This is a genomic window from Streptomyces sp. NPDC047043 (genome assembly GCF_040644055.1).
Taxonomy (GTDB): domain Bacteria; phylum Actinomycetota; class Actinomycetes; order Streptomycetales; family Streptomycetaceae; genus Streptomyces.
Window position 1 is genome coordinate 113736 of sequence record NZ_JBEYVO010000032.1, and the last position, 42366, is coordinate 156101.

The following is a 42366-nucleotide window of genomic DNA, read 5'->3' on the forward strand; positions in this document are numbered from 1 at the left end:
TGCCGGGCCATCCGCCGTGCGGATGGGGGTGCGCCTGCGTGGGAAAGTCCGCGGGGAGATCCGCTGGGAAGTCCATCTGTCCTGACCGCCTGCTGAGAATCACTGCTGAGGCAGAAAGGCTAGCGGGTACGGCCCAGAACGGCCTCGGTCACGACCTCAGCCCGTGAACCCGATCCTGCTCAGGACGTCCGCCGCGTCCCGGTCGAGCAGCACCGCCGAGCCGCAGCCCTCGGGCAGGTCGCCCTGCTCCACGGAGCGGATCAGCCGGGCGGCCGCCGTGCGGTGACGCAGGAACGCGTACCTCGAGACGCCGCGGCCGCGCTCGCGCTGGCCCTCCAGGGCGGCGCCCGGGGTGACGTCGAGGAGCAGCAGGTGCAGGATGCCGCCCCGGCGGCGGGCCTCCCGGGCGAGCCAGCCGCGCACCCAGGCCTGTGTGCCGCAGTCGTGCACGACGACGCCCTTGCCGCTGCGCAGGGCGCGACGCAGCCCGGCGAAGTGGGCCAGGCGGACCAGGGGGCGGTAGACCGCGTACGGCAGGAAGCGGGACATGCGGGCGTCCCAGCGGTCGCGGGCGTCCTGGGAGTCGATGCGGATGCCCCGCACCGCGCGCTCCATCAGCGTGGACTTGCCGCTGCCGGGCAGGCCGGTGATCACCACGAGGTCGCGGGGGCCGAACAGCAGTGCGTGCGGACTGCGGCCGGAGCGCTCGCGGAAGTCACGGACAACCGGTGCCGGGCGCTCCTGGCACCGCTCGCGGGCCGGGGCCGAGGGCTGCTTCGGCAGCGCGACGGCCGAGGTCGTGGCGTACGCCGTGGTCCTGTTCACCGTGATCGTCCTCCCTGCGGGGTCAGGAAAGGTTCTCCCCACCGAATGTAAAGAGAAGGTAATGCACGGTGTCTCCCAGTTCCGTTCGCTTACGGCCACAGGCCGGTTACAAAAGGAGGGGCCGAAAAGAGGAGCAAGTGCGGCCTGCCGCGACCCGACGAGGCGTGCAATGATGTGCGCGCCAACTGCATACCGGCCGTTTGAATCCGCGCGGGAGAGTCCCCAGCAGCACCGTCTGCCCGGGGCGCCGAAGGAGCAAGTCCCTCCCTTGAATCTCTCAGGCCCCGTTACCGCGCGGGCGAGGCACATCTGAAAAGCGGGCCGCTGCACATGCGGCTCCACCCAAGGTGCAAGCCAGGATCCCCACGTGTGGTCATCACGTGCGGTCATGGCGAACCTCTCAGGTTCCGATGACAGATGGGGAGGAACGACCTCGCCCGTCCTGCCTTGCTTTGGGAGACGACCGTCCGATGAGCAGCACCGCACTCCGTCATACCGCGCTCGATGCCCTGCATCGCTCGCTCGGTGCGACGATGACCGACTTCGCCGGCTGGGACATGCCCCTGCGCTACGGCTCCGAGCGCGACGAGCACCTGGCCGTGCGCACCAAGGCCGGCCTGTTCGACCTCTCGCACATGGGAGAGATCACCGTCACCGGCCCCGAGGCCGCCCGGCTGCTGAACTTCGCGCTGGTCGGCAACATCGCCTCCGTCGGCGTCGGCCGCGCCCGCTACACCATGATCTGCCGGACCGACGGCGGCATCCTCGACGACCTGATCGTCTACCGCCTCGGCGAGACCGAGTACATGATCGTCGCCAACGCCTCCAACGCCCAGGTGGTGCTGGACGCGCTGGTCGAGCGTGCCTCCGGGTTCGACGCCGAGGTGCGCGACGACCGGGACGCGTACGCGCTGATCGCCGTGCAGGGCCCCGAGTCGCCGGGAATCCTGAAGTCCCTCACCGACGCCGACCTCGACGGTCTGAAGTACTACGCCGGTCTGCCCGGGACGGTCGCCGGTGTCCCGGCGCTGATCGCGCGCACCGGGTACACCGGCGAGGACGGCTTCGAGCTGTTCGTGAAGCCGGAGCACGCCGTCGAGCTGTGGCAGGCGCTGACCAGGGCGGGCGAGGGCGTGGGCCTGGTCCCCTGCGGGCTGTCCTGCCGGGACACGCTACGGCTGGAGGCGGGCATGCCGCTGTACGGGCACGAGCTGTCGACCTCGCTGACGCCCTTCGACGCCGGGCTCGGCCGGGTGGTGAAGTTCGAGAAGGAGGGCGACTTCGTGGGGCGCGAGGCCCTGCGGGAGGCCGCCGCCCGTTCCGCGGAGAACCCGCCGCGCGTCCTGGTCGGCCTGGTCGCCGAGGGCCGCCGGGTCCCCCGCGCCGGGTACCCGGTCGTGGCCGGCGGCGAGGTGATCGGCGAGGTCACCTCCGGTGCCCCCTCTCCCACACTGGGCAAGCCGATCGCGATGGCGTACGTCGACGCGGTGCACGCGGCCGTGGGCACCCCGGGTGTCGGTGTGGACATTCGGGGTAGCCACGAGCCGTACCGCGTCGTGGCGCTGCCGTTCTACAAGCGCCAGAATTGAAGTTCTCTCCCGGCCGAAGCCGAGAGGCTCTCCCCTGGATCGCTCCGGGGAGTTTGACAGGTCGCGCCTGTCCGGCGACGACCCTCCCGGCCGCCGGAGCAAGTACGGGACTCGCTCGGGTTGTTGGGGACTCGGCTGTCGCCCCCGACAATGCGCTGAGCGCATCAGACGACGGGCGCGGTCCGTAGCGAGAGCGTAACCCTGCGCACATAACCTGTGCGCATCAGCAGTCCCAGCAGTCCCCCATTCATCACCACTCCCGGCGTACAGGAGAATTCAGGCCATGAGCAACCCCCAGCAGCTGCGCTACAGCAAGGAGCACGAGTGGCTGTCGGCCGCCGAGGACGGCGTCTCGACGGTCGGCATCACGGAGTTCGCGGCCAACGCGCTCGGCGATGTCGTCTACGCCCAGCTTCCCGAGGTGGGCTCCGCCGTGACCGCGGGCGAGACCTGCGGCGAGCTGGAGTCGACCAAGTCGGTCAGCGACCTGTACTCCCCCGTCACCGGTGAGATCACCGAGATCAACGAGGACGTCGTCAACGACCCGTCCCTGGTCAACTCGGCCCCCTTCGAGGGCGGCTGGCTCTTCAAGGTCCGGGTCACCGAGGAGCCTGCCGACCTGCTCTCCGCCGACGAGTACACCGCCCAGAACGCCGGCTGAGGAGCCGTAGACGCATGTCCGCACTGAACACGTCCCTGCACGAGCTGGATCCGGAGATCGCCGCCGCGGTCGACGCCGAGCTCCAGCGCCAGCAGTCCACCCTCGAGATGATCGCGTCGGAGAACTTCGCCCCGCTCGCGGTCATGGAGGCCCAGGGCTCGGTCCTCACCAACAAGTACGCCGAGGGCTACCCCGGCCGCCGCTACTACGGCGGCTGCGAACACGTCGACGTCGCCGAGCAGATCGCCATCGACCGCGTCAAGACCCTCTTCGGCGCCGAGTACGCCAACGTCCAGCCGCACTCCGGCGCCTCCGCCAACCAGGCCGCCCTCTTCGCCCTCGCCGCTCCCGGCGACACCATCCTCGGCCTGGACCTCGCCCACGGCGGCCATCTCACCCACGGCATGCGGCTGAACTTCTCCGGCAAGCAGTTCAACGTGGTCGCCTACCACGTGGACGAGGAGACCGGCCTGGTCGACATGGCCGAGGTGGAGAAGCTCGCCCTCGAGCACCGCCCGAAGGTGATCATCGCCGGGTGGTCGGCCTACCCGCGGCAGCTCGACTTCGCCGAGTTCCGCCGCATCGCCGACGAGGCCGGCGCCTACCTGTGGGTGGACATGGCGCACTTCGCGGGCCTGGTGGCCGCCGGGCTGCACCCCAACCCGGTCGAGTACGCCGACGTCGTCACGTCCACGACGCACAAGACGCTGGGCGGCCCGCGCGGCGGCATCATCCTCGCCAGGCAGGACTTCGCGAAGAAGCTCAACTCCTCGGTCTTCCCGGGCTTCCAGGGCGGTCCGCTGGAGCATGTGATCGCCGCGAAGGCGGTCTCCTTCAAGGTCGCCGCGAGCGAGGAGTTCAAGGAGCGCCAGCAGCGCACGGTCGACGGCGCGCGGATCCTCGCCGAGCGGCTGACCGCCACCGACGCCCGCGCGGCCGGCGTGAACGTGCTGTCCGGCGGCACCGACGTGCACCTGATCCTGGTCGACCTGCGCGAGTCCGAGCTGGACGGACAGCAGGCCGAGGACCGCCTGCACGAGGTCGGCATCACGGTCAACCGCAACGCCGTCCCCAACGACCCGCGCCCGCCGATGGTGACCTCGGGGCTCAGGATCGGCACGCCGGCGCTGGCCACCCGCGGCTTCCAGGCCGAGGACTTCGCAGAGGTCGCCGACGTCATCGCCGAGACGCTGAAGCCGTCGTACGACACGGAAGCACTGAAGGCCCGGGTCAAGGCCCTGGCCGACAAGCACCCGCTGTACCCCGGTCTGAACAAGTAGTCCCTTTTTGTGGGGTGTCCTGGACACTCGTAGGTGAGCGGGACACCCCACCCCCTTTGTTCCACCCCGTTCTGAGGAGTCACCGTGGCCATCTCGGTCTTCGACCTGTTCTCGATCGGCATCGGCCCGTCCAGCTCCCACACGGTCGGCCCGATGCGGGCGGCCCGCCTGTTCGCCCGCCGTCTGCGCAACGAGGAGCTGCTGGGCTCCGTGGCGTCCATACGTTCCGAGCTGTACGGCTCCCTCGGCGCCACCGGCCACGGCCACGGCACCCCCAAGGCGGTGCTGCTCGGTCTGGAGGGTGCCTCGCCGCGGACGGTGGACGTGGAGCGTGCCGACGAGCGGGTGGAGGCGATCAAGTCGTCCGGCCGGATCCGGCTGCTCGGCGAGCACGAGATCCCGTTCTCCTTCGACGACGACCTGAAGCTGCACCGCCGCAAGGCCCTCCCGTACCACGCGAACGGCATGACCCTGTGGGCGTACGACGCCTCCGGTACGGAGTTGCTGTCGAAGACGTACTACTCGGTGGGCGGCGGCTTCGTCGTCGACGAGGACGCGGTCGGCGAGGACCGCATCAAGCTCGACGACACGGTGCTCAAGTACCCCTTCCGCACCGGCGACGAGCTGCTGCGCCTGACGAACGAGACGGGCCTGTCGATCTCGGCGCTGATGCTGGAGAACGAGCGGGCCTGGCGCACGGAGGAGGAGATCCGCGAGGGGCTCCTCGACATCTGGCGCGTCATGCAGGCGTGCGTCTCCCGCGGCATGTCCCGTGAGGGCATCCTGCCGGGCGGCCTGAAGGTCCGCCGCCGCGCTGCCCTGTCCGCCCGCCAACTCCGGGCGGAGGGCGATCCGTTGGCGCGTGCAATGGAGTGGATCACGCTCTACGCGATGGCGGTGAACGAGGAGAACGCGGCGGGCGGCCGCGTGGTGACCGCCCCGACGAACGGTGCCGCGGGCATCATCCCGGCGGTCCTGCACTACTACATCAACTTCGTGCCGGGCGCCGACGAGGACGGGGTGGTCCGCTTCCTGCTGGCGGCGGGCGCGATCGGCATGCTCTTCAAGGAGAACGCCTCCATCTCCGGCGCCGAGGTCGGCTGCCAGGGCGAGGTCGGCTCGGCCTGCTCGATGGCGGCGGGAGCGCTGGCGGAGGTCCTGGGCGGCTCCCCCGAACAGGTCGAGAACGCCGCCGAGATCGGCATGGAACACAACCTGGGCCTCACCTGTGACCCGGTCGGCGGCCTGGTCCAGATCCCCTGCATCGAACGCAACGGCATGGCCGCGGTCAAGGCGGTCACTGCGGCGCGGATGGCGATGCGGGGGGACGGCTCGCACAAGGTGTCCCTGGACAAGGTCATCAAGACGATGAAGGACACCGGGGCGGACATGAGCGTGAAGTACAAGGAGACCGCGCGGGGCGGGTTGGCCGTGAACATCATCGAGTGCTGAGGGACCAGGCCCTGACCAGCGCGTTCGTATTCACGGGCGCTTGACCTGCGGGTTCACGGTACATGATCACGGGCGGAAACCCGCCCGCCCACCACCGGATGTATCAAATCGATCCCCTGAGCACATCCGAGGGGTACCATTCGATACATGGACGCCGCGGAGAACTCCCGCCTGCAGCAGAGACTGACAAGCCTGTCCCCCACGTTCACGACGGCACAGGCACGTCAGGCCCTGCTCGCCCCCCGCGATCTGGCGAGCTTGGTCGCGGAGGGCGAGATAGACGAACTGTCCCGCGGGGTGTACCGCCGGGCCGACGCCCCGGAGACCGCGCACGGGGATCTGCTGGCCGTGTGTGCTCGGGCTCCCCGTGCCGTCGTGTGCGGTGAGTCCGCCCTGGCCCTGCACGAGCTGATCGATGACATCCCCACAGCGGTGCACATCGCCGTGCCGCGCGGTACACGCCGCCCCACGATCTCCTACCCGCCGACCGTGGTGGCACAGTACGCCGCGAAGACCTTCGACCTCGGCGTCGAACGGTTCGAAGCAGCGCCGGGAGAGACCATCCCCATGTACAACTCAGCCCGCAGCGTCGTCGACGCGATGCGCCACCGCGGCCGCATCGGCGAGACCCTGGCCCTGTCCGCGCTCGGCCGCCACCTGCGCCGGGGCGGACGCGGCGGGGTCGGCGAACTCCAAGACATCGCGCGCGAGTTGGGCGCTCTCTCCGTCGTCCGCCCGGCCGTGGAAGCGGTGCTCGCCTGATGGCCAACCCGGCACGTGACACCATCGCCGGCCGCGTCTACAACGAGCTGCGCAACCTGGCCCGCCGCAACCGCCGGTCCACGGACGAGGTCATGGTCGAGTACGTCCTGGAGCGGTTCCTCTACCGCCTGGCCGCATCGCCCCTCGGCCGGGAGCACTTCGTCCTCAAGGGCGGCCTGCTGCTCGCCCAGTTCGGCGCGCGTCGGACGACCCGTGACATCGACATCCTCGGCCGCTCGTTCCCAGGCACCGAGACCGAGATCATCCACAGGATCGCGGTCATCGCCGCCACCGAGTTCGACGCGCGGCTCGCCCTGTTGGCGGCCGATCACGCGAGCGTGATCACCTCGGACTGATCGTCGAAGTCGACGTCGGTGCTGGCGTCCGTGACGGACAGAGGTTGACGTTTCCACCTCGTTCACACATCCGGAACGGATCACCCGTGCCAAGGTGGGGGATACATCAACTCCATCAACTCCTGTCCCCCCCACCGGCAGATCAGGGAGTCCCTCCATGCTGCGCGGCATCGACGTAAGCGCCTACCAGTCCTCCTCCTACGGCACGGACGGTCTCTCCTTCGTCTTCATCAAGGCGACGGAGGGCCGTTCGTACGTCAACCCGAGACTGACGGCCCAGACGAAACGGGGCCGCGACGCCGGTCTGGTCGTCGGCTTCTACCACTTCCTGTGGCCCGGCAACCTCCAGACCCAGGCCGAGTACTTCGTCAAGCACGCCCCGGAGAAGGCGGGCGACATCCTGGCCGTCGACTGGGAGACGACGAGCTCGGGCACACATGCGAGCAACGCGGAGAAGGACCTCTTCATCCGCAAGGTGAAGGAACTACGGCCGAACAACCAGGTCGTCCTCTACACCAACAGGGATTTCTGGCTCAACATCGACAGAACGTCGTACGCCGGCGACGGCCTCTGGATCGCCGACTACGTCACGGCGGGCAAGCCTCGCATCAAGGCCAAGTGGCGCTTCCACCAGTACACGAGCGAGCCGCACGACAAGGACGTCGCGGACTTCGCCGACAAGGCGGCGCTCAAGGAGTGGGCCTCGGACGCCTGACCGAGTGACGATTGGTGACGATTGCGGTTCTCGAGGAGGGGAGCTTCTCGTCATGGGCGGGGCAGTCAGCGCGGTCAGCAGTAACGGGGTGTACTCGTTCACCAAGCCGAACCGGGAGAGCATCACGTTGCTCGAAGGGCTCGGGGTGGAGGGGGACGTGCATGCCGGGGTGACCGTGAAGCATCGGTCGCGGGTGCGGCGGGATCCCTCGCAGCCGAATCTGCGGCAGGTGCACCTCATTCACGAGGAGTTGTTCGAGGAGGTGCGCGGGGCCGGGTTCGAGGTCGCGGCCGGGGCGCTCGGGGAGAACATCACCACCCGGGGCGTCGATCTGCTCGGGCTGCCCAGGGGTACCCTGCTGCGGCTCGGGGACGAGGCCGTCGTCGAGGTCACCGGGCTGCGGAATCCGTGTCTGCAGATCGACGGGTTTCAGCAGGGGCTGCTGAAGGAGGTCGTCCGGCGGGACGCGGACGGGAGCGTGCGGCTCAAGGCCGGGATCATGAGCGTGGTTCTGCGGGGCGGGATCGTGCGGCCCGGGGATCCGGTCACCGTCGAGCTGCCGGCCGGGCCGCACGTGCCCCTCGAGATCGTCTGAGTCGTACGACGGTGTACCGCGCTACGCCCGGAAGTCCGCCGACCGCTCCCGGGGCGCCTCCGCCAGTGCCTTCGTGACCCCGTCGACGCCCTCCCTCAGGCCGTACACCGGCGTGCCCGGCTGCTGGCGCCAGGAGTCGTCGAGGCCGCCGGCGTCCACCGTGTCGAAGCCGAGGTCGTCGATCAGGGCCCGTACCGTCCGCTTGGCCGCCTCGTCGTCGCCGGACACCGGAAGTGCCAGGCGGTCGGGGGCGCCGGCCGGGCGGGCGCGTTCCAGGAGGTCCGCGGCGTAGGTGCCGTTGAACGCCTTGATCACGGTGTGGCCGATCTGGCGGGCCGTCCAGGCGCTCTCGGTGAGGCCCTCGTCCTCGATCCCGGCGATCTTTCCGTCCCGCTGCCGGGGGTAGTAGTTGCCGGTGTCGATCACGGCGACGTCCTCCGCCGCGCCGTCCAGCACGCCCGCCGGCAGGTTGGGAACCGCCTTGAGCGGGACGGTGACCACCACGACCTCCGCACCGCGCGCGGCCTCCTCCACCGGGACCGGTGTCGCCCCCGTCTCCTCGGCCAGCGCGGTGAGCGTCTCGGGACCGCGGGAGTTGGCCACGGAGACGTCGTGGCCGAGCGCGGTGAGCCGCCGGGTGAGGTTGCCGCCGATGTTGCCCGCGCCGATGATGCCGATCTTCATGACAGGCCCTCCAAGGTCCATGCGCATGCATACGTCTGGACTGGATCAACCCTGGAGGCTGCCGGACTATTCCGGGCCGCTCCCCGGCCGATCCACTCGTCACGGGCCGGTCTACGTCATCGGCAGCACGGCCTGGGGCGTCGGCGAGGGATCGGCGGCCTCGATCCGGGCGGTGCTGTCGGCGGTGAACCGGGCGGTGCGGTGTGCGCTGGGCATGAGAAAGGGGCCGGTCCCACGACGGACCGGCCCCCCGCTCGCGTCACTTGCTCAGGTACGCCCAGAACTCGTCGAACGACAGGACCTTGTCGCCGTTCAGGTCGCGCGCCTTGATGATGACCTCGGCGACCGACTCGGTGACGTTCCAGTCGCCCTCCTGGGCGAGGGCGGTCTTGAACTCGGCGGCGGTTATGAACCCGTCACCGTCGGTGTCGATCCGCTGGAACTCCTTGCGCGCTGCCTCGATGTCCGCCACCGATCCGCCCCTTTTCTCCGTAAATACAGGTCTTGCTGTGGTGCTGTCGCAGGTCAGATTAGCTGGCCGTGCGCGCCTCCAGTGCGGCGACCACCCACCCGAACTCCTCCTCGTAGGCCTTCACCGGCGTCCCCTTCAGGATGCCGAGCAGTTCGCGGTAGCGGGCGAGCCGGACGTTGTGGGTCGCCTTGACGCGTTCGAGGATGTCGGCGCGGTCGGCGTCCCCGAACAGGTTCCGCAGCACCTCCTCGGCCTCCGGCGACTCGGGCGCGATGCCGCGCTCGCGTGCCTGCCCCGTCAGCTCGATGAGCCTCTTGACGAACCACATCGACGCCCCGGCGGGCGTGTCCTGCCTCCGGCCGCCGTGGTTGAACTCGGCCGCCCTGCGCATCTGCACCCGGAACTCGGGGTCCTGCACCATCTCGGCCAGCTCGACCCAGGCGTCCACCTGCTCGGGTGTCGGGTCGTCCGGCAGGTTCACGGCGGTGTTGCGCATCCTCTCGCGGATGTCGGGGTCCACGAGGTCGAGCCCGTGGAACATCTCCTCCACGAACTCCTCCATGATCCGCCTGCGCTCGGCCGCCGACAGCCGCGCCAGTTTGTTCATCAGGGTCATCTCCTCTGCGGTCGAACCGCGTCGCGCCACGGTCGACAGCACCGCACGGGTCGTGCGCAGCGAACGGATCTGCGCGTCCAGCGCCACCACGTGCGCCGCCGCGACCTCCGCCACGGTCCGCTCCCCGTCCAGCACCTTGCGCACGTCGACCAGGCCGAGGCCCAACTCGCGCAGGGTGCGGATGAGTTCCAGGCGGGCGGCGGACTCGGCGTCGTAGAGCCGGTAGCCGCCCGTGGAGCGGGTGACGGGGGTCAGGACGCCCTCGTCGGACCAGTAGCGGATGGTGCGCACGGTCAGTCCGGTGGACCGCGCCAGCTCGCCGATGGTGAAAAGTCCGGTGCCGTCGTCGATCATGTCTGCGAGTCTGGGCCTTCCAGTGGGTGGAGACTCAAGGAGCGAGGGCGATGGAGACGTTGCGGGACATTCTCGACGCGGCCGCCCGGGGTGTCTTCCCGCCCGACGACGGCGGTACGACCGTGGTGCCGCAGGCGTCGCACCGGGACGCCGGAGTCATCGCCTTCACCGCGCACTCCGTCGTCTTCACGGACGAGGATCCGGACTGGGTGTACGAGACTCTGCGCGCCGTCGACTGCGACGAACTGGCCGCGAGCATGAACGCGCGCTTCCTCACCGCCCTGTTGGAGCGTACGGGCCGCCGGACCGACACCATCGACGCGCTCCTGGTCGGTGACCCGCTGCCGGGCAGGCCCCCGCTCGCCCTGGAGGAGATCACCGACGCCGGCCATCCCCGCGCCGCCCGGGCCCGCACGCACCGCGACGAGGTGAGGCTGTGGGCCGCCGAGGCCGGCGTGGTGGTGCTGGGGCGCGGGGTCGCGGGCCGACTGGAGGTCGCGGTCGAGGTGGACGAGGACGTACGACACCGAGGGCTGGGACGGCAGCTGGTGACGGCGGCCCGGCATCTGACCACGGAACCGGTGTGGGCCCAGGTCTCGCCGGGGAACGCCCGCAGCATGCGGGCGTTCCAGGCGGCCGGTTACCGTCCCGTGGGCGCGGAGGCGCTGCTCGTCGCCTGATGGTTCAGCGGAAGATGCCGGTGTGGCCGAGGGAGTAGCGGCCCGGTTGTGGGTACACCGCGAGGCCGTGCGGGCCGCTGCCGACCTTGATGCGGGCCAGTTGCCCGCCGGTGCGGGTGTCGATGGCGTAGACCTCGGAGTTGTAGCGGCCGGACAGCCACAGGACCTTGCCGTCCGCGGAGACGCCGCCCATGTCGGGGCTGCCGCCGTCGGGCAGATGCCACTTCTTGGTGAGCCGGTCCTTGGTGAAGTCGAAGATGGAGATGGAGCCCTCGCCGCGGTTGGAGATGTACATCTCGCGCGAGTCGCGGCTGACGTAGAGGCCGTGGCAGCCCTTGCCGGTGTGCAGGAAGGACGGCTTGGTGAACTTGTCGCCGTCGAGGATCCACATGCCGTCGGCCGTCATGTCGGCGATGTAGAACTTCTTGCCGTCGGGCGAGACCTTGACGTCCTGCGGCATGGCGCCGTGGTACGGCAGCCGCTGCTGCCCGACGATCTTCATCTTCTCCGTGTCGACCTTGAGGAGTTCGCCGCTGAACTCGCAGGAGACGATGAAGTAGCGGCCGTCGAGGGAGAAGTCGGCGTGGTTGACGCCGTAGCAGCTGACCGGGACCGTCTTCGCACGCTTCATGGTGTGCGCGTCACGGAAGACCAGCTCGCGGTCGAGGGAGGCCATGACCACGGCGTACTTGCCGTTGGGCGTGAAGTACAGGTTGTAGGGGTCGTGGACGGAGACCGTCCGGCCGGCCTTCCCGGTCTTCGGGTCGATGGGGGTGAGGGTGTTGCCCTTGTCGTTGTTGACCCAGAGCGTCTTCATGTCCCAGGAGGGGACGACGTGCTGGGGCTGCGCGCCGACCGAGATCGTCTCGATGACCTTGTACGTCTTCGGGTCGATGACGGAGACCGTGTCGGAGTTGGTGTTGGGGACGTAGACGCGGGAGGGGAAGTCCCTTACCACCGGGGAGAGCCGGTTGGGCCGGTCGGCCGCGTACACGTCCTTCGGGTCGAGCACGGGCGGCATGCCCGGCAGCCCCTGGACCGTCTTCTTCTTCACCGGGACGGGCGGTGCGGCGGCCTTGCTGCCGAGGGCTTCGTCCGCGTGGCGGGAGGATCCGCAGGCGGCCAGGGCGGCGAGGGCGGCGGTCACGACGAGGGCGTGCGCGGTGCGGGTGCGAGACATCAGCTGAACAACTCCGTGGTGGTCACTGCGGAGAGGCCGCGGCGGGTGAGTTCTTCCAGTACGGCGGGGAGGGCGGCGACCGTGTCCGGGTAGCCGAAGTGCAGGCTCACCACGGATCCGTTGCGGACTTCCGCGAGCACCTTGCGTGTGACGGCGTCCGCGCCGGGCTTGGTGAAGTCCAGGGAGTCGACGTCGAAGGAGAGGACGTGCGGGTAGCCGGCGCCGCGCGCCAGGCGGGCGACGAGCGGGGAGGCCCTGGGGGCGCGGGAGGGGCGGAACCAGGTGCCGATGGAGCCGGTGAGCTGCTTCAGACGATCCGCGCAGGCCGTGATCTCGGCGCGTGCGTCGGCCTCGGACATACCGTTGACATCCAGGTGGCGCTGGGTGTGGTTGCCGAGGTCGTGGCCGCCGTCGAGGACCCGGCGGGCGAGCTCCGGGTGCTGGTCGAGCCAGGTGCCGACGGCAAGGACGGTGATCTGGGCGCCGTGCTTCTCGGCCTCGGTGAGGATGGCGCGGGCGATGGCGGGATCGCCCTGTCCGTGAAAGGTGAGGGCGACGCGTGGGCGGCTGCGGGACCCGTGGGTGAGCTGGGCGGGTCGGCCGGGGTAGCGCCGGGGGCCGGGAGCCGGCGGTTCGGTGGACGGGGATTCGGTGGCCGAGGGGTTGGCTGCGGCGGGGCGCGGCGAACGGGCGGGGTGTGCGACGGCACCGCTCGTGGCGCACCCTGCGGTGAACGCGCCTGCGGCGAGGAGGCCCGCGCCCGTGCGGAGCGCCGTTCGGCGGTCGGTCGAGGTCACCCGCACCATTTAAGGGGTGAAGAGCAGGAAAACAGCCGATTCACCCGAACAGGGGACATCCTTCGGGTCGCGGCCGATCCTTCAACCCGTCCGGCGTTCGAGGACGAGGCCGCACGCCGATGGAGGGGGCGAATCCCCCAGGGACAGCAGCTCGTCGCCCACCCGCACCGAACACGGCCCGACCGCCCGAGGCAACCGTCAGCGGTCCGCCACCCGCATCTCGAACCAGGTCGTCTTGCCGCGCGGCAGGAGGTCGACACCCCAGCGGTCGGAGAGTTTGTCCACCAGGAACAGGCCCCTGCCGCTGACGTCCGTCTCCTGGACCGGCATCAGACACGGCAGCCCCCGGGAGGGATCGCGGACCTCGATGCGGATCCAGCCCCGGCGACGGCGCATCCGGAGGCCGAAGACACGGGCGCCGGTGTGGCGTACGGCGTTGCCCACCAACTCGGAGACGAGTAAGACCGCGTCCTCGGTCATCTTGGGAGTCAGGCCCCACTGGCGGAGAACGACCACCTGGGTCAGCCGGCGGGCCGTGGCCGCGGACTCCGGGCGGGACGGCAGCGGGATCTCGGCCTCGGTGGGATTGCCGAACAACTCGAGCGCCTTGAGCGCCCGTTCGTCCTCCACCGCAGGCGACCAGCGCGCCGCGGTCGCACGGCCGTGTCCCCGCGGCTGTTCGATGCCCTCCAGCCCCGCCATGCCCCCATCATGGCCGCCCAGAGCGCCCTCCGGGGCCGTTCCGGAGGAATACGCCCCCCGGAACGCGTCATTCCGAATGGGTCGGTTGGCATATGCCGAAGGCATTTCAGGGCCCTCTGCACCCTGCCCTACCTGCGGTGACGGCTCCATCGGAGGCAATCGACAGGCTCCCTCGACAAGGCAGGCTTAAGGTTGCCTTAAGGCTCCCATAAACCGCCCCATCGAGGGACCCGGATCAGACATCGCGTCAATTGCAAGCGGTTCGGCGGAACTTCGACCGCCGGTCAGGGACGGCTCAGAGGAACTTCGCCTTGCCGGGTCCTTCCTCCACGAAGCTGCGCATTCCCCGCTCGCGGTCCTCCGTGGCGAACAGGCCCGCGAACCAGTTCCGTTCGACCGCGAGGCCCGTCTCGAGGTCCGTCTCCAGACCCGTGTCGATCGACTCCTTCGCGGCGCGCAGCGCGATCGCCGGGCCCTGCGCCAGCTTCGCCGCCCACTCGTGCGCCGCCGTGTACACCTCGTCGGCCGGGACGACCCGGTCCACCAGGCCCAGGGTCAGCGCCTCGTCCGACTTGACCATACGGCCCGTGAAGATCAGGTCCTTCGCCTTGGACGGGCCGATAAGACGGGACAGCCGCTGGGTGCCGCCAGCTCCCGGGATCAGGCCCAGCAGGATCTCCGGCTGGCCCAGCTTCGCGCTGTCGGCCGCGATGCGGTAGTCCGCGCAGAGCGCCAACTCGCAGCCCCCGCCGAGCGCGTAGCCCGTGATGGCCGCGACCACCGGCTTGGGGATGCGGGCCACCGCCGTGAACGAGTCCTGCAGGGCGCGGGCGCGCAGGACCATCGCCGTGTGGTCCATGGCCTGCATCTCCTTGATGTCCGCGCCCGCCGCGAACACCTTCTCCCCGCCGTACACGATCACGGCGCGTACGTCGTCGCGCCGGGTCGCCTCCTCGGCGAGTTCCTTCAGCCGGTCCTGCGTGGCGACGTCCAGCGCGTTCATCGGCGGACGGTCGAGACGGATGGTGCCGACGCCTTCGGCGACTTCGAGATTCACGGTCATGCAGGCAGGTTAACGTGCGCTAACGACAACGACCCCGGTGCCGTACCTCACACCGGGGCCGTACATCAAGACGAGGTTTACGACTTCCACTTCTCCCAGGACATGTTCCAGCCGTTGAGGCCGTTGTCCGGGTCGACCGTGCGGTCGTTGGAGCGCTTGACGATCACCACGTCGCCGATGATCGAGTGGTCGAAGAACCACGCGGCCGGCAGCCCCCGGTCGTAGCCGCCGCGCACGTCGCGCAGGCCGACGCAGCCGTGGCTGGCGTTGTAGTTGCCGAAGGCGTCGCCGCCCCAGTAGTTGCCGTGGATGAAGGTGCCCGAGTTGGTCAGGCGCATGGCGTCGGGGACGTCCTTGATGTCGTACTCGCCGCCGTAGCCGACCGTGTCGCCGTTCATACGGGTGACCCGGAGCCGCTCGCTGATGACCATCTGGCCGTTCCAGGTGTCGTAGCCGGGCTTGCCGGTGGTGACGGCCAGAGTCTTGATCACCTTGCCGTCCTGCATGACCTTCATCTTGCGGGTCTTGGCGTCGACCACGGAGACCTGGTTGCGGCCGATGGTGAACTTCACCGTCTTGACCTGCTCGCCGTAGACGTCCGAACGGCCCTCGACGCCGTCGAGGTTGAGCTTGACGGTGACCTTGGTGCCGGACTTCCAGTACTTCTCGGGGCGGAAGTCGAGGCGGTCGTTGCCGAACCAGTGGCCCTCGACGTCGACGGCCGGCTCGGTCTTGATGCTGATGGCCTTCTCGACGTCCTCGGGGTGTGTGATGCCCCGGGTGAAGCGGATCGAGAACGGCATCCCGACGCCGACCTTGGAGCCGTCCTCGGGCGTGAAGTAGCCGATGAAGGTGTTCTTCGGAGTGAGAGTGGTGAAGCTGGAGTCCTCCGCCGCCTCACGGCCCGCGGAGTCCTTCGCGACCGCGTGCACCGTGTACTTGGTGGACGCCGCCAGGTGCGTCGACGGCGTCCAGCTCGCGCCGCCGTCGGTTATCTTCCCGGATATCTCCGCGCCCTTGGTGTCCTTGACCTCCACCGCGGTCAACTTGCCCTTGGTGGCACTGATCTTGAGGGCGCCACTGGTGTCGACGGACTTCGCGCCGTCCTTCGGGGCGATCGCGACGACCGCCTCGGACTGCTTGCTCTGCGCCTTGTCCGAATCCTTGCCCTTGCTGTCCCCGGAACCGGATCCGGAGTTCGAGCCTCCCCCTCCACACGCGGTGACGGCCAGCAGCAGCACTCCGAGTATCAGTGCCAGCAGCCCTGTCCGACCACGCCCGTGTGCGTCAACCGACGCCCCCGATATCGGCCGCACGTTCAAGTCTTTCTCCCCTCGCCGGGCCTGGTCAGGCCCGCACCCCGGCGCGTCCCGCGCGCGCATTGGCGCATATTAACCGCAAGGTTTTGGGGATCGTGTCAGGTGAAGGTCACCGTTCAGTCGCAACATCGACCGACGTCCCTGTACCGATCCCCGCCTCCCCCTCGGGTTACTTGACCGCGCTGCCCGCCTTCCACTCCTTCCAGCCCATATTCCACCCGCCGAGGCCGTTGTCGGGAGCGACCTTTTTGTCATTGCTGTGGACGACTTCGACGACATCGCCGATGAGGCTGCGGTCGAAGAACCAGCCCGCCGGGGTGTCGGAGCTGCCGCCCTTGATGTCCCTGAGACCCACGCACCCGTGGCTGACGTTCACATGTCCGGGGGCGTCCGGCGCCCAGTAGTTGCCGTGCAGGAAGGTGCCGGAGTCGGTCAGGCGCAGGGCGTGCGGGACGTCGGGGATGTCGTACTCGCCCTTGCCGTTCTCCTTCTTGAAGCCGACCGTGGCGCCGTTCATCCGGGTCAGCTCGAACATCTCCATCACCACCATCTTCCCGTTGTAGGTGGTGTGTTTGGGCGAGCCGGCGGTGATCGGCACGGTGGCCAGCAGCGTGCCGTCGCGCCGGACCTGCATGGTGTGCTCGGCCGCGTCGACGGTGGAGATCTGGCTGCGGCCGACGGTGAAGGAGTACGTCTTGTACTGCAACCCGTAGACGCCGGGCGCCCCTTCGACGTCACGGAGCCCCAGGGAGACGGTGACCCGGGTGCCGGGCCTCCAGTACTTCTCGGGGCGGAAGTCGAGGCGCTCCTTGCCGAACCAGCGCGGGCGGATCTCGACCGCCGGTTTCGCGGTGACACTGACGGCGCGTTCGACGGCGGCGCGGTTGTCGATCTCCCGGTTGAACTCGAGGGAGACGATCATTCCGGTGCCGACCGTGGAGCGGTTCTCCGGGGTGACGTAGCTGATGAAGCGCTCGTCGGGGACGTACGTGGTGAATGCCGTGTGCCGTGCGGACCTGCGTCCGTGGCCGTCGACGGCCACCGCGTCGACCGTGTACTTGGCGGCGAGCGCGAGCTTCGGGTCCCTGGGTTCCCAGCGCAGGCCGTCCTCGGAGATGCGGCCGGGCACCGCGGACTCCTGTGCGTCCTGGGACTTGACGACCTTCACGGACTCCAGCCGCCCGCTGGGCACCCGGACCCGGAGCCTGCCGTCCGGCCGGACACCCTTGCTGCCGTCGTCCGGGGAGATGCGGATGACGTCCTCGGGTGCCGGGGGTTTGCCGAGCGCCCCGCTGATGTCGATCCCCTCCCTGGGGTTCGAAGTGCAGCCGGCGGCTCCGGCCAGCAGCCCTGCCCATGTCAGTACGGCGGCCAGCCCGGCCCCCGCGCGCCGCGCGCGCCCTTGTACATGCCTCACGAGGGGCCCAACGATCCGGCCCGCCCTGGGGAAACGTGAGTGCGGTGCGCTCCACTGGGGTGCCGCGATTGGCCGTCGATCGCCTGCGGGCCCGTCGTGGCCGGTCGCGCCCCGCGGCGGAGCGGCCATTGATGCAGCCCCGCGCCCCTTTGGGGCGCTGCCGAACCGCACGGGGTTTCCGCGGGGTCGCTCGGTCGTGCTCTGGGCAGAACAGTGGGGAGGACGACGCGACGGGGAGCCGCGGCCGGGACGCCGCGCGCTCTTTTCTGGGTCGTTCCAGGAGCCGTGGGAGGACGACAGGTGTCCAGCGCAGCCGAGCAGGAGGCGGTGGCCGAGGGGCGTGCCGCCGAGGAGGAGCGCCCGGCCTCCGCCGTCAACGGCGCGCGGCGCAGGGCGCCGGGCGTGCCCGTACGGCCGGGTGCGCCGACGCCGCTGGGGGCCAGGTTCCGGGTCGGCCCGGACGGGGTGGCGGGCACCAACTTCGCGCTGTGGGCGGGCGGGGCGGAGGCGGTGGAGCTGTGCCTGTTCGACGAGGGCGGCAAGGAGACGCGGGCCCGGCTGACCGAACTGACACATGAGATCTGGCACGGGTTCGTGCCGGGCGTGATGCCCGGGCAGCGGTACGGCTACCGGGTGCACGGCCGCTGGGACCCGTGGACCGGCGGCCGCTGGAACCCGGCGAAGCTGCTCCTGGACCCGTACGCGCGCGCGGTGGACGGCGACTTCAGCCTGCCGCCCGAGGTGTACGGGCACGTCCGCGACTGGCCGCAGCAGCAGGTCGCGGACACCGTGCGCGACGACCGGGACTCGGCGCCGTACGTCCCGAAGGGCGTGGTCGTCCACGATGACGACGACTGGGCGGACGACCGCCGGCCGAAGACGCCGTGGGCGGACTCCGTCATCTACGAGCTGCACGTCAGGGGATTCACCGCACTGCACCCGGGGATCCCGGAGGAACTCCGCGGCACCTACGCCGGACTGGCGCACCCGGCCGCAATCGAGCACCTGGTCGCGCTGGGTGTGACGGCCGTGGAACTGCTGCCGGTGCACCAGTTCGCGCACGAGGACCACCTGCTGCGCCGCGGCCTGAAGAACTACTGGGGCTACAACTCCATCGGCTACTTCGCCCCGCATGCCGCCTACGCCGCTTCCGGTACGACGGGGCAGCAGGTCGGCGAGTTCAAGCGCATGGTGCGCGCGCTGCACGCGGCCGGCATCGAGGTCATCCTCGACGTGGTCTACAACCACACGGCGGAGGCGGGCGAGCTGGGCCCGACGCTGTCGCTCAAGGGCATCGACAACCGCGGCTACTACCGTGTGCAGTCGGACGCCCGGCGCTACGCCGACTACACGGGCTGCGGCAACACCCTGCACGTAGTACAACCGCATGTGCTGCGCCTGATCACCGACTCGCTCCGCTACTGGGTGACCGAGATGGGCGTCGACGGCTTCCGCTTCGACCTGGCCGCCGCTCTCGCCCGCTCCATGCACGACGTCGACATGCTGTCGCCCTTCCTGGCGGTCATCGCGCAGGACCCGGTGCTCCGGCGCGTCAAGCTGATCGCCGAGCCGTGGGACGTGGGCTCCGGCGGCTACCAGGTGGGCGCCTTCCCGCCCCTGTGGACGGAGTGGAACGACCGGTACCGCAACGCCGTACGGGACTTCTGGCGGGGCGCGCTGCCGGACGTGCGGGATCTGGGGTACCGGCTGTCGGGCTCCAGCGACCTGTACGCATGGGGAGGCCGCCGCCCGTACGCCTCGGTCAACTTCATCACCGCGCACGACGGTTTCACCCTGCGCGACCTGGTGTCGTACGAGCGCAAGCACAACGAGGCCAACGGCGAGGGCAACCGGGACGGCTCGAACGACAACCGGTCGTGGAACTGCGGGGCCGAGGGCGAGACGAGCGAGGAGCGGGTACGGGCGCTTCGGCGGCGGCAGTTGCGCAACCTGCTGACGACGCTGCTGCTGTCGACGGGCGTGCCGATGCTGGTCGCGGGCGACGAGCTGGGGCGCACGCAGCGCGGCAACAACAACGCGTACTGCCAGGACAACGAGATCAGCTGGCTGGACTGGGGGCTGCTGGCCGAGCCGGCCTGGAAGGCGCTGTTCGAGCTGACCTCCCGGCTGATCGAACTGCGCCACCGGCACCCGGTGCTGCGCCGCCGGGCCTTCTTCTCGGGACGGGCGCACTCCGCGGACGGCCTGCGCGACCTGGCCTGGTTCACCTCGCGCGGCACGGAGATGACGGAACGGGACTGGTACGCGCCCGCCGCCACCCTCGGCATGTACCTCTCCGGGCGGGACATACCGGGCCGGGACGAGCAGGGCGCACCGATCCTCGACGACAGCTTCCTCACCGTGCTGCACGCCGGCGACCGCCCGGTGAGCTTCGTCCTGCCGGGGCCGCCGTGGGCGGAGCAGTACGAGGTGGTCGTCGACACGTCGAGGGAGGCGCAGGGCGAGGCGCCGGGGGTGGTGCACCGGGCGGGCACGGCGATCACGGTGCCGGCGCGGGCGGTGCTGTTGTTGCGGGTCCATGAACTCCCGGCTTGATCCCTGGCCATTACACCGACCCGCTGATCAGACTCGGTCGCATGCCTGAGATCTCCCGCCGTGCCTTCGGTGGTCTCGTCGGCGGCGGTGCCGTCACCGCTGTCGCCGGTACGGCCACTGCCGCTGAAGCCGCCCCCGCCGAGCGCCCGTTCAGGGCCCGTGTCGCCTCCGGGTCCGGAAAGCGGCCCAACCTCCTGGTCATCCTCGGCGACGACCTCGGCTGGGCCGATCTCTCCTCGTACGGCGCCCCGCACATCAGGACGCCGAACCTGGACCGGCTGGCCCGGCAGGGGGTGCGGTTCACCGACGCGTACTCGGGGTCGGCGACCTGCTCGCCGACGCGGTTCAGCCTGTACACCGGGCGGTATCCGGGCCGTACGAAGGGCGGGCTCGCCGAGCCGATCGCCAACAGGACGCAGGGCCTCGACCCGAACCACCCGACGCTGGCCTCGCTGCTGAAGAAGGCCGGTTACGCCACCGCCCTCATCGGCAAGTGGCACTGCGGCTGGCTGCCCGACTACAGCCCCACCAAGTCGGGTTGGGACGAGTTCTTCGGCAACCACGGGGGCGTGCTGGAGTACTTCTCCAAGCTCGGGCAGCTGGGTGACTACGACCTCTACGAGGGCGACGCCGAGTACAAGGACCTGCGGTACTACACGGAGGTCCTGACCGAGCGGGCCGTGGAGTACGTGAGCCGCGAGCACGACGGGCCGTGGCTGCTCAACCTCAACTTCACCACCCCGCACTGGCCGTGGCTCGCGGAGGGCGACGCGGAGACCGGCGCCGAGATCGCCGCGAAGATCCGGGCCGCCAAGTCCCAGGCCGAGGTCAGCAACGCCCTCAACCACTACGACGGCGGCTCGGTCGCCAAGTACACGGAGATGGTGCAGAGCCTGGACGCGGCCGTCGGCGAGGTGCTCGACGCCCTGCGCCGCTCCGGGCAGGAGGAGCACACCCTGGTGTACTTCGCCAGCGACAACGGCGGCGAGCGCTGGTCGTACCTGTGGCCGCTCAGCGGTGAGAAGTTCGTGCTGCAGGAGGGCGGCATCCGCGTCCCGACGATCGTGCGCTGGCCGCACCGCATCGACGGCAACCAGGTCAGCCACGAGCCGAACTTCTCCCCCGACTGGACGGCGACCTTCCTGGAACTGGCCGGCGCCCGCCCCGACCCGGCGTACCCGCTGGACGGCACGAGCCTGGCCGGGTACCTGCTGCGGGACGAACAGCTCCCGGAACGGGACCTGTTCTGGCGGGTGCGGGCCAACCGGGCGCTCAGGCGCGGAAGCTGGAAGTACTACCAGGACTCGGCCGGCAAGGACCACCTCTACGACCTCGGCGCCGACCTGCGCGAACAGGCCGATCTCGCCCCCGACGAGCCGGAGTTGCTCGCCGAACTGAAAGCCTCCTGGGAGAGGACGGCCGCCGGGCTGCTGCCGTATCCCGGCTAGGGCCTATCCGAGAATCCCCCGCTGGTACGCCGTCGCGACCGCCGCCGCGCGGTCGTTGACGCCCAGCTTGGTGTACAGGTGGGTGAGATGGGTCTTCACGGTCGCCTCGCTGATGAACAGCTCGCGAGCGATCTCGCGGTTGGAGGTGCCCTTGGCGACCAGGGCCAGTACCTCGCGCTCGCGTGCGGAGAGCGGCTCGTTGCCGGGGGTACGGACGGCTGACACCAGGCGGGAGGCGACCGCCGGGGAGAGGACCGTACGTCCCTCGGCGGCGGCGCGGACCGCCGTGAACAGCTCGTCGCGCGGGGCATCCTTGAGGAGATAGCCCGTCGCGCCCGCCTCGATCGCGGGCAGAGTGTCGGAGTCGGTGTCGTACGTGGTGAGGACCAGGACCTTGGCGCGGGCGCCGCGCCGGGCCAGCTCGGCGATGGCCTCGACTCCGCCGCCGCTCGGCATGCGCAGGTCCATGAGGACGACGTCGGGGTCCAGGGCGGCGGCCCGTTCGAGGGCCTCGACACCGCCCGCCGCCTCGCCGAGGACACGGAAGCCCGGCGCGGACTCGAACATGCCGCGCAGACCGTCCCGTACGACGGGGTGGTCGTCGACGATCAGCACAGAGATCACGGACTCATCGGTCATGGCGCACCAACGGTACGCGAGCCGACAGTGCCGTGCCGTGGCCCGGTTCGGACTCCACGGTCAGTGCACCCGCGATGCGTTCGGCCCGGGCCCGCATGCCGTCGAGGCCGAAGCCGCCGGAGCGGGAGCGGGCCGGGAGGGCGAGGGGGTCGAAGCCGGTGCCGTCGTCGCGGATGTCGAGGATGACCTCGTCGCCCAGGAAGGAGAGGGTGACGCCGACGCGGGTGGCCCGGGCGTGGCGGGCGGCGTTGGACAGGGCTTCCTGGACGATGCGCAGGAGGGTGGCGGCGACCTCCTCGTGGAGCTGTTCCGTGGTGCCGGTGACGGTGAACTCGGCACGTACGCCGGTCCGTTCGCCCCATTCGACGACCGTCTTCTTCAGGGCCTCGGGCAGCCCGTCGTTCTCCAGCGCGACCGGGGAGAGGTTGTGCACGGAGCGGCGGGCCTCGCCCAGGCTGTGCCGGGCCAGGTCCATGGCACGGCTCGTGTGCTCCCGCGCGGTGTCCCCGTCGGGCGTGTTCGCGACGACCTGGAGCTGGGCGATGATGCCGGTCAGGCCCTGGGCGATGGTGTCGTGGATCTCGGCGGCCAGGCGCCGGCGTTCGTCGGCGACCCCGGCTTCCCTTGCCTGGACGAGGAGTTGGGCGTGCAGGGCGGCGTTCTCGTCCAGGGCCTGCTGCAACGCGGTGTTGGTGCGTTCGAGTTCGGCGATGGTGGCGGTGCGTTCGCGGGCCCGCTGCTGCTCCTGGTCGGTGAGATGGGCGACCGCCATCTGCAGGGCGGAGTTGGCGACCAGGAGACCGAAGAAGACGATCCACTGGACCGGGCTCCCGAACGGCATTCCCCCGGCCTGCGCACCGGCCACGGTGACCGCGCTCGCAAGCAGTCCGAGCCGCTGCCACACCCTGCCGGGGATCGTCTCGTCGGCGTCCATGTACCCGGCGGCGGCGTAGAACGCGAAGAAGGGGCTGAGCCAGGTGAGGGCGAAGGCGAGCGCCCAGCGGACGATGTAGTACGCCGTCCCCACCCCGGACGGGGTCCGGCCGCGGTCGGGCCGGCGGAGCCGGGCGGCATGCCACCCCAGCTGGAGCGCGAGCGCGGCGGCGATCAGGGCCCAGGCGGTGTACCACCTCGCCGGGCTGGTCCCCGCGCTGGCCGAGGCGACCCCGAGGACGACGCTGACGCCGAGCAGTCCGTACGGCCCCCAGGTGTGCAGTTGCTCCCAGCGCCGGTCGATCTGCGTGTCCGCGGTGGTCATCTCCCCAGTCTGCACGGCGCCTCGCCTACTCCCAGCGGAACCAGCGGGACGCGGCCCCGGTCAGCAGCAGGATCCACACCACCAGCACACCCAGGTGGGTCCAGCCCGGCCAGTGCCCCGCCGCCGCCCGGTTCAGGGCCTGCGCGGCCGCGCCGAACGGCGTGCACTCGACGATCCGCGCGAGGACGTGCGGCATCGTCTGCACCGGCGCCCACAGGCCCGCGCAGAACATCGACGGGAAAAACACCGCGGAACCGATCGCGCCGGCGATCTTCGTCGTACGGGACAGCGCCGACACCACCGATCCGAGAGCGAGGGCGACCAGGACCGCCAGCAGCAGGGCGAGGACGTATCCGACGGGCTGCTTCGGCAGTCGTACGTCGAAGGCGAGGCGCCCGACCGCGAGGGCGAGCAGCGCCGAGGCCAGGGCCGCCGCGCCGTACACCAGCATCTGCGCGGACAGCAGGGCGGACGGGCGGACCGGCGTGGTGGCCATGCGGCGCAGGATGCCGCGCTCGCGGTAGCCGGTGAGGGTCTGCGGCATGGACTGCAGACCGCCGACGATCAGACCGAGCAGGACGGCCACCGGGACATAGACGTCGACGGTGCGCAGACCGCCGAGGTCGGCCTCGTGGTGCCGGAAGGACGGGATGGAGCCGAGGATCACCAGCAGCAGGGTCGGGAACAGCAGGATCCAGAAGATGGCGCCGGGTTCACGGCGGAAGAGGCGGACCTCGGTCCTCAGTACGGAGGTGCTCGTGCCGTTCTTCGGTGCAGCGACGGTGCTCATGCCGCGGCCTCCTTCGTGTCGGCCTTGGTGTCGGCCTTCGTCAGGTCGAGAAACGCGTCGTCGAGCGTGGCGTCCAGGACCCGGAGCTGGTGGGCGGTGACGTGGTGGCGGGCGAGGAGGGTGATGACGGCGTTGACCGTCTCGTCCGTGCCGGAGAGGGTGACGCGGCCGTCCCTGTAGTCGATCGAGGCGAGGGCGGGGAGCGCGTTCAGGTCACGTTCGTCCAGCGGGGCGGACGGGGTGAAGCTGATGACGGTGGCCCCCGCCGAGCGCCGGATGAGGCCGGCGGGGGTGTCCAGAGCGGCCACCCGGCCCTTGTCGATCACGGCGATCCGGTCGCACAGCCGCTGGGCCTCCTCCATGAAGTGGGTGACGAGGAGGACGGTGACGCCGCTCGCGCGGACGTCCTCGATCAGCTGCCAGGTGTCCCGGCGGGCACGTGGGTCCAGACCGGTCGTCAGCTCGTCGAGAACGACGATCCGGGGGTTGCCGATGAGTGCGAGCGCGATGAACAGGCGCTGCTTCTGGCCGCCGGAGAGCTTGCCGAACCGGGTGGTCAGCTTGGCGGTCAGGCCCAGGCGTTCGGCGAGCGGCGCCCAGTCCAGCGGGTTCGGGTGGAAGGAGGCGTACAGCTCCAGGGCCTCGCGGACGGTGAGCTTGGCCTGCAGTTCGCTCTGCTGCAGCTGGGCGCCGAGAACGCGGGACACGCGCGCGTGGTCGGCGACGGGGTCGAGGCCGGTGACGCGGATGCGGCCGCCGTCGGGGACGCGCAGTCCCTCGACGCACTCGACGGTGGTGGTCTTGCCGGCGCCGTTCGGGCCAAGGATCCCGAAGATCTCGCCCTCCTCGACGGCGAAGGACACACCGTCGACGACGGCCCGGCCGCCGTAGCTCTTGCGCAGATCGGTGACTTCGATGACGGACATGGGATCAGCGTCGCGGGGAGCGGGCGGGCGGCACATCGACCGTCGCGCTCGAAGCGGCATCAACCGATCGGTTGATGCCGGCCTACGACCCTCCGGCCGACGGCGACCCGCGCCCCCGGGCCGCCGCGTCCGACCCCTCGAACGCGCAGGTCGTAGGACCGAAGGCCGATCCGGGTCCGGCCAAAACTCGGTGGGCGTTGTCAGTGCCGGTCCGTAGGCTCGCTGGTGATGTCGACTACACGTGCAACCGCCGAGGAAGCCGGGAGAGCCGGGGAGATCAAGGACCGATCCGCCGTACGCACACTGCTGCGCCTGTGGCCCTACGTGCGGCCCGTGCGGGCGCGGCTGTCCACCGCCGCGTTCGTGGCGGTCCTGGCCTCCTGTACGGGGCTGGTGATCCCGCTCGTGCTGAAGTGGATGGTCGACGGCCCGGTCGCCGACCGGGACCCGGCGGGCGTGTGGCTCGGCGCGCTCTACCTGCTGCTCCTCGGGCTCACCGAGGCACTGCTGTTCGGGCTGCGGCGGTGGCTGGTGGCGCGGCCGCTGTCGAGCGTCGAGGCGGGGATGCGGGCGGATCTGTACTCGCATCTGCAGCGGCTGCCGGTCGCCTTCCACGACCGGTGGTCCTCGGGCCAGCTGCTGTCGCGGGGCACGACGGATCTGATGCTGCTGCGCATGTTCCTCGCCTTCCCGCTGACGTTTCTGCTGGTCAACGGGGTGACGATCATCGTCGGCGTGGTCATCATGCTGCTGCAGGACTGGACGCTCGGGCTGGTCATCCTCGGCCCGGCGATCCCGGTGGTGGTCACCTGCGTGATCTTCGAGAAGCGGTACGCCACGGTGGCACGGCGCGCGCAGGACCAGGTCGGCGACCTGACCACGGTCGTCGAGGAGAGCGTGCTCGGCATCCGGATCATCAAGGGGTTCGGGCGGCACCGCAGTCAGGCGCGGGCGTTCCGGGAGCTGTCGCGGACGCTGCGGGGGACGGAGCTGCACAAGGCCCGGCTCCTCGCCACTATCTGGGGCGTGATCGTGACGCTGCCGGAGGTGGCGATCGGGGCGGCGCTGGTGCTGGGGACGGTGCAGGTCGCTGACGGCGACCTGTCGGCCGGCACGCTGGTCGCCTTTCTGTCCACGGCACTTGCGCTGCGGTGGCCGGTGGACTCGATCGGGTTCCTGCTGGCGATGAGCCAGGAGGCGGCGACGGCCACGGAGCGGTACTTCGAGGTGATGGACGAGGAACCGGAAAGCGCCGTCAGCGCGCCGGACACCCCCTCAACAGGCCTTGAGGACAACGGACTTCGCTTTCACAACGTGCGGTTCCGCTATCCCGACGCCGCTGCCGACTCCCCTCCCGTCCTCGACCGCATAGACCTCCACATCCGCCCCGGCGAGTCCATGGCCCTCGTCGGCGCCACCGGCAGCGGCAAGACCACGCTCACCGCCCTCGTTCCCCGGCTCCACGAGGTCACCTCCGGTCGCATCACGCTCGACGGCGACGACATCGCCGAGATGCCCCGCGAATCGCTGCGCTCCCTCGTCGCGGTCGCCTTCGAGGAACCCACCCTCTTCTCCGCGAGCGTCGGGGGCAACGTGCTCATGGGCGCCGACGACAGCGCGGGCGCCGCGGAGCTCAACCGCGCACTCGCCGTCGCCCAGGCCGACTTCGCGCACGCCCTCCCCCAGGGCACGGACACCCAGGTCGGCGAGCAGGGCCTCAGCCTCTCCGGCGGTCAGCGGCAACGGCTGGCGCTCGCGCGGGCCGTCGTGGGACGACCGAGGTTCCTGGTGCTCGACGATCCGCTGTCCGCGCTGGACGTGCACACCGAGGCCGCCGTGGAGGCCGCCCTGCGGGACGTGCTCGCGGAGACCACCGCGCTCATCGTGGCGCACCGCCCGTCCACCGTGCTGCTCGCCGACCGGGTCGCACTGCTCTCCGGCGGCCGGATCACCGCCGTCGGCACCCACCACGAACTGCTGCGCACGAACGCCGAGTACGCCCATCTGATGTCCGGCACCGGGGAAGCGGAGGACGACCGATGACCGCGCCGACCACCTCCGTCCCCACGGCGGACGACGAGCCGGACCTCCCTCGCCCGAAGGGCGCCGACGACCCCTTCGACCGCGACGTCCTGCCCACTCCCCCGGGCGCCACCGCCACGCTGCTGCGCTCCCTGCTCGCCCCGTTGAAGGCGCGCGTCACGGTCACCACCCTGCTCCTGCTGCTCCAGCAGGCGGCGGTGCAGGCGGGCCCGCTGCTGGTGGCGTACGCGATCGACAACGCCGTACCGGCGTTCCGGGACCAGCGCCACGGCCCGCTGATCGCGGTGGCCGTGGCGTACGGGCTGTGCGCGCTGGTCTCCGGCGGGCTGCAGTACGCGTTCATCATCGCCTCCGCACGCGTCAGTCAGGACGTGCTGCTCGATCTGCGCGGCCGTATCTTCCGCCACGCGCAGGCGCTGAGCATCGACTTCCACGAGCGCTACACCTCGGGCCGGCTGATCTCGCGGTCCACGGCCGATGTCGAGTCCCTGCGCGAGCTGATGAACGAAGGCCTGCAGGAACTCGTCACCGTGATCCTCTCCTTCGTCTACATCTCGGCGATGCTGCTCTGGCTCGACCTGGGGCTCGGTGCGGTGGCGATGGCGTCCTTCGTGCCGCTGTATCTCCTCGTACGGATCTACCAGCGGCGTGCGGTGCAGGTGTACCGCGTGCGGTCCACCGCGATCGCGGCCGTCATCGTCAAGTTCGTCGAGACCATGAACGGCATCCGCCCGGTGCGCGCGTTCCGCCGCGAGAGCGCCAACGACGCCGACTTCCGCGTGCTCAACAAGCGGCACGAACGCGTCAACGGCGACGCCATGCTGGAGATGGCACGTTACGTCGTCGGGTCCCGGCTGGTCGCGAACACTGCCGTCGCGCTGATCGTGCTGTGGGGCGCCCACCGGGTGGCGTCCGGCTCGCTGGAGCTGGGTGTGCTGGCCGCCGCCGTGCTGTATCTGAGGCGGCTGTACGACCCCATCGACCGGCTCGGCATGTTCCTGAACTCGTACCAGTCGGCGGCGGCCTCCCTGGAGAAGATCGCCGGACTGCTGGCGCAGACGCCGTCCGTGCCGGAGCCGCCGACTCCCGTGGAACTCCCGGCACTCGAGAGCGAGCACCCCGGCCGCGAGGTCGTCTTCGACGGCGTCCGCTTCGGCTACCGCACCGGCGGCGAGATCCTGCCCCGCTTCGACCTCACCGTCCCCGCCGGGCAGACGGTCGCGGTCGTCGGCTCGACCGGCGCAGGCAAGTCCACGCTGGCCAAACTGCTCGCCCGCTTCTACGACCCCACAGGCGGCCGTGTCCTGCTGGACGGCGTCGACCTGCGCGAGCTGTCCGTGCCCGAGCTGCGGCGCGGGGTGGTGATGGTGACGCAGGAGGCGTTCCTGTTCTCCGGCACGGTCGCCGAGAACATAGCCATCGGCCGCCCGGACGCCACCCGGGAGGACATCGAGCGGGCGGCGAAGGCGATCGGCGCGCACGAGTTCATCAGCGCGCTGCCCGACGGGTACGACACGGACGTACGGAAGAGAGGCGGCCGTATCTCCGCGGGCCAGCGCCAACTCGTCGCCTTCGCACGGGCGTTGCTCGCCGACCCGGCGGTCCTGATCCTCGACGAGGCGACCAGCTCGCTCGACATCCCGGGCGAACGGGCCGTGCAGCGCGCCATGTTGACGGTCCTGCGGGGTCGTACGGCGGTCGTCATCGCGCACCGGCTGTCGACCGTCGAGATCGCGGACCGGGTACTGGTCATGGAGCACGGCAGGATCGTGGAGGACGGCAGCCCGGCCGAACTCGTCGCGGGCACGGGTCGGTTCGCGGATCTGCACCGTGCGTGGCGGGACAGTCTGGCCTAGCGGACGCCGAAGGGACGGGGGCACATGATCGACGCGTACGAGGATCCCGGGACGCCCGACTGTCGTGGCGGCTGGTACTTCCTGTGGTGGCTGGTGAAGTGCCAGTGGGGCAGATGTCTCGCCGGGGCGGCGCTGGCCAGTGTGTGGATGGTGCTGATGGCGGCGGCGCCGTACCTGATGTCCCGGGCCGTCGACGACGGTCTGGTGCCGGGCCGGCTGGGCGTCCTGGCCTGGTGGACCGTCGTCCTTTTCGTTGTCGGCGCGGTCAACGCATGGCTGAGCATCATGCGCCACCGCACCATGACGCGCGTGCGGATGGACGCCAACTTCCGCACGGTCAAGGTGGTCGTCGGGCACGCGGTGAAGCTGGGCGCCGCGCTGCCGCGCCGGGCCGGGGCCGGCGAGGTCGTCACCATCGGCGTCGGCGACGTGCTGACGATCGCCCAGTCCCTGACCGTGGTCGGCCCCGGGGCCGGCGCGGTGGTCGTCTACGCGGTCGTGGCCGGGCTGCTTCTGTCCATCTCGGCACCGCTGGCCGCGGTGGTCCTGCTCGGGGTGCCGCTGATCGCGCTGTGCGCCGGGCCACTGAGCGTGCGGCTGCAGGGCGTGGAGACCGAGTACCGGCAGCGGCAGGGCGTGCTGACCGCCCGCATCGGCGACCTCGCGGGCGGCCTGCGCGTCCTCAACGGCCTCGGCGGCAAAGGCCTGTTCGCGGATGCGTTCCGCCGCGACTCGCAGCGGCTGCGGGCCCAGGGCTACCGGGTGGGCTCGGTTGCCAGCTGGATGCAGGCGTTCGGCGTGGGCCTGCCGACCCTGTTCCTCGCCCTGGTGACCTGGTCGGCGGCCCGGCTGGCCGCCCAAGGGGACATCAGTGTGGGCGAGTTGGTGGCGGTGTACGGCTATGTCGCGGTGCTGGTGGGCCCGGTGGCGTTCTTCGTCCAGATGACCTACGAGCTGGGCCGCGGCGTCGTGGCCGCACGCCGCGTGGTACGACTCCTGGGCCTGGAACCGGAGCCCGACGAGGGTACGCAGCCCGGGCCCGCGGAACCGTCCGCCCTGCACGACCCCGCCTCGGGCGTACGAGTACTGCCTGGTCGGCTGACCGCCCTGGTAGGCGCTCGCCCCGCCGACACCGAGGCCATCGTGGACCGCCTCGGCCGGTACGCACCGTCACCGGCAACCTGGGGCGGGATCCGCCTGGACGCGATCCCGCTGGCCGAGGTCCGGTCACGCATCCTGGTGGCCGACAACGAGGCCCACCTGTTCGCAGCCTCCCTGCGCGAAGTACTGGGCGGCCTGGCTTCTACGGGCGCGGGGAAATGCGCGACCAGCCACACACAACCCGCACACGCCCAACAACAATCCGAGGCACCCTCTGAGGCGCACATAACCAAGTCTCTGCACGCCGCAGCCGCCGACGACATCGTCCAGGGCCTGCCCGAAGGCCTGGCCTCACCGATAACCGCACAAGGGCGAAGCCTCTCCGGCGGCCAACGCCAACGCATCCGCCTGGCCAGAGCACTCGCAGCCGACCCCGAGGTCCTGCTCGCCGTGGAACCGACCTCCGCCCTAGACGCCCACACGGAGTCCACCGTCGCCGCCCGCCTCCGCGAGGCCCGCGAGGGCCGCACCACGGTACTGACCACGACCTCCCCCCTGGTCCTCGACCGGATGGACACCGTGCACTACCTGGTCGACGGCAAGGTCGCAGCCACCGGAACCCACCGGCAGCTGCTGGCCCAAGTGCCGGGCTACCAGGCGCTCGTGGCCCGGGACAACGATGCCGAGGAGGTCGTACGGTGACGACCGGTCACCTGCCCGTCGCCGAACCCGCCGCCGTACGCCAGGCCATGCTCCGGCTGATGCGCGCCGACCGAAAGGCCTTCGCCACCGCCCTGACCCTGAACGCACTGGCAGCCGCGGCCGGTCTCGCCGGCCCATGGCTGCTCGGCCGCATCGTGGACGAGGTACGGACCGGTCACGGCGTGGCGGCCGTCGACCGCCTGGCCCTCGGCATCCTCATCGCCTCACTGGCCCAGCTGCTCCTCGCACGCTGGGCCCGCTACGTGGGCCACCGCTTCGGCGAACGCACCCTCGCCCGGGTGCGTGAGGAGTTCGTCGACCGCACGCTGGCGCTGCCCGCATCGGTCGTGGAGCGGGCCGGCGCCGGCGATCTCACCGCGCGCGGGACCGCCGACGTGAGCACCGTCGGCACCACACTGCGCGACGTCGGCCCGGATCTGCTGGTCAACTCCGTGCAGGCGCTGTTCGTCATGGGTGCCGTCTTCGCCCTCGATCCGCTGCTCGGTCTCTTCGGGGTGCTCGGGCTGACCCCCATCTGGTTCGCCCTGCGCTGGTATCTGCGCCGGGCCCGCGACGGTTATCTCGCGGAGGGCGCGGCCACCTCGGAGGTCGCCGAGATCCTCGCGGCGACCGCTTCCGGTGCCCGCACGGTGGAGGCCTTCGGGCTGCAGCAGCGGCGGACCGCGGCGAGCCGGGACGCGCTGGAGACGTCCCGGCGCACCCGCCTCTACACCCTCTTCCTGCGCAGCGTGTTCTTCCCGGCGGTCGAGGTGTCGTACACCGTGCCCGTGGCGGGAGTGCTGCTGGTGGGCGGGGTGCTGCAGGCGCGCGGCGCGGTGGGGCTCGGTGACGTGGTGGCGGCCGCGCTGTATCTGCGGCAGTTCACCGAACCGCTGGACCAGATCCTGATGCGGGTCGAGCAACTGCAGAGCAGCAACGCCTCGTTCGCCCGGGTGGAGGGCCTGGCCGCGGCCCCGCGGTCCGCCCCGGAGGACGGCTCGCCCGCACCCGCCGACGACCGTATCGACGTGGCCGGGGTGCGGTACGCCTACGACCGCGGCGGCGAGGTGCTGCGCGGCGTCGACCTGACCGTGCGGCCAGGGGAGCGTCTCGCGGTGGTGGGGCCGTCCGGCGCCGGCAAGACCACGCTGAGCAGGCTGCTCGCGGGCGTCGACGCGCCGACCGAGGGCACGGTGACCGTCGGCGGCGTGCCGGTCGTCGATCTCGGTCCCGAGCAGCTGCGCCGCCAGGTCGTGCTGGTCACCCAGGAGCACCACGTGTTCCTCGGCACGGTCCGCGAGAACCTGCTCATCGCCGAACCGGCCGCCACCGACGAGGAGTTGTGGGCGGCTCTCACGGCAGTCGGCGCCGACGACTGGGTACGGGAGCTGCCGGACGGGCTCAACTCCCGGCTGGGTGAGGGAGGTTCATGTACGGACGGCTCGCAGGCCCAGCAACTCGCGCTCGCCCGCGTCGTCCTGGCCGACCCGCACACCCTGATCCTCGACGAGGCCACGGCGCTGCTCGACCCGACGACCGCCCGGCACACCGAGCGCGCGCTGGCCGCCGTACTGGAAGGCCGTACCGTCATCGCCATCGCCCACCGCCTGCACACCGCGCACGACGCGGACCGCGTGGCCGTGATGGAGGACGGCCGGCTCACCGAACTCGGCACGCACGAGGAGCTGGTGGCGGCCGAGGGGGCGTACGCGGCGCTGTGGGGGACGTGGCACGGGGACCGCACGTGACCGATCGGCCTCCGGTCCGGATAGCGAACATGAACAACCGGACAACGAACCATTTCCGGCCAACTTCCTGACGCGCTCCTGACAGGGCGCAAATCTCCTGCCACCCTTCCCACAGCTTCAACACAGCAACCCCACAGCTCCACCCCCAGTTCTGCCCGGGCGGTCGACCCACCGTCCGGATCTCCCCTGGCCGCGTGACCCGCGGCCACGCAGAAGGAGTCAGTGTTGAGAAGCAGTTCCTCTCGCAGACGCACCTCCCACATACTCGCCGCAGCCGGCGTCACCGCCCTGCTCGCCGCGGCCGTCCAGTCGGGCGCCGCGTCCGCCGCCACGGAGCAGGCACCGTCGGCGTCGGTCAAGGGCAACCCGGCCCACGCGGCCGTGAAGCTCTCCCCCTCGCAGCGCGCCGAGCTGATCCGCGATGCCGACACCGCCCGCGCGCAGACCGCCAAGGACATCGGTCTCGCCGCCAAGGAGCGGCTCGTCGCCCGTGACGTCGTGAAGGACGCCGACGGCACGCTGCACACCCGCTACGAGCGCACCTACGACGGCCTGCCGGTCCTCGGCGGCGACCTGATCGTGGACACCGCCAAGTCGGGCGCCACCCAGCGCGTCATCAAGGCGACGAACGCCTCCCTCAAGGTCTCCGACGTCACCCCGGACATCACCAGGGCGGCGGCCGAGCAGCAGGCCGTGAAGCGCGCGAAGGCCCTCGGCGGCAAGAAGGCCTCCGCCGACGCGGCGCCGCGCAAGGTGATCTGGGCGGCGAGCGGCAAGCCGGTCCTGGCGTACGAGACGGTCGTCGGCGGCTTCCAGGACGACGGCACCCCGAACCAGCTGCACGTCATCACGGACGCGACCACCGGCAAGAAGCTGTACGAGTACCAGGCCATCGAGAACGCGACCGGCACCGGCAACACCCAGTACAGCGGCACGGTCTCGCTGACGACGACCCAGTCCGGCTCGACGTACAACCTGACCGACGGCGACCGCGGCAACCACAAGACGTACAACCTGAACCACGGCACGTCCGGCACCGGCACGCTGTTCTCGCAGTCCAGCAACACCTGGGGCAACGGGACCACGTCGAACGCCGCGACCGCGGGCGCCGACGCGCACTACGGCGCCGCGACCACCTGGGACTTCTACAAGAACACCTTCGGCCGCTCCGGCATCAAGAACAACGGCGTCGGCGCCTACTCCCGCGTCCACTACGGCAACTCGTACGTGAACGCCTTCTGGGACGACGGCTGCTTCTGCATGACGTACGGCGACGGCTCCGGCAACGCGGACCCGCTGACCTCCCTCGACGTGGCCGGCCACGAGATGAGCCACGGCGTCACGTCGAACACGGCCGGCCTCAACTACAGCGGTGAGTCGGGCGGGTTGAACGAGGCGACCTCCGACATCTTCGGCACCGGTGTGGAGTTCTACGCCGCCAACTCCTCCGACGTCGGCGACTACCTCATCGGCGAGAAGATCGACATCAACGGCGACGGCACCCCGCTGCGCTACATGGACAAGCCCAGCAAGGACGGCTCGTCCAAGGACAGCTGGTACTCCGGCATCGGCGGCATCGACGTGCACTACTCGTCGGGTCCCGCGAACCACTGGTTCTATCTGCTGAGCGAGGGCAGCGGAGCCAAGGTCATCAACGGCGTCAGCTACAACTCACCCACCGCGGACGGACTTCCGGTCACCGGCATCGGCCGGGACAAGGCCCTGCAGATCTGGTATCGGGCGCTGACCACGAAGTTCACGTCCACCACCAACTACGCGGGCGCCCGCACCGGCACCCTCGCGGCGGCCGGTGAGCTGTACGGCACCACGTCCGCCGAGTACAAGGCCGTGCAGGACGCCTGGGCGGGCGTCGCGGTCGGTTCCCGCTCCGGTGGCGGCGGCGGTGGCGGCACCTCCTTCGAGAACACCGCCGACGTGTCGATTCCGGACAACGGAGCCGCGGTCACCTCGTCCATCACCGTGTCCGGCCGGACGGGCAACGCCCCGTCGAACCTTCAGGTTTCGGTCGACATCGTGCACACCTGGCGCGGCGACCTCGTCATCGACCTGGTGGCCCCGGACGGGTCGACGTACCGCCTGAAGAACTTCAGCTCCTCCGACTCGGCGGACAACGTCAACGAGACCTACACGGTCAACGCCTCCTCCGAAGTCGCCAACGGCACATGGAAGTTGAAGGTCCAGGACCAGGCGGCCCAGGACACCGGCTACATCAACAGCTGGAAGCTCACCTTCCCGTAGGCCCTGCCCGCAGGGTTCCCGAGACAGGGCGCCGCCCCGGAGGTTCGACTCCCCGGGGCGGCGCCCTCTTTTTGTCACGCACATGCCCGTCGATGGTTTGCCCTTTATCCAGGTCAAGTCCGTTTACATTCCGGCAATGTTCACCCGAGGGTTGGTTTTCAGCCAACATCACTTGAGGGTCCTGACATGTACGCGCCTTGGTGTCACTCTTCCTCACAACCGCCGCACAACTTCACAGCAACTCCGGACGGCCACCCCACGGACGTTTCGGACTCCCCCACCACAAGGAGCTTGTGTGACCCCCCTCTACGCGCGTCACAAGCGCTCGACTCTGGCCATCGCAACCGCCGTTGCCGCCGGAGCCCTGCTCACCACCGGTCTGACCACCGGTACGGCCGCCGCCCAGACCCCGGTGGAGACCTCGGCCGCTGCTCGTCCCGCCGCCGCCCCGGAGGCCCTGTCCGCCGCTGCCCGCGTCTCCCTCATCAAGGAGGCCCAGGCGGACGTCGCGCAGACGGCGCAGAACATAGGCCTCGGCGCCAAGGAGAAGCTGGTCGTCAAGGACGTCGTCAAGGACGCCGACGGCACGACCCACACCCGCTACGAGCGCACCTACGCGGGCCTGCCGGTCCTCGGCGGCGACCTGATCGTCCACACCGCCGGGTCCGGCAGGACCGAGGGCGTCACCAAGGCGACGAAGGCCGCCATCAAGGTCGCCTCGCTCAAGGCGACGGTCACCCCGGCCAAGGCCGAGAAGCAGGCGGTCAGCGCCGCCAGGACGCTGGGCTCCACCAAGTCGGCCGCCGACGGCGCCCGCAAGGTGATCTGGGCCGGCAACGGCAAGCCCGTCCTCGCCTACGAGACGATCGTCGGCGGCCTCCAGGACGACGGCACCCCGAACCAGCTGCACGTCATCACCGACGCCGCGACCGGCAAGAAGCTCTACGAGTACCAGGGCATCGAGAACGCGACCGGCACCGGCAAGACGCTCTACTCGGGAACCGTCAGCCTCACCACGTCCGGGTCGGGCTCGTCGTACACGCTGACCGACGCCTCGCGCGGTGGTCACAAGACGTACAACCTGAAGCACACCACGAGCTCCGGCACCGGCACGCTGTTCACCGACACGGACAACACGTGGGGCACCGGCACCGCCTCCAGCTCCACCACCGACCAGACCGCGGCCGCCGACGCCGCCTACGGTGCGCAGGAGACCTGGGACTTCTACAAGTCCACCTTCGGCCGCAGCGGCATCAAGAACGACGGTGTCGGCGCCTACTCGCGCGTCCACTACGGCAGCTCGTACGTCAACGCGTTCTGGGACGACGACTGCTTCTGCATGACCTACGGCGACGGTGACAGCAACACCCACCCGCTCACCTCGCTGGACGTGGCCGGCCACGAGATGAGCCACGGCGTCACCGCCAACACGGCGGGCCTGAACTACTCGGGCGAGTCCGGCGGTCTGAACGAGGCCACCTCGGACATCTTCGGCACCGGTGTCGAGTTCTACGCCAACAACTCGTCCGACAAGGGCGACTACCTCATCGGCGAGAAGATCGACATCAACGGCGACGGCACCCCGCTGCGCTACATGGACAAGCCCAGCAAGGACGGCGGCTCGGCGGACTCCTGGTCCTCCTCCGTCGGCAACCTGGACGTCCACTACTCGTCCGGCGTCGCGAACCACTTCTTCTACCTGCTGTCCGAGGGCAGCGGCTCGAAGACGATCAACGGCGTGACCTACAACTCGCCGACGTCCAACGGCTCCACGGTCACCGGCATCGGCCGGGACAAGGCGCTGCAGATCTGGTACAAGGCGCTGACCACGTACTTCACGTCGACGACGAAGTACAAGGCGGCGCGTACGGGCACGCTCTCCGCGGCGTCCGCCCTCTACGGCTCCAGCAGCACCGAGTACAAGGCGGTGGCCGCAGCCTGGTCCGCGGTCAACGTGAGCTGACCCGAGGGGGGTTGGCGGGCGGCACCCGGGACGAAGGCATTCCCGGGCGCCGCCCTACTCTTGTGTCCCATGCGCCTGGAGGACTTCACCTACGACGACGTCGGCGGCACCCGCCGCGGCGGTTTCTGCCCGCCGGGCTTCCGCCCGCTGCATGTGCGCACGCGCATCGGCGAGGGCGAGAAGGTGTTCCGCAGAGCGTCCGAGGCGGTGCTGACCTGGGAGATGCACCGCGAGCTGGGCGTGGGCATCGACGCGAGCGCGCCGCGGGCCGCCGAGGACGTCGACGTCACCGTCACCCTCGCCGGGGTGATCAAGGCCCCGTGCCGGATCGTCTACACGGTCGAGGAGCCCCGCCGCGCCGGCTGGGCGTACGGCACGCTGGCCGGGCACCCGGAGTGCGGCGAGGAACTCTTCGTCGTGGAACGCACCGGTGACGGCACGGTCTGGCTGACGGTCTCGGCGTTCAGCCGCCCCGCGAAGTGGTACGCCCGGGCGGGCGGACCGGCCACGCGGGGCCTGCAGAACGCGTACGCGCGGCGCTGCGGAAAGGTACTCCAGCAGCTGTGCGCGCCCCTCTCCGAGTACTAGTCCGTCACCGGAACAGCACCCCCGCCCCTTCTGCCGTCTCCTCCGAAGGCACCGCCACCAGCCCCAACTCCGCGCCGGACGCGAGGAGTCGGTGCGTGGGCAGGATGCGGACCGTGTAGCCGTACGGCCCGGTGCGGTCCAGGGAGAGCGGGCCCTCGTACACCCAGCGTCCCTCGGCGTCCGGTCCGCCCGCCGGTTTCAGCGGGACCGTCACGGCGTCCGCGATGCGGTCCTCCGGGTCGACCCGGCCGGAGACGGCCTGGACCTCCACGTCGTCCGGCCCCAGCTCGCCGAGGCCGACGCGCACCCGCAGTGCGAGGGTGGTGCCGAGTTCCGCGGTGGCCGTCACGGCGGACGTCTCCACGTGGTCGACGGTCACTCCGTGCCAGGCGTCGCGCACCCGCCCCTTCCAGGCGGCGAGTTCGCGCGCCGAGTCGGGGACCATCGTGCGGTGCGCGTGCGCGGCCGGCGTGTAGAGCCGCTCGACGTACTCGCGGACCATGCGGCCGGCCAGCACCTTCGGACCGAGCAGGGTGAGGGTCTGGCGGACCATCTCGATCCACCGGTCGGGCAGACCGTGCTGCCCGCGCTCGTAGAAGCGCGGGGCCACCCGCTGTTCCAGCAGGTCGTACAGCGCCTCGGCCTCTATGTCGTCGCGGCGGTCGGGATCGGTGCCCGCGCCGTCCGCCGTCGGGATCGCCCAGCCGAAGTCGGGCTGGAACCACTCGTCCCACCAGCCGTCCAGGACCGAGAGGTTGAGGCAGCCGTTGAGCGCCGCCTTCATCCCGCTCGTCCCGCATGCCTCCAGCGGCCTGAGCGGGTTGTTGAGCCAGATGTCGCAGCCCGGGTAGAGCTTCTGCGCCATCGCCATGCCGTAGTCCGGCAGGAACACGATCCGGTGCCGCACCCGCGGGTCGTCCGCGAACCGCACCAGCTCCTGCACCAGCCGCTTGCCGCCGTCGTCCGCAGGGTGCGCCTTGCCCGCGACGACGATCTGGATCGGCCGCTCGGGGTGCAGCAGCAGGTCCATCAGCCGGTCCCGGTCGCGCAGCATCAGCGTCAGTCGCTTGTACGACGGCACGCGCCGGGCGAAGCCGATGGTGAGGACGTCCGGGTCGAGGACCCCGTCGATCCACCCCAACTCGGCGGTCCCCGCGCCGCGTTGGCGCCAGGAGGCGCGCAGTCGCGCCCGGACCTCGTCCACCAGCTGCTCGCGCAGGTTGCGGCGCAGCTCCCAGATGTCCTGGTCGGCGATGTCCCCGACGGCGTCCCAGCGGTCCGAGCCGCCGACGGTCAGCGCGTCCTCGGTGCGCTGGGCGCCGATCTGCCGGGCGCCGAGCCGGAACACCTCGGGGGCGACCCAGGTGGGCGCGTGCACCCCGTTGGTCACGGAGGTGATCGGCACCTCGTCGGGGTCGAATCCCGGCCACAGCCCGGAGAACATCTCCCGGCTGACGTGGCCGTGCAGGAGCGAGACGCCGTTGGCGCGCTGGCCCAGGCGCAGGCCCATCACGGCCATGTTGAAGAGGTTCGGTTCACCGCCGGGGTAGGTCTCCATGCCGAGCCGCAGGATGCGCTCGACGTCGATGCCCGGGAGCTCGGCGTCGAGGCCGAAGTGGTGGGCGACGAGTTCGCGGTCGAAGCGGTCGATGCCGGCCGGGACGGGTGTGTGCGTGGTGAAGACGGTCCCGGCCCGCACCGCCTCCAGCGCCGAGTCGAAGTCCAGCCCCCCGGCGCAGAGCTCGGCGATGCGCTCCAGGCCCAGGAAGCCCGCGTGGCCCTCGTTGGTGTGGAACACCTCGGGGGCGGGGTGGCCGGTGAGACGGCAGTACGTCCGTACCGCCCGGACCCCTCCTATGCCGAGCAGCATCTCCTGCAGCAGCCGGTGCTCGCTGCCGCCGCCGTAGAGCCGGTCGGTCACCTGTCGCTCGCCGAGGTCGTTCTCCTCGACGTCCGAGTCGAGCATCAGCAACGGGACGCGGCCGACCTGGGCGAGCCAGATGCGGGCGTGCAGCTGCCGGCCGCCGGGCAGGGCGAGGGAGACCTGGGCGGGGGTGCCGTCGGGTTCCTCGAGGAGGGCGACGGGCAGCTCGTTGGGGTCGAGGACCGGGTAGTGCTCCTGCTGCCAGCCGTCCCGGGACAGGGACTGGCGGAAGTAGCCGTGCCGGTAGAGCAGGCCCACGCCGATCAGAGGCACGCCGAGGTCGCTGGCCGCCTTCAGGTGGTCGCCGGCGAGGATGCCGAGGCCGCCGGAGTACTGGGGCAGGGCGGCCGTGATGCCGAACTCGGGCGAGAAGTAGGCGATGGCCGCTGGAAGTTCACCGGACTGGGCCTGGTACCAGCGCTCGCCGCTGACGTAGTCGCTGAGATCGTCCGCCACCGCGGTCAGCCGGCGCAGGAAGCGGCGGTCCTCGGCGAGCTCCGCCAGCCGCGCCGGCGACACGCTGCCCAGGAGCCGTACGGGATCGCATTCCGAGGCGGCCCAGCGCTCGGGGTCGACGGACTGGAAAAGATCGCGGGTCTCCGCATGCCAGGACCAGCGCAGATTGCGCGCCAGATCACTGAGCGGCCGGAGGGGTTCGGGGAGAACGGGTCGGACGGTGAATCGACGGATCGCCTTCACTTTCCACCTCGACGCGTGTGTCGCTGTGCGGACGCACAACGGTGTGCGCCTCGTCGTCAACCTCGACGGTATCGGTGTGGAGGGCTCCGGAACCACGCCACGTCCAAGAGCACGGCACAGTCGTACACAGACCGAAAAGCGCCGCAACCTTCACGGGTCCCTCATGGCCGACATGGCCGATTCCGCCCCCGTAGGCCCCCTTGTGGGCCCTCTACACCGCACGAGACGCTGCCAAGTGGAGTCAAGGGAGGGGAACTGACCATGGCACGGACGCGAACACGGCGTCTGCGCTGGACCGGGGGGCTGACCGCGGTGGCCTGTGCTGCCGCTCTTTCGGCCATCACCCTGCCTGCGCACGCCGCACCGGAGGGGCAGATACTCGGCGCCGGTGAGCCCGGTTCCGTCGGCGGAAGTTACCTGGTGACACTGAAGGGGGGAACGAAGGCTCCGTCGGCGACCGGAAAGGACATCGCCGAGAAGTACGGGGCGAAAATAAGCCACACGTACGGCACGGTCCTCAACGGCTATGCGATCAAGGCCAACGAGAGACAGGCCAAGCGCCTCGCGGCCGACTCACAGGTCGCATCCGTCGCCCAGGACACACGCGTGTCGCTCGACCACACGCAGAAGAACCCGCCGTCCTGGGGCCTGGACCGGATCGACCAGCGGAACCTGCCGCTGGACAAGAGCTACACCTGGCCCGAATCGGCGGGCAAGGGGGTCACCGCGTACGTGATCGACACCGGAATCCGGATCACGCACAAGGACTTCGGCGGCCGTGCGAGCTACGGCTGGGACTTCGTCGGAAACGACAAGACCGCCGCCGACGGCAACGGCCACGGCACCCACGTCGCCGGCACGATCGTCGGCAGGACGTACGGCGTCGCCAAGCAGGCCAAGGTGGTCGCCGTCCGCGTCCTCGACAACGACGGCTCCGGTACGACGGCCCAGGTCATCGCGGGCATCGACTGGGTGACCAAGCACGCGAAGAAGCCCGCGGTCGCCAACCTCAGCCTGGGCGGCTACCACAACGCCCAGCTGGACGCCGCCGTAAGGAACTCCATCAGGTCGGGCGTCACGTACGCCGTCGCCGCGGGCAACGACGGTCTGCCGGCCGCGCTCTACTCCCCGGCGGACGTGAAGGAGGCCATCACGGTCGGGGCGACGGACAGGACGGACGCCCGGGCGAGCTTCTCCAATTTCGGCTCGGCCGTGGATCTCTTCGCCCCCGGCGTGTCGATCACCTCGGCGTCGTACGCGAGCGACACCGGCAAGGCGACCTTCTCCGGCACGTCGATGGCGACCCCGCATGCGGCGGGCACGGCCGCGCTGTATCTGGCCGATCATCCGAAGGCCACGCCGGCCCAGGTCTCCAAGGCGCTCGTCAAGCTGGCGGTGTCCGGGAAGATCTCCGGCCGGGGACTCGGCTCGCCGGACGAACTGCTGCAGGTGCCGCCGTCCTGACGGCGGCACTGTGGGACCGGCCCCGTTCGTTCACGAACGGGGCCGGTCTTGTGTGTGGACATACGCGTGAGTAGTTAACAAAGTGCCGGAATGCTCACCCGAATAGGGTGGGAAGGCTCCTCCGGGTACCTTGCACGACAGACACCACGCAGGACCCCCTCCCCATAGTCATCCGCCCACCCACGTTGACGCGGACAGGAGCGGTCATGCCCGCCACGCACCACTCGTCATCACCCCCGACGCGCAAGCCCGAAGCGCCCCCCGTACGTCCCGCCACGGCCGGACCGCCCGCCCCGGAGCCACCCTCCGCGGGCGACGCCACCGGAATCGGGCGCATACCGGTTCTCGACGTCCGCCCGGTCGTCCAGCACGGGCGCCGGCCGGCCAAGGCCGTGACCGGTGAGTCGTTCGAGATCTCGGCCACCGTGTTCCGCGAGGGCCACGACGCGGTCGCCGCCAATGTCGTCCTGACCGGCCCGGACGGCCGCCCGGGCCCCTGGACACCGATGCATGAGCTCGCCCCGGGCACCGACCGCTGGGGTGCCGCCGTCACCGCCGGCGAGCCTGGCCGCTGGACCTACACCGTGGAGGCCTGGGGCGATCCGGTCACCACCTGGCGCCACCACGCCCAGATCAAGATCCCGGCCGGGATGGACACGGATCTGGTCCTGGAGGAGGGCAGCCGGCTGTACGCGCGTGCGGCCGACGGCATCCCCGAGGGCGCCGAACAGGACGTGATCCTCGCCGCCGTCGCCGCCCTGCGGGACGAGAGCCGCCCGGCCGCCTCGCGCCTGGCGGCGGCGTTGACGCCGGAGGTCGATGCGGTGCTGGCCCGCCATCCGCTGCGGGAACTGGTCACCGCCTCGCAGACCCTGCCGCTGCT

36 protein-coding genes and 1 riboswitch (1 of these 37 cut by a window edge) are annotated in these 42366 nt (G+C 70.4%); of the genes, 20 read left to right on the plus strand and 16 right to left on the minus strand.

The genetic code is table 11. The features are described from left to right. Window positions 1–76, minus strand: the 5' end (the start) of a protein-coding gene (locus tag ABZ880_RS40715) for an enhanced serine sensitivity protein SseB (protein ID WP_361274220.1). Its footprint begins 716 nt before the window's first position; 76 of the gene's 792 nt are visible here — the first part of the coding sequence; it begins with the start codon at window positions 74–76; its stop codon lies beyond the left edge, outside the window. 80 nt (window positions 77–156) lie between these two features. Further along, window positions 157–825 (minus strand): AAA family ATPase, encoded by a 669-nt coding sequence (locus ABZ880_RS40720; RefSeq protein WP_361274222.1) that lies wholly within the window; start codon window positions 823–825, stop codon window positions 157–159. 201 nt (window positions 826–1026) lie between these two features. After that, window positions 1027–1128: riboswitch (glycine riboswitch) on the plus strand. A gap of 167 nt (window positions 1129–1295) precedes the next feature. On the opposite strand from ABZ880_RS40720, the gene gcvT reads away from it, so the two are divergent. The 8 genes from gcvT to ABZ880_RS40760 all read left to right on the plus strand — a co-directional run bounded on the left by gcvT (window position 1296) and on the right by ABZ880_RS40760 (window position 8235). Further along, window positions 1296–2414 carry a glycine cleavage system aminomethyltransferase GcvT gene (gcvT, locus tag ABZ880_RS40725; RefSeq protein ID WP_361274225.1) on the plus strand — a complete coding sequence of 373 codons (1119 nt, stop codon included), beginning with the start codon at window positions 1296–1298 and terminating at the stop codon, window positions 2412–2414. A 283-nt stretch (window positions 2415–2697) separates the two neighbouring features. Further along, the gene (gcvH, locus tag ABZ880_RS40730; RefSeq protein WP_361274228.1) at window positions 2698–3075 is read left to right on the plus strand and encodes a glycine cleavage system protein GcvH; all 378 of its coding nucleotides are present in this window, start codon (window positions 2698–2700) and stop codon (window positions 3073–3075) included. A gap of 14 nt (window positions 3076–3089) precedes the next feature. Next, window positions 3090–4355, plus strand: coding sequence for a serine hydroxymethyltransferase (glyA, locus tag ABZ880_RS40735; RefSeq protein ID WP_361274231.1), 1266 nt, complete (start codon window positions 3090–3092; stop codon window positions 4353–4355). Between the two features lie 84 nt (window positions 4356–4439). Next, window positions 4440–5807 carry an L-serine ammonia-lyase gene (locus ABZ880_RS40740; protein ID WP_361274234.1) on the plus strand — a complete coding sequence of 456 codons (1368 nt, stop codon included), beginning with the start codon at window positions 4440–4442 and terminating at the stop codon, window positions 5805–5807. 147 nt (window positions 5808–5954) lie between these two features. Next, window positions 5955–6569 carry a type IV toxin-antitoxin system AbiEi family antitoxin domain-containing protein gene (locus tag ABZ880_RS40745; protein ID WP_361274237.1) on the plus strand — a complete coding sequence of 205 codons (615 nt, stop codon included), beginning with the start codon at window positions 5955–5957 and terminating at the stop codon, window positions 6567–6569. Further along, the gene (locus ABZ880_RS40750) at window positions 6569–6925 is read left to right on the plus strand and encodes a nucleotidyl transferase AbiEii/AbiGii toxin family protein (RefSeq protein ID WP_361274240.1); all 357 of its coding nucleotides are present in this window, start codon (window positions 6569–6571) and stop codon (window positions 6923–6925) included. Before ABZ880_RS40745 ends, ABZ880_RS40750 begins: the two co-directional genes overlap by 1 nt. Before the next feature lie 157 nt (window positions 6926–7082). Then, window positions 7083–7640: a glycoside hydrolase family 25 protein gene (locus ABZ880_RS40755; RefSeq protein WP_361274243.1), complete on the plus strand. Its 558-nt coding sequence runs from the start codon at window positions 7083–7085 to the stop codon at window positions 7638–7640. 52 nt (window positions 7641–7692) lie between these two features. Beyond that, on the plus strand, window positions 7693–8235 hold the full coding sequence (locus ABZ880_RS40760; RefSeq protein ID WP_361274245.1) for an MOSC domain-containing protein: 543 nt from the start codon (window positions 7693–7695) through the stop codon (window positions 8233–8235). A 21-nt stretch (window positions 8236–8256) separates the two neighbouring features. Here the strand turns inward: ABZ880_RS40760 and ABZ880_RS40765 are convergent, their stop codons facing one another. The 3 genes from ABZ880_RS40765 to ABZ880_RS40775 all read right to left on the minus strand — a co-directional run bounded on the left by ABZ880_RS40765 (window position 8257) and on the right by ABZ880_RS40775 (window position 10361). Continuing rightward, entirely contained in the window at window positions 8257–8919 is a 663-nt protein-coding gene (locus ABZ880_RS40765) for an NAD(P)-binding domain-containing protein (RefSeq protein ID WP_361274248.1), read from the minus strand. 259 nt (window positions 8920–9178) lie between these two features. Continuing rightward, window positions 9179–9391, minus strand: coding sequence for an EF-hand domain-containing protein (locus ABZ880_RS40770; protein ID WP_361274251.1), 213 nt, complete (start codon window positions 9389–9391; stop codon window positions 9179–9181). Between the two features lie 58 nt (window positions 9392–9449). After that, window positions 9450–10361, minus strand: a complete 912-nt coding sequence (locus tag ABZ880_RS40775) for a MerR family transcriptional regulator (RefSeq protein ID WP_361274253.1) — start codon at window positions 10359–10361, stop codon at window positions 9450–9452. Between the two features lie 50 nt (window positions 10362–10411). Here ABZ880_RS40775 and ABZ880_RS40780 point away from each other — a divergent pair, with 50 nt between their 5' ends. Next, entirely contained in the window at window positions 10412–11041 is a 630-nt protein-coding gene (locus ABZ880_RS40780; protein ID WP_361274256.1) for a GNAT family N-acetyltransferase, read from the plus strand. Window positions 11042–11045: 4 nt separating this feature from the next. Here the strand turns inward: ABZ880_RS40780 and ABZ880_RS40785 are convergent, their stop codons facing one another. From ABZ880_RS40785 to ABZ880_RS40810, 6 genes are all read right to left on the minus strand, one after another. Further along, window positions 11046–12221, minus strand: coding sequence for a beta-propeller fold lactonase family protein (locus tag ABZ880_RS40785; RefSeq protein WP_361274260.1), 1176 nt, complete (start codon window positions 12219–12221; stop codon window positions 11046–11048). Beyond that, window positions 12221–13027: a polysaccharide deacetylase family protein gene (locus ABZ880_RS40790; RefSeq protein ID WP_361274263.1), complete on the minus strand. Its 807-nt coding sequence runs from the start codon at window positions 13025–13027 to the stop codon at window positions 12221–12223. The genes ABZ880_RS40785 and ABZ880_RS40790 overlap by 1 nt, the downstream gene beginning before the upstream one ends. A 189-nt stretch (window positions 13028–13216) precedes the next feature. Continuing rightward, entirely contained in the window at window positions 13217–13720 is a 504-nt protein-coding gene (locus ABZ880_RS40795) for an ATP-binding protein (protein ID WP_361274265.1), read from the minus strand. Window positions 13721–14015: 295 nt separating this feature from the next. Continuing rightward, entirely contained in the window at window positions 14016–14783 is a 768-nt protein-coding gene (locus ABZ880_RS40800; RefSeq protein ID WP_361274268.1) for an enoyl-CoA hydratase-related protein, read from the minus strand. Window positions 14784–14860: 77 nt separating this feature from the next. Then, window positions 14861–16105 carry an Ig-like domain-containing protein gene (locus ABZ880_RS40805; protein WP_361274271.1) on the minus strand — a complete coding sequence of 415 codons (1245 nt, stop codon included), beginning with the start codon at window positions 16103–16105 and terminating at the stop codon, window positions 14861–14863. Window positions 16106–16271: 166 nt separating this feature from the next. Next, window positions 16272–17519, minus strand: a complete 1248-nt coding sequence (locus tag ABZ880_RS40810; RefSeq protein ID WP_361274274.1) for an Ig-like domain-containing protein — start codon at window positions 17517–17519, stop codon at window positions 16272–16274. Between the two features lie 300 nt (window positions 17520–17819). On the opposite strand from ABZ880_RS40810, the gene glgX reads away from it, so the two are divergent. After that, window positions 17820–20075 (plus strand): glycogen debranching protein GlgX, encoded by a 2256-nt coding sequence (gene glgX / locus ABZ880_RS40815; RefSeq protein WP_361274276.1) that lies wholly within the window; start codon window positions 17820–17822, stop codon window positions 20073–20075. Between the two features lie 41 nt (window positions 20076–20116). Next, window positions 20117–21523 (plus strand): sulfatase-like hydrolase/transferase, encoded by a 1407-nt coding sequence (locus ABZ880_RS40820; protein ID WP_361274279.1) that lies wholly within the window; start codon window positions 20117–20119, stop codon window positions 21521–21523. Between the two features lie 3 nt (window positions 21524–21526). Here the strand turns inward: ABZ880_RS40820 and ABZ880_RS40825 are convergent, their stop codons facing one another. From ABZ880_RS40825 to ABZ880_RS40840, 4 genes are read right to left on the minus strand one after another with little or no spacing between them, the layout of a single operon-like run. Next, window positions 21527–22162, minus strand: a complete 636-nt coding sequence (locus tag ABZ880_RS40825; protein ID WP_361274282.1) for a response regulator transcription factor — start codon at window positions 22160–22162, stop codon at window positions 21527–21529. After that, on the minus strand, window positions 22152–23420 hold the full coding sequence (locus ABZ880_RS40830) for a sensor histidine kinase (protein WP_361274285.1): 1269 nt from the start codon (window positions 23418–23420) through the stop codon (window positions 22152–22154). The genes ABZ880_RS40825 and ABZ880_RS40830 overlap by 11 nt, the downstream gene beginning before the upstream one ends. 25 nt (window positions 23421–23445) lie before the next feature. Continuing rightward, window positions 23446–24210, minus strand: coding sequence for an ABC transporter permease (locus ABZ880_RS40835; protein ID WP_361274288.1), 765 nt, complete (start codon window positions 24208–24210; stop codon window positions 23446–23448). Beyond that, window positions 24207–25136 (minus strand): ABC transporter ATP-binding protein, encoded by a 930-nt coding sequence (locus ABZ880_RS40840; RefSeq protein WP_361274291.1) that lies wholly within the window; start codon window positions 25134–25136, stop codon window positions 24207–24209. The genes ABZ880_RS40835 and ABZ880_RS40840 overlap by 4 nt, the downstream gene beginning before the upstream one ends. A 228-nt stretch (window positions 25137–25364) precedes the next feature. Here ABZ880_RS40840 and ABZ880_RS40845 point away from each other — a divergent pair, with 228 nt between their 5' ends. From ABZ880_RS40845 to ABZ880_RS40875, 7 genes are all read left to right on the plus strand, one after another. Continuing rightward, complete coding sequence (locus ABZ880_RS40845) at window positions 25365–27179, plus strand: ABC transporter ATP-binding protein (RefSeq protein ID WP_361274294.1); 1815 nt, start codon at window positions 25365–25367, stop codon at window positions 27177–27179. Further along, a complete protein-coding gene (locus tag ABZ880_RS40850; RefSeq protein ID WP_361274297.1) occupies window positions 27176–29035 on the plus strand; it encodes an ABC transporter ATP-binding protein in 1860 nt (619 codons plus the stop codon). Before ABZ880_RS40845 ends, ABZ880_RS40850 begins: the two co-directional genes overlap by 4 nt. A gap of 24 nt (window positions 29036–29059) precedes the next feature. Continuing rightward, window positions 29060–30838 carry an ABC transporter ATP-binding protein gene (locus ABZ880_RS40855; protein WP_361274300.1) on the plus strand — a complete coding sequence of 593 codons (1779 nt, stop codon included), beginning with the start codon at window positions 29060–29062 and terminating at the stop codon, window positions 30836–30838. Then, a complete protein-coding gene (locus ABZ880_RS40860; protein ID WP_361274303.1) occupies window positions 30835–32586 on the plus strand; it encodes an ABC transporter ATP-binding protein in 1752 nt (583 codons plus the stop codon). Before ABZ880_RS40855 ends, ABZ880_RS40860 begins: the two co-directional genes overlap by 4 nt. Before the next feature lie 225 nt (window positions 32587–32811). Then, on the plus strand, window positions 32812–34845 hold the full coding sequence (locus ABZ880_RS40865; RefSeq protein ID WP_361274305.1) for a M4 family metallopeptidase: 2034 nt from the start codon (window positions 32812–32814) through the stop codon (window positions 34843–34845). A 295-nt stretch (window positions 34846–35140) separates the two neighbouring features. Then, window positions 35141–36808: a M4 family metallopeptidase gene (locus tag ABZ880_RS40870; protein ID WP_361274309.1), complete on the plus strand. Its 1668-nt coding sequence runs from the start codon at window positions 35141–35143 to the stop codon at window positions 36806–36808. 69 nt (window positions 36809–36877) lie between these two features. Further along, window positions 36878–37396 (plus strand): DUF1990 domain-containing protein, encoded by a 519-nt coding sequence (locus ABZ880_RS40875; RefSeq protein ID WP_361274312.1) that lies wholly within the window; start codon window positions 36878–36880, stop codon window positions 37394–37396. A gap of 4 nt (window positions 37397–37400) precedes the next feature. Here the strand turns inward: ABZ880_RS40875 and ABZ880_RS40880 are convergent, their stop codons facing one another. Further along, window positions 37401–40019, minus strand: coding sequence for a glycosyltransferase family 1 protein (locus ABZ880_RS40880; protein WP_361274315.1), 2619 nt, complete (start codon window positions 40017–40019; stop codon window positions 37401–37403). A gap of 261 nt (window positions 40020–40280) precedes the next feature. Between ABZ880_RS40880 and ABZ880_RS40885 the strand changes: the two genes are divergently transcribed. Then, window positions 40281–41483: a S8 family peptidase gene (locus ABZ880_RS40885; protein WP_361274318.1), complete on the plus strand. Its 1203-nt coding sequence runs from the start codon at window positions 40281–40283 to the stop codon at window positions 41481–41483. Between the two features lie 206 nt (window positions 41484–41689). Continuing rightward, window positions 41690–42366, plus strand: a 677-nt coding sequence (locus ABZ880_RS40890) for a maltotransferase domain-containing protein (RefSeq protein ID WP_361274321.1), incomplete at its 3' end; no start/stop codon positions are given.

Bases quoted from the DNA above. Each gene is read 5' to 3' on its own strand.
- gcvT (WP_361274225.1), top strand. From the start codon at position 1,296: ATGAGCAGCACCGCACTCCGTCATACCGCGCTCGATGCCCTGCATCGC.
- gcvH (WP_361274228.1), top strand. From the start codon at position 2,698: ATGAGCAACCCCCAGCAGCTGCGCTACAGCAAGGAGCACGAGTGGCTG.
- glyA (WP_361274231.1), top strand. From the start codon at position 3,090: ATGTCCGCACTGAACACGTCCCTGCACGAGCTGGATCCGGAGATCGCC.
- ABZ880_RS40745 (WP_361274237.1), top strand. From the start codon at position 5,955: ATGGACGCCGCGGAGAACTCCCGCCTGCAGCAGAGACTGACAAGCCTG.
- ABZ880_RS40750 (WP_361274240.1), top strand. From the start codon at position 6,569: ATGGCCAACCCGGCACGTGACACCATCGCCGGCCGCGTCTACAACGAG.
- ABZ880_RS40755 (WP_361274243.1), top strand. From the start codon at position 7,083: ATGCTGCGCGGCATCGACGTAAGCGCCTACCAGTCCTCCTCCTACGGC.
- ABZ880_RS40760 (WP_361274245.1), top strand. From the start codon at position 7,693: ATGGGCGGGGCAGTCAGCGCGGTCAGCAGTAACGGGGTGTACTCGTTC.
- ABZ880_RS40765 (WP_361274248.1), bottom strand. From the start codon at position 8,919: ATGAAGATCGGCATCATCGGCGCGGGCAACATCGGCGGCAACCTCACC.
- ABZ880_RS40775 (WP_361274253.1), bottom strand. From the start codon at position 10,361: ATGATCGACGACGGCACCGGACTTTTCACCATCGGCGAGCTGGCGCGG.
- ABZ880_RS40780 (WP_361274256.1), top strand. From the start codon at position 10,412: ATGGAGACGTTGCGGGACATTCTCGACGCGGCCGCCCGGGGTGTCTTC.
- ABZ880_RS40785 (WP_361274260.1), bottom strand. From the start codon at position 12,221: ATGTCTCGCACCCGCACCGCGCACGCCCTCGTCGTGACCGCCGCCCTC.
- ABZ880_RS40790 (WP_361274263.1), bottom strand. From the start codon at position 13,027: ATGGTGCGGGTGACCTCGACCGACCGCCGAACGGCGCTCCGCACGGGC.
- ABZ880_RS40795 (WP_361274265.1), bottom strand. From the start codon at position 13,720: ATGGCGGGGCTGGAGGGCATCGAACAGCCGCGGGGACACGGCCGTGCG.
- ABZ880_RS40800 (WP_361274268.1), bottom strand. From the start codon at position 14,783: ATGACCGTGAATCTCGAAGTCGCCGAAGGCGTCGGCACCATCCGTCTC.
- ABZ880_RS40820 (WP_361274279.1), top strand. From the start codon at position 20,117: ATGCCTGAGATCTCCCGCCGTGCCTTCGGTGGTCTCGTCGGCGGCGGT.
- ABZ880_RS40825 (WP_361274282.1), bottom strand. From the start codon at position 22,162: ATGACCGATGAGTCCGTGATCTCTGTGCTGATCGTCGACGACCACCCC.
- ABZ880_RS40830 (WP_361274285.1), bottom strand. From the start codon at position 23,420: ATGACCACCGCGGACACGCAGATCGACCGGCGCTGGGAGCAACTGCAC.
- ABZ880_RS40835 (WP_361274288.1), bottom strand. From the start codon at position 24,210: ATGAGCACCGTCGCTGCACCGAAGAACGGCACGAGCACCTCCGTACTG.
- ABZ880_RS40840 (WP_361274291.1), bottom strand. From the start codon at position 25,136: ATGTCCGTCATCGAAGTCACCGATCTGCGCAAGAGCTACGGCGGCCGG.
- ABZ880_RS40845 (WP_361274294.1), top strand. From the start codon at position 25,365: ATGTCGACTACACGTGCAACCGCCGAGGAAGCCGGGAGAGCCGGGGAG.
- ABZ880_RS40850 (WP_361274297.1), top strand. From the start codon at position 27,176: ATGACCGCGCCGACCACCTCCGTCCCCACGGCGGACGACGAGCCGGAC.
- ABZ880_RS40855 (WP_361274300.1), top strand. From the start codon at position 29,060: ATGATCGACGCGTACGAGGATCCCGGGACGCCCGACTGTCGTGGCGGC.
- ABZ880_RS40875 (WP_361274312.1), top strand. From the start codon at position 36,878: ATGCGCCTGGAGGACTTCACCTACGACGACGTCGGCGGCACCCGCCGC.
- ABZ880_RS40885 (WP_361274318.1), top strand. From the start codon at position 40,281: ATGGCACGGACGCGAACACGGCGTCTGCGCTGGACCGGGGGGCTGACC.